A 57131-nucleotide genomic window follows, 5' to 3' on the forward strand; every position below is an offset into this window, starting at 1 on the left:
TGGCGTCGCGGAACTCGCGCGCGGCCTCGGAGTCCTCCCGGTGACCGTCGGGCAGCAGGCGACGCAGCACCGGGTCGCGCTCGGCGACCTCCTCGGGGTCATGCTTCTCGCCCATCGACGCCACCAGGTCGGTGAACGCATCCCCGGTCTCGGCCCGTTGCGGCGGCGCGAGCACCTCGGCGGTCTGCTCGAGCAGGTCGATGACGACCGCGCGCTCCTCGGCGGCCATCCGGCCAAGGATCTGGTCTCCCTTGCGGCGGAAGGCTTCGGCCATCACGCGTCCCTGCTGAAGGTCGCCCAGAGGCTGTAGGAGTGCATGGCCGCGGTGTCGGTCTCCATCCGCTCGCGGGTGCCGTGCGACACCACCGCCTTGCCGTCCTGGTGCACCTGCAGCATCAGCTGCTCGGCCTTCTCGCGCGAATATCCGAAGTAGGTCTGGAACACCCAGGAGACATAGCTCATCAGGTTGACCGGGTCGTTCCACACGATCGTGACCCAGCCGGAGTCGGTCAGGTTGGTCGCCTCGACGTCGGTCGACTCATCGAGGGACAGGTCCTGGTCGGGAGGAGCAACGGACACGCCCTCCACCCTAAGGTGAACGCCGTGAGCATCGACACGAGTGCCGCTCAGGCCGCCTCGACGGCCCTGCTGACCGACCACTACGAGCTGACCATGCTGGAGGCGACGCTGCGCAGCGGCGCCGCGCACCGCCGCAGCGTCTTCGAGGTCTTCGCCCGTCGCCTCCCCGACGGGCGGCGGTATGGGGTGCTCGCCGGCACCGGCCGGTTGCTGGACGCGCTCGAGCATTTCCGGTTCGGCGAGGCCGAGCTGGAGCATCTGCGCCGCGCCCGGGTCGTGGACGACGCGACGATCGACTGGCTCGCGTCATACCGCTTCTCCGGCGACATCGAGGGATATGCCGAGGGTGAGGTCTACTTCCCGAATTCCCCTGTGCTGCAGGTGAGTTCGAGCTTCGCCGAGGGCGTCATCCTGGAGACGCTGGTGCTGTCGATCCTCAACCACGACAGCGCGATCGCCGCCGCCGCCTCGCGGATGACCGCCGCCGCAGCCGGGCGGCCGTGCATCGAGATGGGCTCGCGGCGCACCCATGAGTGGGCCGGCGTCGCGGCGGCGCGGGCGGCCTATATCGCCGGTTTCGGCACCTCCTCCAACCTCGAGGCCGGCCGGTCTTACGGCGTGCCGACCAGCGGCACCGCGGCGCACTCCTTCACTCTCGTGCACGACGACGAGCGCGCCGCCTTCGAGGCGCAGGTGGCGGCGCTCGGCCAGAACACCACCCTGCTCGTCGACACCTATGACGTGGCGAAGGCGGTGCGGCTCGCGGTCGAGGTGGCCGGTCCGCACCTCGGCGGGGTGCGGATCGACTCCGGCGACCTGCTGCAGCAGGCCCAGGACGTGCGCGCCCTGCTCGACTCGCTCGGAGCCACCAAGACCCGCATCGTGGTGACCTCCGATCTGGACGAATACGCCATCGCGGCCCTGCAGGCCGGCCCGGTCGACGTCTACGGCGTCGGCACCTCACTCGTCACCGGCTCCGGCGCGCCGACCGCAGGCATGGTCTACAAGCTGGTGCAGCGCGAGGACGCCGACGGGCAGATGGTCGGGGTGGCGAAGAAGAGCAAGGACAAGCAGTCGGTCGGTGGCCGCAAGTACGCGCTGCGCCGCCTCGAGAACGGTGTCGCGCGGGCCGAGGTCATCGGCATCGGCGATCCGGCGCAGGGCGACACCGATGACCGGTCGCTCGTCATCCCGCTGGTGCGCGACGGCCAACGGGTCGAGAACGCGGATCTGCAGGGCGCGCGAGCCCGGCATACGGCCTCGTTCGAGGAGCTGCCGCCCGCGGCCCGGCAGATGTCGCGGGGCGAGCCGGTGATCCCGACCGTCTACGAGGACTGACTCAGACGGTTTGTTCGGCGCGCTCGCGCACCGGATAGGCGGCGATCCGCAGCAACCGGTCGCGACCGCCCGGGGTGGCGAGCAGGGTGTAGGCCGCGATCGCCGCGACGATGCTGCCGACCGCGATGGTCGCGTAGGCGCCGTGCAGCGACGAATCCAGCGGCGCGATCAGCCCGCCGATGAGCGCCATCGCGAGCACACCCACCAGGTGCGGGCGGCGCAGCGGCAGCGCGGCGAGGAAGGGCAGCGCCCACATCAGGTACCACAGGTGCACGGTCGGCGACAGCAGCACGAAACCGCCGCAGACGAGGGCCGCCGTGCGCACCGCGTCGGCCCGGTCGCCGGTGCGCGCGCGCAGCCCGATCGCCACCACGAGGACGAGCGCGAGGACCGTGCCGGCGTCGCGAACGGCTTGCAGCAGGGTGTCCGGCGCGAGCTGCAGACCCAGCAACGAGGCGAACCAGTCGAGCATGCCGCCGGTCAGCGAGGTGATCGACAGCGGCGTCGTCACGCTGGCCGGCACGGTGAGCGCGGCGATCCAGCCGACGCCGAGTCCGGTCGCATAGCCGACACCGACCAGCGCACCGATCGAGATCACAGCGCCGAGCACCAGCCGGCCGACCCGGCGCGCCATCGAGCAGCCGGCGGGCAGGCTCATCAGCACGATCGGGATGGCCACCAGTCCGCCGGGGGCCTTCACCCCCGCGGCCAGGCCGGCGAGCACCAGGCCCCAGACCCATCGGCCCTCGGCGGCGAGCGCGAGCCCCACCGCCATCAGGCCGACCATCAGCAGGTCGTTGTGAAGGCCGCCGACGCCGTTGGCGAGCACCAGCGGGCAACCGAGCACCACGGCAGTGGCGAGCGCAGGGTCGCCCTTGGCCAGCCGAGCCAGACGGGGCAGCGCCCAGGCGAGCAGGACCAGCCCGGCGAGCGCGACCAGCCGATGCATGATGACCAGCAGGTAGGGCCGCTCGGTGAGGCTGGCGAAGAAGTTGCCGGCCGACAACGGGATCGGCCCGTAGGGCACCGGGGTGTACATCCAGCGTGGGTCGACCGCCTCGATGATCGGGCCGTCCAGCACCGCTGGTCCGTTCTGATACGGCGAGATGCCCCGGTGCACGAGGACGCCCTGAGCGGCATACGACCACCCGTCGCGGGAGAACAACGGCGGCGCGATCACCAGCGGCAGGCACCAGATGAGTGCAGCGAGCCGGGCGAACCGCACCCCGGCGTCGGCGGCGAGGCCGCGCACATGCCGGCATACGCCGAGCCAGGCGGCCGCGAGCAGGGAGAGCCCGACGAGCACCACGACCAGCCCGAGCATGCGCCCGGCGACATGGGAGCGCAGCAGGTCAACCGGCGGGAAGTGCATCAGCGGGGTCGAGGCCGGCAGCACCGCGGTGAGGAACGAACCCAGGAGGACCAGAACACTGCCCACCAGGCCGCGGCGCACCATGCGCAGACCGTAGGCGGGCTGCGCGGCCGCATCGGAAGCGATACGTGAACGCGGGTCGAACAACAGCTCGGCCAGCACGTGCACCACTCCTGTCGAATCCCGCCGAATCGTTCGTTGCCGAATCGTTAGGATAGCAAGGTCACCGCTGGGATCCCCACTTCATTCCCGCGGTTCCAGCCGTGATCCGGCTTACCCTGTCGAGCATGCGCAAGGCCTTGATCGTCGTCGACGTCCAGAACGATTTCTGCGAGGGCGGTTCGCTCGCGGTCGCCGGCGGCGCCGACGTCGCGGCCGCGATCAGCCGGTATGCCGAACGCCAGGGTGGCGACTATGCGGCGATCGTGGCGACGGCCGACTGGCACATCGATCCGGGCGCGCACTGGTCGCAGCAGCCGGACTTCGTGGACTCCTGGCCCAAGCACTGCGCGGTGGACACCCCCGGCGCCGACTTCCATCCCGCCGTGGTGCCCGCGATCGAGCGGTCGGCGGCGATCTTCCGCAAGGGCGAGCACGCGGCGGCCTACAGCGGTTTCGAGGGCGCGGATGCCGACGGGAGGAGCCTGGCGGACTGGTTGCGGGAGCGAGAGATCGAGGCGGTCGATGTGGTCGGCATCGCGACCGACCACTGCGTGCGGGCCACCGCCCTGGACGCCGCGCAGGAAGGTTTCACCACCACGGTGCTGCTCGACCTCACCGCCGGGGTGGCGTCCGCCAGCACCGCCGCCGCGTTGACCCAGCTGCGCAACCGGGGCGTCGGCCTCACCGGCACCCCGGTCGTCGCCCACTGACCGTCAACTCGTCACGTCGCGGCGGCTGACCGCGAGCGCGAGGATCCCCGCGCAGACCGCGGCATACGCCGCGAGGGTGGTGAGGGTCGCGGTCTGCCCGACCGGTGCCATGTCCGGCGCTGACAGCCAGCGCAGCAGCAGCCCCGGGAACCACCGCTCGCCGAAGGACAGTTGGTCGCCGATGACATTCTCGATCGGCCCGGCCCAGGCGACACCGACCGCCAGGCCGATCGCGACCGAGCGGGTGAGCACGCCGAGGGTGGTGCCGAGCAGGGCCCAGCCGGCGGCGAAGCCGAAGGTCCGCGCGACGTCGCTGCCGGCATCGCGCCAACTCTGACCGGTCAGCCAGGCCGAGGTGTCGACGCCGTAGTGCGGCGCGATCAGCCGGGTCGCGACCCAGCCGACGGCATACAGCGCGAGCACCCAGCCGGCGAGCAGGGTGAGCCGGGCGAGGAATTGCCCGCCGATCAGCGACAACCGCCGCGGGTGGTGCAGCAGCGCCGCGCGGAAGGTGCCGCGCTGGAAGTCGTTCGCCGACACCGCGGTGAAGATCGCGAGCAACAGCACCGAGGAGAACGACGCCGCCCGCGCGATCGTGGTGGTCCCGCCACCGGCGGCGGACAGTTCGATCAGGCTCAGGCCACGGCCGGGACGGGGCGAGGCGTTCGCGACGAGCGCCCACGGCACGAGCGTCGCGTAGAGCACGGTGATCGCCGCGACGACGGCCAGGGTGCGGGCGGTGATGATGCGGGCCAGTTCGGCCCGGTAAGCGGTGATCATGCGGCGTCCTTCGGGGTGACGAGACGGAGCACCGAATCCTCGAGAGTGGCTCGGCGTTGGGACAGTTCGGCCAGCGGTATGCCGGCCGCGGCGGACTCGCGCTGCCATCGCACCGCGATCTCGTCCGGCCGGTCGGCGCCGATCGTGACGCTGGCGGTCGCGGCATCGGAGTCGGCCGCCGGGTCCAGACGGCGGGCGAGATCGAGCAGTTCGGGCAGCCGGGTCGCGTCGGTGGTGCGGGCGACGAGCTGGGTGCGTTCGCCGCGCAGCCCGCCGATCGGTCCGGCGAACCGGCAGCCGCCGTGGTCCAGCACGACGAGGTGGTCGCAGACATGCTCGAGTTCGGCGAGCAGGTGGGAGGACACCAGCACGGTGCGGTCCTCGCGCGCGATCCGGCCGATCAGCCCGCGGATGTCGCGCATCCCCTGCGGGTCGACGCCATTGGTCGGCTCGTCGAGGATCACGATCGCCGGGTCGGCCAGCAGCGCCGCGGCGATGCCGAGCCGCTGCTTCATGCCGAGGGAGTAGGTGCGGTAGCGGTCGTCCGCCCGTTCGGCGAGGCCGACCGTCTCGAGCGTGGCCTCGACGGCGCGGCGGTCGTGCCGGCCGAGGATCGCCAGCTGGGTCAGGTTGGCCCGGCCGGACAGCGCGGCGTGGAAGGCCGGCGCCTCGATGAGCGCGCCGACCGGGTTGGCCCTGCGGCCACCGACCGGCTGCCCGAGCAGGCGGGCGTGGCCCTCGGTGGGCCGCACCAGGCCGAGCAGCATCGACATGACCGTGGTCTTGCCGGCGCCGTTCGGGCCGACCAGTCCGCAGACGGTGCCGGCCGGCACGTCGAAGGAGACATGGTCCACGACCGTGCGTCGTCCGTAGCGTTTGGTGAGGCCGTCCGCCTCGATGGCTGTCGTCATACCGATCAGCCTGCTGCGGATCGACGCCGCGGCCGTCCGCGCGCCGTTGAGATCGGCCTACTGCGGATGTTGAGGCGGCTGGGCGAGCCCGTGCTGGTAGGCGAGCACGACGAGCTGGGCGCGGTCGCGCGCACCGAGCTTGGTCATCGCCCGGCTGACGTGGGTGCGCACGGTCACCTCGCTGACGAACCACTGCCCCGCGATCTCGGCATTGGAGGCACCGGCCGCGACGAGGGCGACCGCCTCCGCCTCGCGCTCGGTGAGCAGCGAGCGGTATGCCGGATCCGCGTGCCCAGCACTCGGCCGGGAGGCGAAGGCCCCGATCAGGGTGCGCGTCACGCTCGGTGACAGCAGCGCGTCGCCGCGGGCGACCACGCGCACGCCGTGCACCATCTCGGCCGGGTCGGTGTGCTTGAGCAGGAAGCCGCTCGCTCCCGCGCTCAGCGCCGCGAAGACGTATTCGTCCAGATCGAAGGTGGTGAGCACGATGACCCGGGTGCCACCGAGGTCGGGATCGGCGAGGATCCGGCGGGTGGCTTCCAGGCCGTCGATGCCGGGCATCCGGATGTCCATCAGCACGACGTCGGGCCGGGTGCGCGACGCCGCACCGACGGCGGCGAGCCCGTCGGCCGCCTCGCCGACGACCTGCAGGTCCGGCTCGAGCCCGAGCAGCGCGACGAAGCCGCGGCGCACCTGCTCCTGGTCGTCGGCGACGACCACCCGGATCACGCCTGCCATCCGCTCCCCCACCGTCCGTCGAGCCGGAAGCCACGCGCGGCGCGCGGCCCGAAGTCCACGGTCCCACCCGTGGCCGTCACCCGCTCCGCGAGCCCTTTCAACCCGTGGCCGGCACCCCTGATCGCTGCGGTCTCCCTGTCGCGGGTTCCGTTGTCGGACACCGTGATTCGCAACTCGCGACCGGCGACAACGGTGACCTCCACGTCCGCGCCGGCGGCATAGCGCAACACATTGGTGAGGCCCTCCTGCACCAGGCGGTATGCCGCGACGTCGACCTCGGTGCGGATCGGCGGCAGCTGCGACGGCATCCGCAGGTCGACGTTCACCCCACCGCGCCGGGCGTCCTCGACGAGGTGCGGCAGGTCGGTCACGCCGTGACGGGCGACGGTCGTGGCCGCCTGGGCCCGCATCGAACGGACGATCTCGTTCAGCTCGTCGAGGGCGGTGGCGGCGCTCGCCCGGATCACCGAGGCGGCCTCGCTGGGGGCGGTGCGCTCGAGCACGGCGGCCTGCACGTGGATCACGGTCAGCTGGTGGCCGATCGTGTCGTGCAGGTCGCGGGCGACGGCCAGCTGCTGGTCGGCGAGCGCCTGCTGCCGGGCGGCCGCCGCCTCGCGTTCCGCCGAGCGCCGGCGTTCGGTGCGGCTGCGCAGCACGTCGGCCAGCAGCGCCGCACCGACGGCCCAGATGATGACCCCGGCGACCTGGCCGATTTCGACCGACGGCATCCGGACGACCGACCACAGGCCGAAGGCCACCGCGTACGCCGCGGTGACGGCATACAGCTCCCGTCGCGGTCGCTCCAGACCGAAGCCGACGACCGCGACGATCGCCGGCAGCAGAGCGGGGCTGCCGGCATACCCGAGGGCCAGGTAGACCGACAGGGCCAGACCGACGCCGAGGACCATCGCCCACGGGTTGACCCGGCGCAGGAGCAGCGCCAGCGAGGCGATGGCCCCGAGCACCGCAGCGAACCAGTCCGGCGCACGGCCGTCACCGTGTGCGGGAATGCGCGGCACCGCGAGGATCATCAGCGCCAGCAACGCCCCGACGATCAGCAGGTCGACAACAGCAGGACGGCGGGCGTGGGTCACCCGATCACGCTAGGCCCACGTCCGCCGTCCGGGCGTCCTACCAGTGTTGAGATCAGGCGGTCACCGTGATCGGGGTGGTGCCGTAGACGATCCGCCAGTCGATGGTGTGGAAGCTCGGCGGGTCGATGACCTTGTTCGCCGTCACCCAGTCGATGATCAGCTGGCGGATCTCCGCCTGCCGGTTGTAGACGACCGGCGCGGTCGTCACGCCCGGGAAGCCGCCACCACCGGACTGGCGGTAGTTGTTGATCGCGATGACGAAGGAGTCACCGTCCGCGACCGGGGCGCCGCCATAGGCGAGGTTGCGGATCCGGTTGCCGGCCGGCACCGACAGGTCGATGTCGTAGGTGAGCCGCGCGTCCAGACCACCCATGACGTCGTAGTTGTAGTCCGGCGTGCCATTCGGCGCGGTCGGGGTCACCGCGTTGGTCACCTGCGACGACGGCAGCGGGCCGGCGTTCGGCACCTGCTTGAAGTACTCCGCGGACTTCTCCAGATAGGCCTTCACCTGCGCGCCGGTGAACCTGATGCCGAGCAGGGTGTTGTCGTAGATGTAGAGGCCGGCCACGTCGCGCACGGTGACATCGCCCTGCGGGATCCGCGCGGTGCGGCTGAACGGCGCGGCGATCGACAGCACCGGCGTGTTCGCGTCGGCGGTGCCGGCCAGGCCGGCCTTGACCGCCTGCGCCTGCACCAGGTTGATCAGGTCGACGGCTGCCGAGTCCTCCCAGCAGGCCGTCGCGCCGGTCATCTCCTGGGTGCAGGTGCCGATCACGCTGTTCACATAGCCGAGCACCTTCTCGTGCTCGCTGCGCACCGCGCTCGCCACGGCCGGGTCCTCGCCGGCGGTGTTGGCGTTGAGCAAGGTCGCGGTCGCCGTCGCCACCTGCCACTGTCCGCGCACCTTCTTCAGCTGCAGGTCCATCACCGTGACGCGCATGCCCCAGTAGAGCGGTTCGGACAGCAGCACCTGCTTGCCGGTCTGTTCGTTGGTGACATAGCGCTGCGGGATCTCCCGGTGCGCGTGACCGACCAGGATCGCGTCGATGCCCGGAACCTGTTGTGCCAGAAGGGTGCTCGCGTTCTCCGGGTAGGGCAGCGCGTCGCCATACGAGCTGGAGGTGTCGGCACCGGAGTGACAGGAGACGATGACGACATCGGCGCCCGCGGCCTTCACCTGCGGGATGACGACCTTCGCCTGCTCGACGATGCCGTTGAACTTCACCTTGCCCTCGACATTCGCCTTGTCCCAGATCGCGACACCGGGGGTGACCAGGCCGACGATGCCGACCTTGACCGGCTTGCGGTCCGGCACCGTCACGGTCTTGATGAGGTATGACGGGAAGACCGGCTGGCCGGTGTTCCAGTCCAGGGCGTTGGCGCCCAGCAGCGGGTGGTTCAGCTGGCTTTGGAAGGTGCGCAGGATGTCCAGGCCGTAGTTGAACTCGTGGTTGCCGAGGGCGGCCGCGTCGTAGCCGATGGCGTTCATCGCAAGGGCCATCGGGTGCTTCACGCTCGCGCTGATCGGGTCGATCTTGGCGTAGTAGTAGGCGAGCGGGGTGCCCTGGATGGTGTCGCCGGCATCGAGGGTGAGGCAGCCGGCCGCGCCGCGCTCGGCACGCACCGCCTTGATCAGCGTGGCGGCCTTGGCGGCGCCGATGTCGTTGTGCGCCTTGTCGTCATACTCGGCGTTCTTGAAGTAGTCCCAGTTGTAGACATTGCCGTGCAGGTCGGTGGTGCCGAGCACGGTGAGCAGCAGGTCGTTGCCGGTCGTCGTCGGGGCGGCCTCGGCGCCGGTGGCGGTGAGGCCGGTCAGGCCGGCGCCGCCGACCATCGCCATCGCGAGCACCTGCCGGCGGCTGGCGGCAGTGCGGATGCTGGGGTGAGACATGCGGGCTCCTCGGGGATAGGAAGTGCGGCCCGCCCCTCCGCGGACCACCGCCCGACGCTAGCGGCCGAGGCTGGGAACGGCATCCCTGCGGTGGCGACGGTGGGAGAGTTCACCCGAAGTTCGTCAGCCGCGGCGGCCACCGATCCAGGACCAGGCGTACTTGCCGTCGTCGACCGCGGTGCCGGCCTCGCCGAGCTCCAGCGGCCGGAAGGTGTCGACCATGACCGCGAGCTCGTCGAAGGCCTCGACGCCGATCGACTTCTCGTAGGCGCCCGGCTGCGGTCCATGCGCGTGCCCGCCCGGGTGCAGGCTGATCGAGCCCTTGCCGATGCCCGAGCCCTTGCGCGCCTCGTAGTCGCCGTCGACGTAGAACATGACCTCGTCGCTGTCGACATTGGAGTGGTAGTAGGGCACCGGAATCGACAGCGGGTGGTAGTCGACCTTGCGCGGCACGAAGTTGCAGATGACGAAGTTCTGTCCCTCGAAGACCTGGTGCACGGGCGGCGGCTGATGCACCCGCCCGGTGATCGGCTCGAAGTCGCTCACGTTGAAGGCATAGGGATAGAGGCAGCCGTCCCAGCCGACCACGTCGAGCGGGTGGAAGGGATAGGTGTAGATCGTGCCGACGATGCCGGTGGCACCGCGGTGCTTGATGAAGACCGGCGTCGACTCGCTCGGGTCCGCGCCGATGTGCTCCGCGAGCAGCGGGCCCTCCGGTCCGCGCAGGTCGCGCTCGCAGTATGGCGCGTGCTCGAGCAACTGCCCGAAGCGCGACAGATACCGCTTCGGCGGGGTGATGTGGCTGTTCGCCTCGATGCAGTAGGCCCGCAGCGGCTCGGTGTAGCCCTCCTCGCCCTCGACCAGCGGCAGCCAGCGGTGTGTCGTCGCGCGGGGGATCACCAGGTAGTCGCCCTCGCCCACGGTGAACGCGCCGAAGACGGTCTCGACGCGGGCGCCGCCACGCTCGACATACACGCACTCGTCACCGATGCCGTTGCGGTACCACGGGCTGGCGACGTCGGCGACCACATACGAGATCCGCACATCGCCGTTGCCGAGCACGAGCCGCCGCCCGGTGACCACGTCGACGTCCGTGCTGGTGTCGTCGAACAGATCGTGCAGCGTCAGGTGACGCGGCAGCAGGGGGTGGTTGGGCGTTGTGCGCAGCGCCTCACCGAGGTCCCAGTCGGCGGCATCCTCGATCGCCGAGGGGATGAAGCGGTGGTAGAGCAGCGAGGAGTCGGAGGAGAAGCCCTCCTCCCCCATCAGTTCCTCGAAGTAGAGGTCACCCTCGGGCGTGCGGTGCTGGGTATGCCGCTTCGGCGGGATGCTGCCTTGCGCGCGGTAGAACGCCACGGTGACCTCCAAAGCGTCCGATTATCGGACGGGCACGTATTGGTTTTCGCTCTCAGCATTCAGTACGGTGTGGGCCATGTCAACGCCGGCGCCACCGCTGTTCGCCACGCTCTTCGACGACGCCGCCGTCTTCCCTCCGGGCAATGCACCCCTGGTCGACGCCATCGCCCGGCGACTGGATCGCGCAGGCCGCGACGACGAGACCTATGTCGGCCCGCTGCTCGTGCCGCCGCGCCTGGTCGCCGAGGCGCTGAGCGCCACCCACCCCCTGCCGATCGTGGTGGTCGGCCGTCCCGGCACGCCGTGCGACGAGATCCTCGACGCCGCGAAAACAGTTGCGGCACACCAGCTTCACTCGCTCTCCGGGATCCAGCTCGGCCACGCGCCCGGCTGGGAGGCAGCCCTCGAGCTCGCGGTCCCGGTGTCGGTCGAGCTCGCCGCGGGCGATCTGACGCCTCTGGCCGCGCTCGCTGTGCACCGCGGCTCGGTCGCCGGCAAACTGCGCACCGGCGCCACACCCGACATCCCGGTGCCCAGCCCCGAGCAGCTCGCCGCCTTCATCGCCGCCAGCCTCGCCGGAGGGCTGAGGTTCCGGCTCACCGGCGGACTGCATTTCGCGGTCAGCCACGGTGATGGCGAGGGCCGCGAGTTCGGCTTCCTCAACGTCATCGCCGCCACCGCTGCGCTGCAGGACGGCACCGACCCGCACGACGCCGCCGCCCTGCTCGACGAGCGCTCCGAGGCCATCGTGGTCGAACGGATCCGCTCGATCACCGATCCCGTGCGCGTGCGCTCGGCCTTCGCCTCCTACGGTTGCTGCGAGGTCACCGACCCGATCGCGGAGATCCGCCGCCTGCACCTGGACACTGTCGAAGGGACCACCTGAGTGAGCACCGACCTGCCCGTCACCGAGCTCTTCGGCCTGGACAACCTGCCGTATGGCGTGGCCTCCACCTCGACCGGCGCCCCGCACGTGGTGGCCCGCCTGGGCGATCACGCGATCGATCTGGGCGGCCTCGCGCAGAGCGCCGGCGGGGAGCGCTGGACCGTCGCCTGGCAGAGCGACTCGCTGAATCCCTTTGTGGCCCAGGGCCGTTCGTCCTGGACCGCGGCCCGGGAGTGGTTGCGCGCCACGCTGGCCGACGAGACGCGACGAGACACGGTGCTGCGCCACCTGGTGCCGCTCGGCGAACTGCGGCTGCATCTGCCGCTGCAGGTCGGCGACTATGTCGACTTCTACGCCAGCGAGCAGCACGCCAACAATGTCGGCCGGATCTTCCGCCCCGACGGCGACGCGCTCACCCCCAACTGGAAGCACCTGCCGATCGGCTACCACGGCCGCTCCGGCACGATCGTGGTGAGCGGCACCGATGTGGTGCGCCCGGCCGGTCAGCGCAAGGGCCCCCAGGACCCGGCGCCGGTCTTCGGCCCGAGCATCCGCCTCGACATCGAGGCCGAACTCGGCTTCGTCACCGGCGGCGAGACCCGCATGGGCCAGCCGCTGTCGGTCGACGCGGCCGACGACCATCTCTTCGGCGTCGGACTCTTCAACGACTGGTCGGCGCGCGACCTCCAGGCCTGGGAGTATGTGCCGCTCGGCCCGTTCCTCGGCAAATCCTTCGCCTCCTCGCTGTCCGCGTGGATCACTCCAATGGACGCCTTGGCGGCGGCGAAAACCTCTCTGCCGCAGCAGGATCCGCAGCCCTTGCCCTACCTGCGCGGTGATCGGCTCTTCGGCCTGGACCTGCAGATCGAGGTCCGCCTGAACGGCGAGGTGATCTCGCGGCCGCCCTACGGCTCGATGTACTGGTCGCCCACCCAGATGCTCGCCCACCTCACCGTCAACGGTGCAAGCGTGCGTCCTGGCGACCTGTTCGCCTCCGGCACGGTGAGCGGTGACGAACCCGGCCAGCGCGGGTCACTGCTCGAGCTCACCTGGAGCGGCCAGCAGCCGCTGCGACTCGCCGACGGCTCGGAGCGCGCCTTCCTGCAGGACGGCGACGAGGTCGTGCTCACCGCGACCGCGCCGGGCACCGACGGCGGGCGGATCGGCCTCGGCGAATGCCGCGGCCGGATCGTCGCCGCCGGCTCAGCGGACTGAGCGCGGCGGGTCGCCCCGCACCACATAGGTCTTGGCGAATTTGTCGTGCCAGGCCTGCCGCTTGGGGTCGTGCAGCGGCCACAGATAGTCCACGAGCTGCGCGATCGCCGCGACGAAACTCAGCACCGGCACGGCGCCGAGCAGGTTGGTGCCGAGCTTGACCAGGCTGCGGATGCCGGCGTGGCCCCACGACGGCGGCGCCGGCGAGGCCTCGCTGCGCACCCGGATGCCGGTCGCCAGTTTGCCGACCGTGCGGCCGGTCGTGTGGGTCAGCACGACGTCGTAGACCATCGCCACCACCGCGGCGATCACGATGACCTGCCAGGGGAAGACGAGCAGGTCGTCCGGCTGGGCCGGCATCCTGCCGCCCTTGCCCGCCTGGCTCATCACCTGATCGGTCCAGTCCAGATAACCGCGCACCCAGGGCTGGAACCACACCCAGCCCAGCGGGATCGCGATGGTGAAGGTGATCAGGTTGTCGATGATCTGGGCGAACACCCGCCGCCACCAGCCGGACAACTCCGCCCCATCCGGCGTGCGCGCGACCTGACGTGACTGCGGACCGGGCCGCTGCGGCATACCGGGCCACGGCTGTTGCTGGTGCGGGGCCGGCCACTGCCCGACCGGCTCCTGCTGCGCGCTCGGCGGCGGCGGGGTGCCGATCGAGGACCGGTCCAGGCCGGGCTTGACCTTGGGCATCGTGCGGTCGGACCACAGGATGCCGTCCCAATACCGCAACAGCGTCGGGTCATCGGGGTCGTCATACCAGCCGGACGGGCGCTGTTCCATGAGGGGAATCCTGCCAAATCGTCCCCGGATGTCCGAGGACCGGTCGCTCGACCCTGGTTTCTGTGAGCCGGGCCAGCTAGCGTCGAATGTGAGCTGGGTCACATCGGCTCGGCTCCACCGTCAAGGAGTGAGCAGCATGACCGACAACCGCGTCGTGGTTTACAAGGGCACCGGACAGGTCGCCGTGGAGTCCATCGACTACCCCAAGCTGGAGATCCCCAAGGAAGTCGCGAGCCATTTCGGCATCGCGCAGAAGGCGCCGCACGCCGCGATCCTCAAGCTCGTCACCACCAACATCTGCGGCTCCGACCAGCACATGGTGCGCGGCCGCACCACCGCCCCGGTCGGTCAGACGCTCGGCCACGAGATCACCGGCGAGGTGGTCGAGGTCGGCGAGGACGTGCTCTTCGTCAAGAAGGGCGACATCTGCTCGACGCCGTTCAACATCGCCTGCGGGCGCTGCCGGATGTGCAACGAGGGCAAGACCGGCATCTGCCTCAACGTCAACCCCGCGCGAGCGGGCGCGGCCTATGGGTATGTCGACATGGGCGGCTGGATCGGCGGGCAGGCGGACTACGTGATGGTGCCGTATGCCGACTTCAACCTGCTGCCCTTCCCCGACCGGGACCAGGCACTGGACAAGATCCTCGACCTGACGATGCTGTCCGACATCTTCCCCACCGGCTATCACGGGGCGTACACGGCAGGCACCCGCACCGGGTCGACGGTGTATGTCGCCGGCGCGGGCCCGGTGGGCCTGGCCGCCGCCTATTCGGCGCAGCTGCTCGGCGCGTCGGTCGTGATCGTCGGTGACATGAACGCCGAACGACTCGCGCAGGCACGCAGCTTCGGCTGCGAGACCGTCGATCTGTCCTCCGACGGGGAGCTCGTCGACCAGATCGAGAAGATCACCGGCGAGCCCGAGGTGGACGCGGCGGTCGACGCCGTCGGCTTCGAGGCGCGCGGTCACGGTGAGGGCGCCGACGAGGCACCGGCCACCGTGCTCAACGACGCGATGACGGTCGCGCGTGCCGGTGCGGGCATCGGCATACCGGGGCTGTATGTCACCGGCGACCCCGGGGCCGCGGACGACAACGCCAAGGAGGGCACGCTCGGCATGCGGCTCGGGCTCGGCTGGGCCAAGTCGCACTCCTTCGCGACCGGCCAGTGCCCGGTGAAGCGGTACAACCGCGGGCTGATGAACATGATCCTCGCGGGCAAGGCGGAGATCGCCAAGGCGGTGAACGCCACGGTGATCAGCCTGGACCAGGCGCCGGAGGGTTACGCCGACTTCGACAAGGGCGCGGCCAAGAAGTACGTCATCGACCCGCACGGGATGGTCAAGAAGTAGGCCGGTCGTAGCCGCTCCGCAGGGCGGCCCAGTCGGCGTCGGCGAGCCCGGCGTCGAGGGCGGTGCGCACCACCCGTGCGGCGGCCGGTGTCATCGTCAACGGCACCTCGGTCGCCGCGGACGCGAGCCGAATGTCCTTGTCCAGCAAGCGAATCGGCGTCCCGCGATCCGGGTTGCCGCCCGTCATCGCAGCGCGCAGGTGACGGCGCAGCATCGCGCTGTCGGCGAACCCGCTGCTGAGCACCTCCTCGGCCGCGTCGGGACCGATCCCGGCGCGGTCGAGCACGGCTGCCGCCTCGGCGGCGCAGGCCGTGTGCGACGCGACGAGCATCTGGTTGACCAGCTTCAGGGTGACGCCGGCTGCGGTGCCGCCGACCGGGACGACCGTGGCGCAGTACGCCTCCAGCACGGGCGTCGCCCGCGCGAGGGCGTCCGCGTCGCCGCCGACCATCGCGGTCAGGGTGCCGGCCTCGACCCCAGCGACGCCGCCGGTGACCGGCGCGTCGAGATAGCGGGCGCCGCGGTCGGCATACGCCTGGGCGACCTCGCGGGTGACCTCGGGCGAACAGGTGGCGTGCTCGATGAAGACCTGACCGGGGCGCGCCACCCAGGCCATGCCGCCTTCGCCCAGCGCAATCGATCGCACCGCGTCGTCGTCGAGCACGCAACTGAGGACGACCGCGCAGGTGGCCGCGAGCTCGCCGACTGACCCGGCGACCCGCGCACCCGCGACCGCCCGCGGCGTGCGGTTCCAGACCAGCGGGTCGTGACCGGCGGCGCGCAGCCGCGCCACCATCGCCGACCCCATGGCGCCGAGGCCGACGAAGCCGATCATGGCCCGATCACATCAGATGGACGGCCTTGTACTCCCAGCGGGTGTGCGGCCCGATCAGCCCGTGCTCATCCAGGAAGCCGGTCACCCGCTCGCCCATCCAGCGCAAGGTCTCGTGGTAGTGCGGGTTGCGCATCGCCTCGCGTCGCGCGGCCCGCGGGTCGAGTCCGACGCTCGCGTAGACCTGCGGGTTGACCATGCCGCGCGCGATCACGGCGGCGGTCTGGGCGAGCACGGACTGGTGGTAGGTGAGCGCGACCGGGTTGAGGGTCGGCACCGTGCGCTCGATCTCCTCGCGCGCGAAGGTCATGTGCCGTGCTTCCTCCAGCACGTGGATGCGCGCCACCATCCGCGCCAACGGCTGCAGCCGGTCGTCCTTGATCAGCTCGCGCTGCCAGCGGTCGAGCAGTTCCTCGGCAACGAGGATCGCGGCATACGCGCTGGCGCCGAAGCCGATGGTGCGGAACAGGGCGCCGAGCTTGTCCATCCAGACCGGTGGGCGGTGGTAGTCGACGCCGCACCGGTCGATGAACTTGCCGAACATCACCGAGTGGCGGCATTCGTCACCGAGCTCGGTCAACGCGTACTGCATCCGCTCCGAGCGCGGGTCGTCGTCGTAGAGGTCGCGCACCACCATCTGCATCAGGATCAGCTCGAACCAGATGCCGACGCCGGCGATCGAACACACCTCGTGACGGGACATCTCGATCCGCTGCTCGTCGGTGAGCCGCTCCCAGGTGGGGGTGCCGAAGAGCGACATCCGCTCGGGCTGCATGAAGAACCGGCCCTCCACCAGCGGTGCGGTCCAGTCGATATCGACCTCGGGGTCATACGCCTGCTTGACGCTGGAGATCAGCAACCGACGTGACGTCGCGTCGTCCAGCTGGGTGGTCCGCTCGAGCGTGGTGGTCATGATATTGGCCTTTCGCCGCTTTCATTACCGATCGGTAGCTTATCGACTACTGTGACGGCCACCACATCTGTAGTCAATGGCTTGGGCCATATTTCGGAAACCCTCGCGGCCGAGGAGGTCTCGTGAACGACGCACCAGAGCAGCTCACCGACGAGGGGTATGACGGCCCCGTCACCCTCACCGTCGAGGGGCGCGAGGTCACCGCCGATGCTTCGCTGCGCGGCGCGTTCATGCCGATCGACGGCCGGTTCCACTGGTACGGCCGGCTGGATTCGGTTGCGTCCCAGTCGCTTTCGAGCGGAGCGACGGTGACGATCACCACGCCACGCGGCTCGGCCGAGGGTCGCCTGAGCGACACCGACATGTGGGACCGGTTGCGCATCACCGGCTTCGGCCGGCCACCGTTCTGAGCATCGTCTACAGCTGCGGGCCGGCCGCCAGGCGGATCGGGCCCTTGGCCCCGTGCGGGTCGACCCGCTCCCCTTTCTGCTGGACCTCCAGCACGTCCTGCTCGGCGAGGGTCGCCGCGACCTCGCGGGCCTGATCCATCACCGAGCGCCAGTCCTCGCCGCCGACGACCCGCGCCGCATCGCTCGGGCAGATCGTGCTCGGCCGGCGGTGGCGCAGCAGGGTCCGGATGGCCGCGGCGAGCCGGTCGGCCCGGCCCTCCGGCGTCGGCGTCTCCCACCAGGGTTCGCCGCGCTCGCCCAGGGCGACCTTGGCATCCTGCACGGCCGGGCGAGCGGCATCCCCATCAGTGCGCACGGCCCGGCGGGCTCGCATGAGTTCGGCGACCAGCTCCGCCCGCAGCTTCTCCGGGATCGCCGGATCGCAGGCGCGCCAGCGGCGGCCCCCGATGATCAGGTAGCGACCGTCGGGCGTGCGCTGTGCAGGCTCGTCGCCAGCCACGGTCACCGCACCTCCGTCGCGACGGTGGCGAGGGTCTGCGCCACTCTCCGGGCCGCGCTCGCTGGTGTCGGCTGCAGCTCGACCCCGCGGGGCAGGACCGTCCATTCCGGCTCATGCCAGGCTCGCTCCACGGCAGCCGGCAGGTCGTCCACGATCCGCAGAGCGTGCGGGTTGCGGGCGGCCACCTCCCGTGCGAAGGCGTTGCGAGTGGTGAGCGGACGTCGGCCGGCGGCGTTCCAGACCGTCAGCGAACCGGAGGCCGACACGTGCTCGGGCGCTGCGACGGGCACGCGGACGGTGGCCATGGCATCGAGCAGGTCCGGCTCGCTGAGATAGCCGCTGCAGCTGAAGTCGCGGCCGAGCCGGGCGGCCCGGGCGGCATACCGATCGGCGAGTTCGGCATGGCCCTCGGAGGGCGCGCCCAGATTGAGCAGCCGGGCGGACGGCGGGAGCCCGGCCATGGCGGCGAGGACCCGCTCGTGGCCCTTGCCCGGATAGACGAACCCGGCCATCGCAATCGCGTCCCCATCGGGCCGAGCCTCTCGCTGCGGCGGGGTGATCGGCAGCGGAACGACCTCCACCGGGGTGTCGAGCGGCCCCAGCGCGTGCAGCAACCGGGCCTCGTGCGCGCTGCTGACCACGACCAGGCTGCTGTCCTGCGCGATGCGCAGATAGGTGGCTCGACGAGCCGCGAAATGCTGCCCGTCCGACGCCTGCGGCAGGTCGTGCAGTGTCACCGAGAAGCTGTGGCCGGCGGTGAGCGCCGCGACCGCGGATGCCGCCCTGGCGACGCCGCCGAAGAGGCGGTCGGTGAAATGCAGATGCACGTGCGCGGACCGATGGGCGCGCAGGCACTCGCTCGCGCGGCGCGCATCGGGCGCGCGGATCACCTGGTCGTCGGTCAGGGCAGGTTGACGCAGCAGCAGCCGAGCGTGCGCCACGACACCGTGTCGCTCCGGGCCGACCACCACGTGCACCGTCACCGTCGCCACCCCCATTCGGCTTCGAGATCGGGAGTATGCCGCAGCGACCGAGCAGCCACCCAGGGCGGCAGCCCCTCGACCGTTCTGCGCGGGGTATGCCGGTGCGCTGCGCGCACGTCGACCACGTGCGCCTCGAGGTCACGGTGCCGGTAGCTTTTCGCCCCCGCAGCGATGATGGCGGGCACCGAGCAGGTGAGGATGCACGGCCTCGACAGGTGAATCTCCCAGGGCGTGCGCCCGCGCCGATAGGACGTGCGCACCCGGGGGTCGGCCGCCAGCTCCGGCGGTAAGGGCGTGCCCGCCGGAACGATGAGAGCGACATCGGTGGACGCGAAAAGGCTTGCGGCACAGGCGATCAGCGCGCTGTCGTCCCCCGCGTGGTCGAGCAGCACAGCGACGTGCGCGTGCTCCCAGACGAGCGCGCCGTGCCGCAGGTGTGGATCCGGGATCAACGGCGCGATCGCGCGCATCTCTGCATTCTTGCGAGCGGTGCGATCGAGCGAACCCTCTGGCCGGCGGCCCTGCTCGGCCCCCTCATGCCAGGCCACCGCGTCCCGGACGTGGAGCAGATCGGCGCCAGCGATCCACGCTCGGTGGGCGAGCTCCCAGTCCTCACCGCCGTACGCGCGGAAGGATTCCTCGAAGCCACCGATCTGCTCGAACACGGCGCGGTCGATCCCGGCAACCGCGCTGATGACGAACCGGTAGGACCGCTCGTCCGCGTCGCGCAGATCGTCGGTCGCGGCATAACCCTCCTCCAGCCAGGCCGGGTGATCGAGCAACTCGGCGCCGGCAGGAGGATCGTCGCCGTCCGGCGCCACCCAGGGACGATCGGGTAGCCGCGCGTGCAGCCGACGGCCGACGACCAGGCCGCGGGTCTCGCGCACCGCGGCATACATCAGCTGCACGTAGGTGGAGGTGGGCGCCATGTCGGCGTCCAGGAACAGCACCACTGGCGCGGTCCCCGCGGCGGCGGCACGATTGCGCGCGGCAGCCGCCCGGAAGCCATCGCGCGACTGGTGCCGCACGACCACCTCGAAGGGTCGCTCGCCGACGACCGGCGGCTGCGGTGAGCCGTCGTCGCCGATGAAGACGGTCATGCGCTGCGCCGCGAAGGTCTGCTGCTCCAAGGCGTCGAGCAACCGGGTCAGCGCTCGCTGGTCGCAAAACCACGGGATGACGACATCCACCCGCGGATCGACCAGCGCGGCGTAGCGTCGCGCGTGCTCGATGGCTAGGCGTTCACGCTCTCGAATTCTTTTGTCTCGCAATGCTTTTCGGTCGATGGGCGGTGCGTCGAGGCAGGCCGACAGCGCAGCTTGCAGCGACGTCTCGGTCACCGCCTCGTCAGCCAGGTGGTAGACCGCCGTCGGGCACTGGTCGGCATAGGCCCCGTGATCGGGCGCGACCACGTGGACACCGGCGTCACGGCATGCCTCGGCCCAGCCGGAGTGCGTTCCCCAGCGGTAGGGCAGGACCGCGATGTCCAGCGTCTCCAGCCGCCGGGCGAGCGCGTCGTCGTCCTCCCAGGCGAGCTCGTGCACGACCACCTCGCCAGCGTGCTCGGCCAGCCAGTCCGCCAACCGATCGTCCCCCGCTCCGGGCCGTAGGTCGACGCACAGCCGCATCGGCCGGGTGGCGGTCGACAGGCGCCGCACGGCGCGCAGCAGGGGTTGCAGGAGGTCCACCCCGGCCGTCGACGCCCGCACCGCGCCGAGATGCACGCCCACCCGCACCGGCGCGCCGGGCAGCCGTGACGGGCGATCCCGGAAGGAGTCGAGCGGCAGGACGTGCGGATGAGCGAGGACGGTGGCGGCCCGGTCCCACCGACCGCGGATCGCCCGGGCAGCCGTCGGCGTCAAGGTGAACAGTTCGTCGGCCGCCGGCACGAGCACGTCCAGGAGTGCCTGGTGGGCCGACTGGTCGCGCAAGTGCGGGTTGCTGAGGTCATGGACCGTGAGCACCAGGGGCTTGCCGAGATCGCCCAGCGTGTCGACGAAGCCCCGTGCCCGCTCGACCGTGAGGTGCTCGAAACCGAAATGCAGGTGCACCAGGTCGAACTCCGCGGCGTGCTCCCGCAGCCAGGACGGTTCCAGTCCCTGGTGCGGCCACCATTGCCCCGCCTGCGGCCGGAACTCCCGGGGCACCTGCGGGTCTGGCAGGTGCACGACCGCAGGTGCGCCGGCGTCCGCGCTCCCCTGGACGGGCAACAGGTGCCGGGCATAGGCGTGGCCGGCGGGGATGGCCAGCACTCTCACCGGGCGCACAACCGCCACCCCACTCCGTCCGGCGCCACCAGGCCGGCCCGCTCGAACTCCGTCAGCCATCCGGTGGCGGGCCACCACCCCCACCGGTCGGCGAAGATCTGGCCGTTGCGGACGATCGACCGCACGTGCTGCACCGGAGGGGTGCTCACCGGGTGGTGCTGGTGATAAGCGTCAGCGCCGCCGACCCACACCAGGTCGACCCCGAATGTCGTTGCCCGACAAGCGAAATCGGTGTCTTCGACGCCATACCCGATGTAGCTCTCATCGAACCCGCCGATGCGCTCCCAGGTGGCCAGCGAGCAGGCGGTGGACAGCGACCACAGCAGGGCGTGCTCACCCAGCTCAGCCGCATTCGCGGGTGCGCGGCCCGCCGCGGGAACTCGCAGCGTTTCCCCCGGCGCGGGGTCCGGGCGCACCGGATGGGGTGAGCGATGCCGGCCGCACAACTCGAGCACGGCATCAGCCTCGAAGGGCAGCTGGATCGGCGGCAGGTAGGTGACCGGACCGCAGGCGATGGTCATCGGATTCGCTTGCAGCGCAGCGGCATACGAAGGCAAGGTGCTGCCGCCCGGCAGGCAGTCGACGTCCAGGAGCAGGACGGCGTCGGCGCCGAGGGACGCAGCGGTGGCGACCCCCACGTTGCGGGCTGCTGCCAGTGGCAGATCCGCTCCCGGGGCCGGGTGCTCGACGACGATGGTGTCCGGTGCGACGAGCGAACGCACTGCGGGATCGCCCATCGCGACGACGATGCGCGGGCCGGCTGGACGGAGAGCAGCCAGCACGGCTTCCTGGCGACGCAGGTGATCGGGCCGGCCCCGGACGATCGTCACCACGGCCAGCGACATCACAGCCACCGCCCGATGACCTCGAGGGCGCGGTCCACCGCATCCGGAGGAGCCCAGACCGACCAGTCCCGCGGCGCGAGCAGGGCCCGCTCGTAGACCGAGTTCCAGTCCTGCGGCTCCCGCCAGAGAGCGCGAGCCAGCCCATGGTGGTCCAGCACGGCCGCGGTCGCCGCCTGCTCGCCGTGCGGCCGCCGCTGCGGTATGACGATCGCCGGCCGGTCGGCAGCGGCGACCTCGGCAATGAGGTTCTGGCCGGCGTGGCACACCACGACCTCGCTGCTCACCATCGCGGCGGGTATGTCGTCACGCCAATCACCGGGGCCAGCGACGGTTCGCCGCCACGAACGCGACGACACTCGTCCCGACGGCGGCGTTCCGGGGAGCCAGGGCGCCCCGAGCTGTGCCGCCCCCGCATCCGGGGCCACGGCCTGGTCGAACAACGAGGCCGAGCCGCCGGCACCGTTCACCTCGAGCACGGCGCCCGGTGTGGCTGGCCGCGCCGCGACCGGAGCGGCCTCGGCCAGTGCGCCGGTGAAGACCACCCGCTCGCCCACCGCGGCCAGCCAGTCGGGGCGGTAGAGCCGCTCCGGCCACGGAGCGATGATCGCGTCGGCACAGGCGAACCCGAGCCGGTGCGCGGCATCGGAGCGGTCACCGGGCTGGGTGATGACCACGGTGGGTATGCCGAGCAGCCGGCCCAGCACCGTGACCTCGACCGAGGTGTCCGTCACCAGCACCGCCGGTGCGTGCTGGATCAACCACCCGGCGAGTCGGCGCATCCGTGCCGCGAACTGCCCGCCCTGCGGCGCCCAGTGCAGCAGCCCACCGGCCGTCGGGTCGTCGCCAGCTCGCGGGCGGTCGGCATCCGGCCCGATGTCGGCGTGCGCCACGCCCGCAAGGTCCGGCGGCTGGACGAAGTGCCCCAGCAGGGTCACCGCGCAGCCGCGCGCAGCCAGTCTCGTGCTGAGCAGCGTTGCGCGCCGAAGGTGCCCCCGGCCGTGATGGTGGACGTAGTAGGCGACCCGCGTCATACGGCCTGAGCGACGTCGGCGGCCAGGCCGCGATAGAGCGCAAGGTAGGTGTCCACCATGACGTGCACCGAGAGTTCTTGCTCGGCGGCGGCCCGGATCGCGGGCCGGTCGAGCCCGTCAACCGCTGCGATCGCGTCCGCCAACTGCTCCGGCGCATCGACGAGGACGCCGTTGACACCTGGCCGCACCAGTTCCGGCAGACCGCCGCGAGCGAGCGCCACCACCGGCGTCCCGCACATCAGCGACTCCGCGGCCACCAGGCCGAAGGGCTCGGTCCAGTCGGGGGTCACCAAGGTCGCCGTACTGGTGCCGTAGAAAGCCGCGAGCTCAGGTCCGGACAGATGCCCGGCGTAATGCACCTGCTCGCCATCGACGAAGGGAAAGACATGGGCAGCGGCATAGTCCTTGTCACTCACCGGGCCGGCCAGCCGCAGCCGCCGCCCCCGACGCAGCGCGGCCTGGATGGCGAGGTGGGGCGCCTTCTCCGGAGTGATTCGGCCCACCCAGGCCAGGGTGTCGCCGCCGGGGCCGAGCCGGAAACGTGCCGGGTCCACGCCGTTGTGGACGACCTGGATGCGATGGGACAGCGTGCTCCACTGCGCGGCGAGGAAGTGGCTCACGCTGGTGAAGATCTGCCGCCGGTCAGCGAGCTGTGCCGTGGCCTCGAGCCAGCTGAACGGCGGGGTGTGCAAGGTGGTCACCATCGGCGCTTGCACCAGGTCGGCGAGCGCTACCGGGTAGTGGTGCAGGCTGTGGTTGTGCACGACGTCGATGTCGGTGCGCTGCCGCAGGTGACGCATGGCCCACAGATAGGCGAGGTGACTTTCGATCTCCTCCGGCGGCGGGCAGGTCGTGTCCGCCCACGCAGTGTCGCTCAGGCTGAGCGGCGGGAAGACCTGCAGCTCGTCACACACCGTAGGGTCGGAGCCGGCAGCGGCATACAGGACGACCCGCGCGCCGCGCGCACGGAGCGTCTCGCACAGCTGCCACACGAACGACTCCTGCCCGCCGGCAAAGGGTTCGGCCACGGGAAAACGGCTCGGCGCGATGACGGCGATCCGCAGCTCACGCGCGTCGCGATCCGCGAGAGAACGGGCAAAAGACATGCTCGGTGTATATCAGCGGGCCCACGCCCTCCGGCGTCTTCGAGCGTGCGCTCTCTATCTCAGAGGTTGCCGCGCTTGTCCTGCTCGCGCTCGATCGCCTCGAAGAGCGCCTTGAAGTTGCCCTTGCCAAAGCCCAGCGAGCCGTGCCGCTCGATCAGCTCGAAGAAGACCGTCGGGCGGTCGCCGAGCGGCTTGGTGAAAATCTGCAGCAGGTAGCCGTCCTCGTCGCGGTCGACCAGGATGCCGCGCTTCTGCAGCTCCTCGACCGGCACCCGCACCTCGCCGATCCGGGCGCGCAACTCGGGGTCCTCGTAATAGGAGTCCGGGGTCTCGAGGAACTCAACGCCGTTGGCGCGCAAGTGATCCACGCTCGCCAGGATGTCCCCGGTCGCGACCGCGAGATGCTGCGCCCCGGCGCCGCGGTAGAACTCGAGGTATTCGTCGATCTGGCTCTTCTTCTTGGCGATGGCCGGTTCGTTGAGCGGGAACTTCACCCGGTGGTTGCCATTGGCGACGACCTTGCTCATCAACGCCGAGTAGTCGGTGGCGATGTCGTCGCCGATGAACTCGGCCATGTTCACAAAGCCCATCACCTTGTTGTAGAAGGTGACCCACTCGTCCATCTTGCCGAGCTCGACATTGCCGACGATGTGGTCGAGCGCCTGGAACAACCGCTTGGGCTGGCCGTCGCGCTTGACGAAGGTGGAGGCCTGCGCGGCATACCCCGGCAGGTAGGGACCGTGGTAGCGGCTGCGGTCCACGAGGGTATGCCGGGTCTCGCCGTAGGTCGCGATCGCGGCGATCCGCACCGTGCCGTGTTCGTCGGTCACGTCCTCGGGTTCGCGCAGCACCGTGGCACCGGCCTGCTTGGCCTGGGCGATGCACTTGTCGACATCCGGCACCTCGAGGGCGATGTCGACCACGCCGTCGCCGTGCTTGCGGTGGTGCTCCACCAGCGGGCTGTCCGGGTCGACCGCGCCGTTGATGACGAACCGGATCGAGCCGGACTTGAGCACGAACGACTTGTGGTCGCGGTTGCCGGTCTCCGGGCCGGAATAGGCGACGAGCTCCATCCCCCACACGCTTTGGTAATAGAGCGCCGACTGGGTGGCGTTGCCGCTGACGAAGACGATCGCGTCCCATCCGGTGACGGGGAACGGGTCGCGGTTGGCGTCGTAGTCGACCAGGCCGACCAGCTGCTTGAGCTGATCGAGGTCGAGGTCGGCGTCGCGCTCTTCTGCGGTGAGGTCGATGGTGTGGCTCATGGGCTCACTGTGACCCCGGTTACCCGTGCTCGGCAAACGGCTCCTTCTGGGGTGAGCACCCTGCACAGAATGACCGGCCAGGTGCGCGGTCCGCCATACACTTTGTCCATGCTCGACGACCTGGACCGCCGCCTGCTCCTTCTGCTGGACGAGGACCCCGCGATCGGGGTGCTCGGCGCCTCACGCCGGCTGGGCGTCGCCCGCGGCACCGTCCAGTCCCGGCTGGACCGGCTGCGCGAACGCGGCGTGATCGCCTCGACCGCCCCGACGCTCTCCCCCGCCGCGCTCGGCTATCCGGTCACCGCCTTCTGCACGCTGTCGATCGCCCAGCGCAATGGCCACCGGCGCATCGTCGAGCACCTGCGCGCGATCCCGGAGGTGCTGGAGATCCAGACGATCACCGGCGACGGCGACCTTTTCGTGCGGGTGGTGGCCAGGGACAACGCCGACCTGCAGCGGGTCATCGACCTGGTCGTCGAGGACGCGCAGGTCACTCGCAGTTCGACGGTGATCGCGCTCGCCGAGCTCTTGCCGCATCGCACCCGAGCGCTGCTCGAAGCGACGGGTGCGCCGCGCGTCAGCCGATGAGTCCGGCCAGCCGGTTCGCCGCGGCCAGCACGTAGGGCTCGACCCGCTCGGTCTGGACGGCTTCGAGGGAGACCACGCCGACCGACGCCTCGGCACCGGCGACCGGCGCCGCCAACCCGTGCGCGCCCGCCTGCAACTCACCCTCGGTGCGCACGACTCCCGTGCCGCCCTCGCGCCCGGCGAGGATGGCCCGGCCCGCCGCCCCCTCGCTGAGCGGGTGCCGCGCGCCCATCCGGTAGGCGACATGCAGATCGGTATGCCGGGGCTCCACGACCGCCACCGCGAGCGCGTCCCCGCGGTCGGCGACGGTGAGATGTGCGGTGCAGCCGGTGTGATCGGCCAGTTCCCGCAGCACGGGCAGCGCAGCCTCACGCACGCTGGGTAACACGGCCGCTGCGAGGCGAATCAGCCCGGTTCCCAACGCGATTCGCCCGTCGTCGCGACGGATGACCAGGTCGAGGCGAGCCAGCGAGGCGACCAACCGGTAGACGACCGGACGCCCCACGCCGAGATCCTGCGCGAGCTGGGTGACGGTGCGGCCGGCCGCAGCATCGGGCTCGGCGAGCCGCTCGAGCACGGCGAGGCCACGATCCATCGTCTGGGAGGTCTCCCGATCCATGCCGCCATCTAACCGCGTGGGTACGGTAGGGCGGTGCCGCACGGTCTCCACGACGCCATCACCGACGTGCCCGGAGTCCGGGTCGGGCACCGCACCCTGGTCCGCGGGACGGATATCCGCACCGGGGTGACCACGATCGTCCCCGACCCCCTCCCGACGCCCGCAAAACCGTTGCGCTGCAACGCTTTTGTCGGCAACGGCCACGGCAAGGCGGTCGGCCTGTCCCAGGTGCAGGAGCTGGGCGAACTCGAGACGCCGATCGTGCTCACCAACACCTTGTCCACCTTCCTGGCAGCCGACGCGCTGCTGGACTGGATGTTGCAGCGCACCGACGCGACCTCGCTCAATCCGGTGGTCGCCGAGTGCAATGACGGCTGGCTGTCCGACATCCGGGCCCGCGCCGTGAGCGCAGCCGACGTGCGGGCGGCGCTCGACGGCGCGACCGACGGACCGGTCGAGCGCGGTTCGGTCGGCGCCGGCACGGGCATGCGCGCGCTGGGATTCAAGGCCGGCATCGGCACCGCCTCCCGGCTGGTCGGCGCACACACGGTCGGCGTGCTCGTGCTGGCCAACTTCACCGGCCGGTTGCGCCTGGGCGGCCGCGAGGTCGCGCCCGCGGATGAGGTTGTGCCCGAAGGGAATTCGTGCATCGTGGTGGTCGCCACAGATCTGCCGGTCGACGCCCGGCAGCTGCGCCGGCTGGCCGCCCGAGGCGTGTACGCGATGGCTCGGGTCGGCGCGGAGTTCCGGCACGGCAGCGGTGACTACGCGATTGCCTTCACGACCTCGCACGAGACGCCGATGGACGACCGAGCGCTCGACGACACCTTCGTGGCCGTGCTGGATGCGACCGAGGCCGCGTTGCTGGATGCGCTCTGGTCGGTGCCGACCACCCGCGGGGTCGAGGGGCATGTCGCACACGGCCTGCGGGAGACCCTCGCAGACCGCGGCGAGGCGCGCTAAGAGCTCAACGCCGCCCGACGAACCACTTGCGGATCAACGCGATTCGCTCGGTCACCTGCTCGCTGGTCGCCCGGTCCAGCGTCGGCCCACCGCAGGTCTGTCGCAGCTCGTTGTGGATGAACGCGTGCTGCTGATTGGTCTTGCGGGCGTAGGCCGCGACCAGGGAGTTGAGCTCTTTGCGCTGGGCGGTGAGTGCCCGGTGGGCCGCCACGGGCGCGTCGGTCTGGGGCGGTGTGCGCTTGGCCTGCCGGGTCTGCCGCTCGCGCAGCAGGTGGGTCACCTGGTCGGGTTCGAGCAGGCCGGGCAGCCCGAGATACTCCTGCTCGTCTTCGCTGCCGACATCGGCGCCCATCCCCCACTGCTGGGCGTCGAAGAGCACGTGGTCGAACTCCGCCTCCGACTCCAGCGCCTCGAAGGACAGCTGCAGCTGGTCGTCGGAGGCGGCTTCGGCGGCGTTGGCCTCGCGCAGCAGGCCCTCCTCCTCCGACCACAGCGACGCCTCGTCCTCCTGCTGCTTCGGCCGGTCGAGCGCGTGGTCGCGCTGCTCCTCCATCGTCGCCGCGTGCGCGAGGATCAACGGCACGCTCGGCAGGAAGACCGAGGCGGTCTCGCCGCGTCGGCGGGCCCGCACGAACCGGCCGACCGCCTGGGCGAAGAACAGCGGTGTCGAGGTCGACGTCGCATAGACCCCGACGCACAGCCGGGGCACGTCCACACCCTCCGACACCATCCGCACCGCGACCATCCAGCGGGCGTCGGATTCGGCGAATTCCTCGATGCGAGAAGAGGATCCGGCATCGTCGGAGAGCACGACGGTCGGCGCGTCGCCGGTGAGTTCGCGCAACGTCCGGGCGTAGGCCCGGGCCGCGGTCTGGTTGGAGGCGATCACCAGGCCACCGGCATCGGGCACATGCCGGCGCACCTCGGTGAGGCGCTTGTCAGCGGCACGCAGCACCGAGGGGATCCAGTCCCCCGCCGGGTCGAGCGCGGTCCGCCAGGCCGCCGCGGTGACATCCTTGGTCGCCTCCTCACCGAGCCGGGCCGCCACCTCGTCGCCCGCGCGCGTGCGCCAGCGCATCGCGCCGCCATACGCCATAAAGAGGACCGGCCGCACGACGCTGTCCCGCAGCGCCTCGGCGTAGCCATAGGTGAAATCGCTCGCCGACCGCCGGATGCCGTCCGCACCCTCCTCGTAGCGCACGAACGGGATCGGGCTGGTGTCGGACCGGAAGGGCGTGCCGGTCAGCGCCAGCCGCCGAGTCGCTGGCTCGAAAGCTTCCCTGATCGCGTCGCCCCACGAGCGGTTGTCACCGCCGTGGTGAATCTCGTCCAGGATCACCAAGGTGGGCCGCGCGCTGGTGCGCGCGCGATGCAAAGCCGGCCGGCTCGCGACCCCGGCATACGTCACCGCGACCCCGTCATAGTCCGCCGCGTGCTGCTCCTGGGCGTTGGTGAACCGCGGATCGATCTGTATGCCGACCCGCGCCGCCGCGTCCGCCCACTGCGTCTTCAGGTGTTCGGTGGGGGCGACGATCGTCACCTGCTCGACGACGCCCTGGTCGATGAGCTCAGTCGCGACCCGCAGCGCATAGGTGGTCTTGCCCGCGCCGGGTGTGGCGACGGCGAGGAAATCACGCGGCTGCTCCCGCAGATATTGCTCGAGCGCGGCGGCCTGCCAGGCCCGCAATTTGCCGGCGGTGCCCCACGCGGCCCTCTCGGGAAACGCCGGCGACAGATGCGAGGCGGCCGAGGTGCTCATAGGCCAGCCACGATAACGAGCAGGGGTGACGATCACGTGAACCGGGCCAGCGCGTCCAGGCCGGTCCCAGGGGCTAGCCAGGAATCCTTCAGCCGCGCTACGCTGCGCCGCCGGACCCGCCCGCACGGGGGTACCGGCGTCCGTCCCGTCACCACGTCATGTTCAGGGGAACCTTCATGCTTCGTCGCATCATCGGCGCGGCGCTCGCCACCGCGTGCGCTGCCGGCCTCACCGTCGCCTCCTCCTCGACCCCGGCCAGCGCGGCCGGCTCGTGCACGCTCACCGCGCCGTCGCGGGTCTCCATCTGGAAGCCCTACCAGGCGATCACCCTCAAGGCGTCCGGCGCCTGCACCACCGGTGGCAGCGCCGCGTGGGAGCTGGTGCACCCGACCTACGGTCTGGAGAACATCGCCTACTTCGACGGCACCTCGACCGACACCTGGGACCTGTACGACTGGGACGACATCGGCAAGCAGACCTGGCGTCCCGCGGGCGCCTACGACAGCGCCTACAACTCCCTCACCCAGAACAGCCCGGTGAGCGACATCCGCTACTACGGCGCGGCGTGGATCTCCACCTCCCGCAGCAGCTCGGTCGTCACGCTGAACGGCACCTCGCTCGTCTACAGCCCCGACACGGGAGGCTTCGTGCGCCGCCCGTATGCCGTGGGTGTCTTCCAGTACCGCGAGATCGGCAGCACCGTGTGGCGCAACCTCAAGCAGGTCACCACCAACAGCAATGGCGTGGTGACCCTCCGCTACACCTACGCGCCCACCCGCGACTACCGCTTCGCGACCTACTCGACGTCGACCGTCTGGGATGTCGGCAGCGCCACCTCGCGCCGATGACCACCTGCTGAACGGCAAAGGGCCGGGTCCGCGCGGACCCGGCCCTTCGTCATACCTCGCCGATCAGGCGCGGTAGGTGACCCACTGGTTCTGCATCCGGGCCACCTGACCCGGGGTGAAGGAGTCCATGCAGGAGTCGTAGGTGTAGTCCATGTAGTTGCGGATCGGGTCCAGCCCCGGCGCCGTGCAGGTGTCCCGGCCGACCGGGCACTGGAAGGCCGGCGAGGCCTCCGCCGGAGTGTCCTCGACCCGGTCGCCCTGACCATTACAGCCGCCCTGGAAGGTGTGGTAGAGCCCGAGCCAGTGACCGACCTCGTGCGTTGCGGTGTCGCCGAGGTTGTAGTTGGTGGCGGTGCCACCCGGCAGGCTCTCGTCGAGCACCACGACGCCGTCCATGCTGTTGACCTTCTTGGTCGGGAAGGTCGCCCAGCCGAGCAGGTCGTTGCCGAGGTTGGCGGTGTAGAGGTTGAGATCGGCCGAGCCACCCTGGCGCAGCGAGGACTTCATCGCCTTCTCTTCGGCGGTGCCCGGAGTCAGGCCGGTGTACCACGCGGCATTGTTGGTCGTGTCGGTGCTCGCGAGCACGAAACTGAACCCGGTGCCGGCATACGCGTTGTTCAGCACGGTGATCTGGTCGGCGACCTGGGTCGGGGTGACCGCGCCCTTGGTGCCGTCGGTGATCACGTGGAAGTAGACATTGATGGTCGTGGGCGTGAAAGCCGTCGTGCCCTTCTTGGTGGCGAGCTTGCCGTCGGCGCGCTTGGTCAGACCCTTGCTCTGGTATGCCGAAGTGAAGGCCTTCTCGTTGGCACTCACCTGGGCGGCGCTGAGCTCGTTGGGGTCGTGGCGGTTGGCGCCACCGGCCTTGACGCGGGCATTGGCGGCACCGGCCGTGGAGGTCGAGGCGCAGGCGGTCGCCGGGGTCATCGAGCCCTGGCCGAGCGGCGCAGCGGTGGCGGGGGCGACCGAGGCGGCCGCACCGGCCAGCGCACCGGCCGCAAGCAACGGGAGCAGACGGGACATGTCGAACCTTTCGTGACGGACAGCACCGGTGATGAGGTGCCGATCCTTCACCCTAGGCAGGCTCGTGGCTGGGCGGAAGGTTTTGCCGCTCAGTCCTCGCCGTCCTGCGGTGCACGCAATCCTTCGTAAATTTCTCGGCAGGCCGGGCACACCGGGAATTTCTGCGGGTCGCGGCCCGGCACCCAGACCTTGCCGCAGAGCGCGGTCACCGGCTCTCCGGACAACGCGCTCTCCAGGATCTTCTCCTTGCGCACGTAGTGCGAGAACCGCTCGTGATCGCCGGGCTCCACCGGTTGCTGGGCGACCTCCTCACGTTCCAGCACGCCGACCGAGGTCTGCTGGCTGGGTTCGGAGAGGCGCTCGGGCTCCTGCGGGGTGGACGTCATACCGACCAGCATAAAACGGCAGCGCGAACCGCGTGTGACACGCTGTGCCGCATGGCAGGCAGGGTGGGGACCCGGTTCGGGCCGTACGAGATCCGGGGGCTCGTCGGCCGTGGGGGCATGGGCGAGGTGTACGAGGCCTACGACACGGTGCGCGAACGGGTCGTCGCGCTCAAGCTGCTGCCGCGTGACCTGGCCGAGGACCCGACCTATCAGGAGCGCTTCCGCCGGGAGGCCCGCACCGCGGCGCGGCTGAGCGAGCCGCACATCATCCCGATCCACGACTTCGGCCAGATCGAGGGCACCCTCTTCATCGACATGCGGTTGGTGGACGGGCGCGATCTGCGCGATGTCCTGCGCGCCGAGCACGCGCTCGGGGCCCGGCGCACCGTGCGCCTGATCGGCCAGGTGGCTGCGGCGCTGGACGCCGCGCATCGCGACGGACTGGTGCATCGGGACGTCAAGCCGGCCAACATCATGGTGACCGCCGACGATTTCGCCTATCTCGCCGATTTCGGGATCGCCGCGCGCGACGACGAGGACCGGCTCACCTCCGAGGGCGATGCGCTCGGCTCCTTCGCCTATATGGCCCCCGAACGCTTCCAGGGTGCGATGGCCACCCCCGCCAGCGATGTCTACTCCCTGGCGTGTGTCTTCTACGAATGCCTGGTGGGTCACTCGCCCTTCGGCGATCGCACGATCACCGAGCAGGTCATCGCCCACCTCGAGGCGCGACCGGAGCCGATCTCGACCCAGGTCACCGGCCTGCCCCACAGCGTCGACCAAGTGCTCGCCAAGGCGCTCGCGAAGCAACCGCGCGAGCGCTACCCGACCGCGCACGCGTTCCTGGAAGCGATCCGCGGCACCGACATCGGCGCGGACGAGACGAGCGCGGGGCTGCGCATCCCCGGCCCCGGCGACCGGGTCGCCCTGCCGGCTCGCCCGCGGGTGAGCCTCGCCGGCCCGGCAGCACCCGACGGAGTCGACAGCGCCCCCACGGTCATCCCGGCGCCGGCGGAGCCCGCGGCCCGTCCGCACCGCACCGAACCCCTGCGCCAGGAGGCGGTGGAGGACGAGGACGTCGAGCCGTCCGGTTATCGCTCGGAGCGCCCGGTGCGCGCGGGGGACTCCTCGCGCGGCAGGCGTCGGCGCGGGTGGTGGCCGACCGTCCTGACCGGCCTGCTCGGCGGTCTTGCGCTCGCGATCGGCGTCGCCATCGGGTATGCCGAGTGGTCTCGCCAGCCCGAGTCGTCTCCCCCACCGCTCACCAGCGCAGGTGCGGGGCTGAGCGCGGTCGAGACCTCCGGCCCGAGCTCGGGTGCGGAGCAGGTCGTGTCCTTCACCAGTCAGACCGCGCGCACCGCCTGCACGATGTCGTCGGTCAAGGGCGTGGACTGCATCTCCTTCGAACCGGCCTATGCCCCACCTGCCGGCGTCGACCCGGCCTGCGCCCAGATGATTTCGATGGCCGCGTCGCCGCCCCGATTCCATTGCACGCCAGCGGATTTGGCCTTCCCGGCGAACAACGTCAATGCCTTCAAGAAGTCACGAGCGTTGGTGACCGGCGCGGGCACACTGCCGGTCCTCGAACGCGGCGACACCGCCACGGTCGGCGACTACTCCTGCCTGATGACGCTGAATTACGTGCAATGCCGCAACACCGCGACCGGGCTCGGCTTCCGGATCGCGCGCAGCACCTACGCGCTGTCGCTTAGTTGAGGTTCGGGTCGCTCGGGTGGGTGAGCGCGAACGACATCTCGTTGCGCTGACGGCGCAGCACCTGCGCCCACAGCGTGTCCGGGTCGTCAGTGAAGGCGTCGCCCGCCTCGGCATCCACCACGAACCACATCCCCGAGCGCAACTCGCCCTCGAGCTGGCCGCCCTCCCATCCGGCATACCCGGCGAAGATCCGCAGCGCGGACACCTCGGGCATGACGACCACGGGAGGCGCATCGAGGTCGACCAGCCCCACGCCACGGAACAGGCGCTTCAGCCCGACCGACTCGTCGGTGCCGGGGATCGACACCAGCCCGAGGGCCGAGTCGAGCGCGACCGGGCCGCCCTGGAAGAGCGTGCCGGGTGGGACGACATGGTCCTCCCATCCCGGCAGCACCGCGTCCACCGCGGCCGGCAGCGGCCGGTTGAGCACGATGCCGTGGGCGCCGTCGGTGTCGTGGTTGAGCAGGAGCACCACGCTGCGATCGAACAGGTCGGACATCTCAGGCTCGGACACGTCACGGGGCACCGCGACGAGCAGGCGGCCGGTCAACGTCTCCACCCCGGCATTATCGCGCGCGGTAGCCCCGCCGGTCACCAGCGGACCTGGGTCGTCCGCCCTGGTGGCGTGCCGGCCGGCCGTTCTGACCGCCATACCGGCGGCCGCCGGGACGGCCGGCGCGTCGCTGCTGGACCTTGAGCACGCCGTCGAGGTCGGCGTCGGAGATTGGCGCGCCCTCGGGCACGCGACCGCCGGCGGCCGCGATGACGTCGTCGCCCGGCTGGGCCTTCTGCAACTGCGTGTCGACGCCCGCGTCGGTCAGCAACCGCTGCACGGTGCGCCGCTGGTGCGGCAGCGCCAGCGTCACGACGGTCCCGGCCTCACCGGCGCGCGCCGTGCGGCCGGCGCGGTGCAGATAGTCCTTGTGATCGGCGGGCGGGTCGACCTGCAGCACCACACCGACATCGTCGACGTGGATGCCGCGGGCGGCGACATCGGTGGCAACAAGCACCGGCAGCCGCCCTTCACGGAAGGCGGTGAGCGCGCGGTTGCGCTGGGCCTGGTTGAGACCACCGTGCAGCGCGGCCGCCAGCACGCCCTGCTCCCGCAACTCGCGAGCGATGCGGTCGGCACCGAGCTTGGTGCGCACAAAGACCACGGTGCGGCCCTCACGGTTGGCGACCTCGGCCGTCACGACCTTCTTGTCGCGCGGCTCGATCAGCAACGCGTGGTGGGCCATCGTCGACACGCTCGCCGTGCCGTCGTCGGTCGCGTGCTCCACCGGGTCGGTGAGATAGCGCTCGACGACCTTGTCGATGCCGCGGTCGAGCGTCGCGCTGAACAGCAGCCGCTGCCCGTCGGCCGGGACCAGGTCGAGGATCTCGGTGATCGCCTCGAGGAAGCCCATCTCGGCCATGTGGTCGGCTTCGTCCAGGATCGTCACCTCGACCGCGCTCAGGTCGGCGGCGCCGCGCTCGATCAGGTCCTTGAGCCGGCCGGGCGTCGCGATGAGCAGGTCAACACCCTTAGCGAGGGCGCTGAGCTGCGGCTCGTAGGGCATGCCACCGGCGACCAGCTTGTGCCGCAGGCCCAGCACGTGCACCAGCGGCTGCAAGGCGTCGCTCACCTGCATGGCGAGCTCGCGGGTCGGCACCAGCACGAGGGCGCGCGGGCGTCCCGGCTCGGCCTTACCGTTGGCGAGACGGCTCAGCGTCGGCAGCCCGAAGGCGAGCGTCTTGCCCGAACCCGTGCGGCCCCGGCCGAGCACATCGCGGCCCGCCAGAGCATCCGGGATCGCGGCGGACTGGATCGGGAACGGCTCGGTGATGCCGTCGCGCGCGAGGCGCGCCACGAGGGGCTCCGGCATACCGAATTGGGCAAAACCGTTGTGGCTCAGGTCGATTGGAGCGTTCGACACCGGCTCGGTGTCGCGCCGCTCGGTCCAGCCGAAGGCCTCGTTGGTCTGCTCCTGCGCGTCACTGTCGAATGCCGAGCGCCGGTCGTCGCGCTCGTTGAAGCGCGGGCGGTCGTCGCGGTTGTAGCGACGCTCGCCACGGTCGCGGTCGTTGTAGCGGGGACGGTCACCCCGGTCGTTGTAGCGCGGGCGGTCGCGGCGGTCGTCGTACCGCGGGCGGTCGTCGCGGTTGTAGCGACGCTCGCCACGGTCGCCCCGGTCGTTGAAGCGGGGACGGTCGTCGCGGTTATAGCGCCGCTCGCCACGGTCGCGGTCGTTGTAGCGGGGACGGTCGTCGCGGTTGTAGCGACGCTCGCCACGGTCGCGGTCGTTGTAGCGGGGACGGTCGTCGCGGTTATAGCGGCGCTCGCCACGGTCCCGGTCGTATGCCGGCCGCCGGTCGTCCCGCCGCTCGCCGCGGTCGCGGTCGTTGTAGCGGGGACGGTCGTCCCGGTCGTTGTAGCGGGGACGGTCGTCCCGGTTATAGCGACGCTCGCCGCGGTCGCGGTCGTTGGAGCGCGGCCGGTCATCCCGGTCGCGGTCGTTGAACCGCGGACGACGGTCGTCGCGCACGTAGCGGGCCTGCGGGCGGTCGCCGGCGTCGAAGCGACGGCGACCGGACGCGGGCGCGTCGTCATACCGGCGTTCGTTCGAGCGCGAACGGTCCTCGCGGGTGCGGTCGGTCTTGGTCGGGTCGTCGCGCCAGCGCTGCTTGGGGCCGCGCGGCGCGTCGGTGGTGGACCGGTCGGCGCCGCGGCCCGGCTTGCGGGTGCGCTGAGCGTCCTGCTTCTGGGCACGAGTCCAGCGAGCCTTCTTGCCGCTGGCGTCCTTCTTCGGAGTCACGAAGGGTTGTCCTGTTCATCGTGTGGGCGCACGAAAACCCTTGCCAGCACATGGCATTCACTCGTCGCTGTGGGTAATGGGGCGACGTCGGGGTCAGGGACGCGGGGTGCGTCCGGGCGCCTCGGTTGGGATCTCGGCGCTCACACCATGAAAAACCAACACAATGAACGCAAGACCATTCGGAAGCATCCAGCATACCGGCGCGCACGGCCGGCTCTGACCACCTGCGGTGTGATCCCGCTCGCAGGGAGCGCGCCTCAGTCCTGCTCGACGCGGCCCCGACCGTTTGCCTCGGCGGCCTCAGTCACCGCCCGCGCGATCACGCTCGACAGGTCCGGGTGAAAGACGCTCGGGATGATGTAGGTGGGGTTGAGCTCCTCCGGCTTGACCACATCCGACAGCGCCTTCGCGGCCGCGAGCATGATGTCGAGGTCGATGCCATCCGCCTGCGCGTCGAGCAGTCCGCGGAAGACACCCGGGAAGACCAGCACGTTGTTGATCTGGTTGGCGAAATCGCTGCGGCCGGTGGCAACGACGGTCGCGTGCTTGGCGGCGAGCTCCGGCTCGATCTCCGGCACCGGGTTGGCCATCGCGAAGACGATCGCATCCTTGGCCATCGTCGCGACATCCTCTTCGGCGACGATGTGCGGCGCGGAGACACCGATGAAGACGTCGGCATCGCGCAACGCCTCCTTGAGGGTGCCGTTGAAGCCGCGCGGGTTGGTGTGCTCGGCGATCCAGGTGAGGTTGGGGTCGCGGCCGTCGGCGATGTCGGCGCGGTCCTTGCTGACGACGCCGTTGATGTCGGTGACGATCACGTCGCGAGCACCCGCGTGCAGCAGCAGCCGGGTGATCGCCGAGCCCGCGGCTCCCGCGCCGGACTGCACGATCCGCACGTCGGCCAGCTCCTTGCCGACGACGCGCAGCGCGTTGCGCAGGGCCGCGAGCGCCACGATCGCGGTGCCGTGCTGGTCGTCGTGGAAGACCGGGATGTCGAGTTCGTCGCGCAGCCGGGCCTCGATCTCGAAGCAGCGCGGCGCGGAGATGTCCTCCAGGTTGATGCCGGCGAAGCCGGGCGCGATCGCCTTGACCGTGCGGATGATCTCCTCGGTGTCGGTGGTGTCCAGGCAGATCGGGAAGGCGTCGATGTCGCCGAACCGCTTGAACAGCGCCGCCTTGCCCTCCATCACCGGCATCGCGGCGAGCGGGCCGATGTTGCCCAGGCCGAGCACCGCGGTGCCGTCGGTCACCACCGCGATCGTGTTGCGCTTGATCGTGAGGCGGCGGGCGTCCTCGGGGTTGTCGGCGATCGCCAGGCAGACCCGCGCGACACCCGGGGTGTAGATCATCGACAGGTCGTCGCGGTTGCGGATCGGCGCCTTGGCCTCGATCTTGATCTTGCCGCCGAGGTGGGCCAGGAAGGTGCGGTCGCTGACCTTTTGGACGTTGACGCCCTCGACCTGGCGCATCGCCTCGACCAGGTCGTCGGCGTGGTCACTGTCGCGGGCGGCGGCGGTAACGTCGACGCGCAGGCGATCGCTGTAGCTGGAGTTGATGTCCAGGCCGGTGACCAGGCCCCCGGCCCGCTCCACCGCGCCGGTGAGTTCGGAGACGGCGGTGGCCCGGCTCGGCAGTTCGAGGCGGACGGTGATCGAGTTGGACACGGAAGGCAGCGACGTCATACCTGCAGTTCTACCGCGCCGCGCCGCTACTTCGTAGTCGGGGATCGCTCTCGGGCTCGACGCCGCTTCCGCACGCCGAGCAGCCGCCTCACCCCGGCGCGTCCGCGTCACCCGTTGACCGCGACACGCCGAACACCGGGTGGGTCGGACCTAGGGGCGCACTGCGGCGGCCGGCGCGAGGAAGCTGCGGCCGAGATCGTGCAGGCCGAGCCCGAGGAGGTGCAGGCCGGTGGTGACCCGCTCGATGAACGCCCACTGCTGGATCGCTTCGGGATCGACACCGGTGTGCTCGGCGGCGATCGCGCACCACCGGTCGATCTCCGCCGCCGGATCGTCAGCCGCCACCAGGTGATCGCTCCACCCGCGCAGCAGCACGCCAAGGTCGTATGCCGGGTCCGCGACGAATCCGTCGGGATCGATGAGCACGTAGCCGCCGACCGCGCCGGGTCTCGGCGGCGCGGCGAGAATGTTGTCGGCGTGCGGATCGCCATGCACGACAACAGATTTCGTCGGATCCCAGGCTCGCTGCCGCTCGGCGAGCAAGGCCTTCGCGTGCTCGACGAGGTCGACCGGGACCGGCACGGTGATGCGCCCGAGTTCGGTCTCGATCAGCGCCAGCAGCCCGACCACCGCGCCGTCCTGCTCCGGTATGCCGAGCCCGGTCGCCTCTGGCGCCAGCCACGCCTCTGTCAGCAGGCTCGAAGCCACCCGCACCACCCGATCGATGTCGGTGGTGGTCACCGCCAAGGACTCCCCCAGCGACTCCAGCAAGAGCGCGTCGGTGTCCGCCTCGAGCACCCGGACGTAGCCGTGGCCGTCGGCCGCCCGCAAGGTGGCGAGGCGCTGCGCGAACGAAGGATCCGGCAAGGAGATTCGCAACACCGCGGCGCTGCCATCGCGTCGGGTCACGCGGCGCACGAATGACGCGCTCCCCCCGACCACCGCGGGACCGGGCGTGAGCTGCCACCGCGCGCACAGTTCGGCATACCTCAAGGGAAGTTGTCGCAGCCACGCCTCGCCGGCATCGCCCTGCGACCGCGCCCGGGCGAGCGTGGCCTCGGAAATCTCCTCGGCGATCGGCATACGGCGAAGTAGACCGGCGAAACCGGCTCGGGCGCAAGGGAATTGCACGGCAGAAGTGCCCAAGTGGACGATCCGCGCGTCATCCGGGCCACGCGACCCACACAAAACGCCCAACTGGGCGATCTGCGCAAAGTGGATGCAGCTCCACAACGTGACGTGCCCGACGAGGGTGGTGGAGGTGGCGGGAATCGAACCCGCGTCCGCTCACCGCGAGAAGGGACTTCTCCGGGCGCAGTGCGCTAGGGATTTTCTCGGCCCCAGGGCTCGCGCGCACACGTTCCCTGACAGGCCCAGTCGAGTAAGAGTCCCGCGTCGCCCCTCGACATGACGACGCAGCAAGTTCTCTAGCTGACGCCAGACACTGAGTCGAGAACTAGCTCAGGCTGACGGACTTCGAGGCTCGCTCAGGCGGCGAGGGCGAAGTCGGTGCGCTTGGAGTTGGCACCTATGGGTTTTGCACGGATCGTTCACGAGATGACCGTGCGTCCTCGGCCCGCTTCTCCCTTGTCGGCGATCAACGTCGAAACCGATCACCCCCATGAGAAGTCGGGGCACGTCACGCTGTGGAGTTGTCAAGAGCCGTCAGGCTACCGGTCCAACGCCCGAAGTCTCCACTCGATTCCCTGCCGGCTCAACCGAAATCGGGTCGCAGGGGGTAGTCGGCGACGCCCTGGTCGTCGAGCTTCTGGCCGAGCACCTGGTGCAGCTGGATGTTGTTGCGCTCGAAGCCGAGCGAGGAGCCGGTGAGGTAGAGCCCCCAGACCTTGGCGATCGGTTCGCCGGCGAGGCGCACGCATTCGTCCCAGTTGGCGCTGAGGTTTTGCGCCCAGGCGCGGGTGGTGCGGGCGTAGTGCTCGCGCAGGTCCTCCACGTGCCGGATCTCGAAGCCGGTGTTCTGCATGACCTCCACGATCTTGCCGACGCCGGTGAGCTCGCCGTCGGGGAAGACATAGCGGTTGATGAAGCCCGCCCGCTCCAGCGCCGGCGAGGTCGTGTCGGGCCGGGTGATGCAGTGGTTGAGCATCCGGCCGCCCGGGCGCACCTTGGCGTAGAGGAACTGGAAGTAGGCCGGGTAGTTCTTCACCCCGATGTGCTCGGTCAGGCCGATCGAGCTGATCGCGTCGAAATCGGTCTCGGTGACATCGCGGTAGTCCAGGTGCCGCACCTCGGCGCGGTCGTCGAGCCGCTCGGTCTTGATCCGCTCCTGCGCCCAGGTCGCCTGCTCTCGCGACAGGGTGACACCGAGCGCGGTCACGCCGTAGTGCTGCACCGCGTGCCGCACCATCCCGCCCCAGCCGGAGCCGACGTCGAGCAGCCGCATCCCCGGCTGCAGGCCGAGCTTGCGGCAGACCAGGTCGTATTTGTGCGCCTGCGCCTCCTCCAGCGTCGCGTCCGCGCTCGGGTAGGCCGCGCAGGTGTAGGTCATTGACGGGCCGAGCACCAGCTCGTAGAACTCGTTGCCCACGTCGTAGTGGTGCTGGATGGCGTCGGCGTCGCGACGCCGCGAGTGCCGCAGACCCTCGAGCATCCGCCGCCACGTGGGCGCGCTCTCCACGCTCGGGATCGGCGGCGGGTTGAACGCACCCGGCCCTACCGCCTTGACGATCTCCCGCAGCTGCGCCGCGGTCGGGCGGCGCACCTTCAAGGTGCCGGAGAAGTCGCCGAGCACCCCCTTGAGAAAGTCGTAGGGGTCGCCCTTGTCGATCCCCTCGACGTCGAGATCGCCCATCACGTAGGCGCGCGCGAAACCCATCTCGCCCGGTGCCGTCGCCAGATAACGCACGGCCCGCTGGTTGCGCAGGGTCACGACGTATGGCGACCCGACCCGGCCGGCGCGCGACCCGTCATACGCCCTGATCTCGAACGGCAGATCGGCGCCGAAGAGTGTCTCGATGACCTCACCCAGCGAGTACGTCATACCCGGTTCACCACCTTTGCGAACAGGTCCGGCAGGCGACCATCCGGGTCGTATGCCGCCTTCACCGGACGATAGAAGTCGCCGCCGTAGAGCGACCAGAAGGTTGCTTCGTCGTAATAGGCGTCGCTGTAGAGCGACTTGTGGCCGTCAAGCTCGTGGACCTTGTCCTCGATCAGGCGGTTGGTGTCACCGTCGGCGCCGCCGGGCGGGATCTCGACGGTCGACCAGAAGCCGACGTTGACATAGGGTCGCCCGGGCTCGAGCGGGTAGAGCGGCCACGGCCGGTCGCCGTGCTCGGAGTCGCGAACTGCCAACGGGCACAACCAGATCGGCTCGATCGGGATGGTGTCGAGGAACCACTCGACGAAGTCTGCGGTGCGCTCCAGCGGCACCTCGATGTCCTGCACGACGCGCTCGCGGGGCAGCTTGCCGCGGCGGGCGTCGAGCGCCGCCATCCAGCCGTGCTTGTTCTCGAACCGGATGATGGAGCCGTAGACATCGCTGCGCAACAGGCTGCGCGGCACCAGCGGGCGCAGCCTGGGGTGCTGCACGCCGAGCGCCCGGCTGCACCAGAACCAGTCGGTGTCCCAACGCCAGATGTAGTCGTGGATGGTCAGGTAGTCCTCGGTGCGTTCCTGCAGCGAGCGGTAGTAGATGCCGGCCTTGGTGTAATCGGAGGTGTAGGGCACCTGCCCGACCATGGTGCCGACGGTGAGATAGGACTCCTCGGCGCTGAAGACGACGCCGTCGATGAAGTCGTATGCCGTGCCGTCGAGTTCGCGGGTCTGGAGCAACTCGGCGAGCCGGTCGGTGAGCTCGCGGACATTGCCGAAGCGCAGGTGCCGCAGCTGGACGAAGGGCCGCACCGGCTGCAGGTCGATCTCCAGCCGCACCGAATACCCCAGCGAGCCATAGGAATTCGGGAACGTGCGGAACAACTCGGAGTGCTCACCGTCGGGCCGGCAGGTGATGATCTCGCCGGTGCCGGTGAGGATGTCCATTTCGCGCACCGACTCGTGCGGCAGGCCGTTCTTGAACGAACTGCTCTCGATGCCGAGCCCGGTCACCGCCCCGCCGAGGGTGATCGATTTCAGCTGCGGGACGACATACGGCATCAGGCCGTGGGCCAGCGTGGCCTCGACGATCGTCTCGTAGGTGGCCATGCCCTGCACCTGCGCCACCCGCGCCCGCTTGTCCACCTCGATCACGCCGGCGAGGGCGCTGACGTCGAGCCCGGGAGCCTGATTGCCCTCCCGCGGGCGAAAGAGATTGGAGGTGCGTTTGGCGAGCCGGACCTTGGCGCCCGGCGGCATGGCGGCGAGCTGGGCGGTCAACCCGGCGACGGCCGATCGATGCGCGTCCCAACCGACCGTCAGTGGGGTGCTCACGGGCTGACCGTTCCCTTCCATCGACAACCTCAGTATCGGTTCTATCAGGTCGCTGTGAACGCTGTATCCATGGCCTTGCTCACAAGCGGTGCGGTTGCGGCGTTCTCCCAGCGAGACGAGGGTCTGGTCATCCGGGCAACGTCGATAGTGTTCCGGAACTCGCAGGCCTGATCCCCCACGACGGGAGAAATCGATGTTCCGCAAGGTCCTGGTCGCCAACCGTGGCGAGATCGCCGTCCGCGCCTTTCGCGCCGCCACCGAGCTCGGCGCGGCCACCGTCGCGGTGTTCCCTTACGAGGACCGCAAGAGCGAGCACCGGATGAAGGCCGACGAGTCCTACCAGATCGGCGAGACCGGCCACCCGGTGCGGGCCTACCTGTCGCCCGAGGAGATCGTGCGGGTCGCGATCGAAGCGGACGCCGACGCGGTCTACCCCGGTTACGGCTTCCTGTCCGAGAATCCGGCGCTGGCCGAGGCCTGCGCCGCCGCCGGGGTGACCTTCATCGGGCCGCCGGCCGAGGTGCTGCACCTGACCGGCAACAAGGCCCGGGCGATCGCCGCCGCCAAGGAAGCCGGGCTGCCTGTGCTGCGCAGCGTGCCGCCGAGTGACGACATCGACGCGCTGATCGGTGGAGCTGAGCAGATCGGTTATCCGGTCTTCGTCAAGGCCGTCGCCGGCGGTGGCGGCCGCGGCATGCGCCGGGTCGAGCAACCCGAGCAATTGCGCGAATCGCTCGAGGCCGCGATGCGCGAGGCCGAGTCGGCCTTCGGCGACCCCACCGTCTTCATCGAGGAGGCGGTGGTCGACCCGCGCCACATCGAGGTGCAGATTCTCGCGGACGGCGAGGGCTCCGTCATACATCTGTATGAACGTGACTGCTCGGTGCAGCGGCGCCACCAGAAGGTCGTCGAGATCGCGCCCGCGCCCAACCTGGACCCGGAGCTGCGCGACCGGATCTGCGCCGACGCCGTCGCCTTCGCCCGGCAGATCGGCTATGTCAACGCCGGCACCGTGGAGTTCCTGCTCGACCCCAACGGACGCTATGTCTTCATCGAGATGAACCCGCGCATCCAGGTCGAGCACACCGTCACCGAGGAGGTGACCGACGTCGACCTGGTGTCGGCACAGATGCGCATCGCGAGCGGTGAGACCCTCGCCGACCTCGGGCTGGCCCAGGAGAACATCCACACCCGCGGCGCCGCGCTGCAGTGCCGGATCACCACCGAGGACCCCGCCAACGGCTTCCGGCCGGACACCGGCACGATCACCGTCTACCGCTCGGCCGGCGGCGCGGGCGTGCGCCTGGACGGCGGCACGATCTTCGTCGGCGCCGAGGTCAGCGCGCACTTCGACTCGATGCTGGTCAAGCTGACCTGTCGCGGGCGCGATTTCCCCACCGCGGTGCGTCGCGCACGCCGGGCGCTGCGCGAGTTCCGGGTGCGCGGCGTCTCGACGAATATCCCCTTCCTGGAGGCCGTGCTCGCCGAGCCGACCTTCCAATCCGGCCAGGTGACAACGGGATTCATCGAGCAGCACCCCTCGCTGCTGGCGCCTCGCGTGTCCGGCGACCGCGGCACCAAGCTGCTGAACTATCTCGCGCACATGACGGTCAACAGCCCGCACGGGTCTCCGGTGCTGGAGGGCAGCGCGCGCGACAAGTTGCCCGCCCTCGACCTGTCCACTCCCCCGGCGCCGGGCGCGCGCGACCTGCTGCTGCGCGTCGGCCCGGAAGAGTTCGCGCGCCAGTTGCGAGCGCAGGACACCGTCGCGGTCACCGACACGACCTTCCGCGACGCCCACCAGTCCCTGCTCGCGACCCGGGTGCGCACCCGCGACCTGCTGCATGTCGCGCCGTATGTCGCCCGCATGCTCCCGCAACTGTGGTCGGTCGAGGCGTGGGGCGGAGCCACGTATGACGTCGCGCTCCGCTTCCTGTCCGAGGATCCGTGGGCCCGCCTCGCCGCCCTGCGTGAGGCCATGCCCAACCTGCCCATCCAGATGCTGCTGCGCGGACGCAATACCGTCGGCTACACGCCATACCCCACGCAGGTCACCGACGCCTTCGTGCGCGAGGCGGCCCGCACCGGCGTCGACGTCTTCCGCATCTTCGACGCGCTCAACGATGTCGAGCAGATGCGGCCCGCGATCGAGGCGGTGCGGGCGACCGGGACGGCGGTGGCCGAGGTGGCGCTGTGCTACACCGGCGACCTCACCAGCCCGGACGAGCGGCTCTACACCCTCGACTACTACCTGCGCCTGGCCGAGCGGATCGTCGAGGCGGGCGCCCACATTCTGGCGATCAAGGACATGGCCGGGCTGCTGCGTGCGCCCGCAGCCGCGCGGCTGGTGACCGCGCTGCGCGAACGCTTCGAGCTGCCGGTGCACCTGCACACCCACGACACGGCCGGCGGCCAGCTCGGCACGCTGCTAGCGGCGATCGGTGCGGGCGTCGACGCGGTGGATGTCGCGAGCGCACCGATGTCGTCGACGACCAGCCAGGTCTCGATGTCGGCGCTGGTCGCCGCGACCGACGCATCGGACCGCCCGACCGGCCTCGACCTGCGCGCGGTCGGCGACCTCGAGCCCTACTGGGAGGCGGTGCGCAAGCTCTACCACCCCTTCGAGTCCGGGCTCACCGCACCGACCGGGCGCGTCTATCACCACGAGATCCCTGGCGGCCAGCTGTCCAACCTGCGCCAGCAGGCGATCGCGCTCGGCCTCGGTGAGAAGTTCGAGCAGATCGAGGACATGTATGCCGAGGCCAACCGGATCCTCGGCAATATCGTGAAGGTCACCCCCAGCTCCAAGGTCGTCGGCGACCTGGCCTTGGCGTTGGTCGGGGCCGGGGCGGACCCGCTGGAGTTCGAGCGGGACCCGGGCAAGTTCGACATACCGGAGTCGGTGATCGGCTTCCTCGGCGGCGAACTGGGCGACCCGCCGGGCGGCTGGCCCGAGCCGTTCCGCACCAAGGCACTGGCCGGGCGGACCGTGCGACCGCGGGTCGAAGAGTTGTCCGCCGACGACGCCGCGGCGCTGGACGTGGCTCCGCGCGAGACCCTCAACCGGTTGCTCTTCCCCGGACCGACCGCGGCCTTCGAGCAGGCGCTTGAGCAGTATTCCGACCTGTCGGTGCTGTCGACCAAGGAGTTCCTGCACGGTCTGGCCGTGGGCGAGGAGCACGAGGTCGAGATCGAGCGGGGCAAACGGCTGCTGCTCGGGGTGCAGTCGATCAGCGATGCCGACGAGCGCGGGTATCGCACCGTGATGTGCACGGTCAACGGGCAGTTGCGGCCGGTGCAGGTGCGCGACGAATCGGTGAAATCGACTGTGGCACAGGCGGAAAAGGCCGATCCGTCGTCGCCGGGTCAGGTGGCTGCGCCGTTTGCCGGCATGGTCACGGTGACCGTCGGCGAGGGCGATGTTGTCGAGGCCGGTGCTGCTGTTGCGTCGATCGAGGCGATGAAGATGGAGGCCGCGATCACCGCACCGGTGGCCGGCACCGTCCAGCGCGTCGCGCTCAGCGGGCAGTCGCAAGTCGAAGGCGGCGACCTGATCGTCGTGCTCGATCCCTCCTGACCGCCGTCGCCGGTTGATCCCCAGCCACCATCGCCGTCGAGCCTCACCCACCATCGCTGGTTGAGCAAGGGCCGAGCTTGCGAGGACCGCGTCGAAATCACCCTTCCCGCTGCGATGCCTCACCGCGGCGCTGCGAGGCGGGAGGCGGCGACCGCGGGGTACACCGGGTTTCGACGCGCTCACTCGTTCCTCGCTCGCTTGCTCAACCAGCGGTGCTGTTTCGACGCGCTCACTCGTTCCTCGCTCGCTTGCTCAACCAGCGGTGCTGTTTCGACGCGCTCGCTCGTTCCTCGCTCGCTTGCTCAACCAGCGGGGATGTTCGTCACCAGGAGGAGGTGCCGCCGCCTCCGCCACCGCCACCGGAGAAGCCGCCGCTGAAGCCGCTGCCACCCGATGACCCCGGCGTGCTCGACATCGACGTCGCCGCGCTGGTGTTGAAACCGTCCAGCCCGGTGCCGATGCCGGCGAAATTCGGCGTCATCCCGATGTACCAGACCGGCATCGAGATCGGCTGCCCAGCCGCAGCGGCCGCCTGAGCCACCCGCTCGAAGGTCGCGGCCCATTGGGTCGCAATGCCGAGCACCACGGCATACGGCATATAGCGCGAGAAGATCCGCTCGGCCTCCTCGAACTTCAGCTGGTATTGCTCGGCGGTCTTCAGATATTCGGCGAACCCGAGCGACTGGGTGCGCACGGCGGCACCGGTGGGCGTGCGGGCGGGCAGCCGACGGCCGAGCAGGATCACGATGATGCCGGCGAGGACCAGACCGAGCGGTATGCCGATCAGCCACCAGGCCTGCATCCCGACCAGACCGAAGAAGCCGACCACGAAGGCGGGCACGAAGAGCGCCACGCCACACCCGGTCGCGCAGCCCTTGCGGGTCTTGGGGTCACCGACGAACCAATCGCGCGCCCGCGCCTCGCCGTCGAGCTGACCGCGGACCAACTTGAGCCGGGAGGCGAAGGTGTTGCGCAGGTCCGACAGCCGCACCGGCGACCCGTCGCGGAACAGCGACTGCAGCAACGTCTGCTCATAGGGCAGCAACCGCTGATCGCGCGGGGGCTCGAGCGCGGTCAGCTCCCAGTCGGACTTGGACAACAGGCCCGACCCGGGCAGCTCGCGCATCCGCAGGAAGCCGCGCACCGCCAGGTCGACGATGGTGGCCGAGACGTCGATGTTGCGGGAGCCTTCGTTGAGCACGGTGCCCATCAGCGCAGGCGTCACCCCGGCCGGCGGCTGGAATTGCACCGCAACGACATCCGAGCCGCCCGTCGTCGTCGCGGCCGACTGACCGGGCGCCGCAGTGAGCCCGGGCGTGACATCGGCGAACTTCCGGTCGCGGCCCTTGGCGAAGACGAGCAGACCCATCACGACCGCTGCCAGCACCGGAGCGCCGATGCCGACCCCCCAGCTGATCGGCAGCAGCGTGCCCTTGGCCGCCTCGGCCGGCGAGACATTGATGCCGCCGCTGCGCAGATCGAAGGAGGTGTCGGTGAACACCTTCGCCGGGAAGGCGGCGACGACCGTCATCCCCTGATTCGGCCCCAGGTTGGTCGCGCTGAAGGTCGCCTCCTGCCCCGGGCTGGAGGTGCAGGTCTCCTTCGAGCCGTAGCTGCCCTGGTAACACGTCGTCCGGCTGATCGCGGCCGGCCCGGTGACGGTCACCCGGGCGCGGTCGGTCGGCACGCTGGTCTGCAAGCCGAGGACATTCCAGTTGAGTTCGACGGTGCTGCCCTGTGGGTTCACGACATGCGCGAGCGTGTAGTTGACCTCGTAGGTCTGCGTGCCGGAGACCGTTCGATTGGGGTCACCGATCCGCAGGGTGGTGTATTCGCCGTCGTCAATCTGGCTCACCTGAGCCGGCGCTCCGGACGGGCTGGAGGCCGAGACCGCGCTCATCTGATAGGCCCGGTGCCGGTCGGTCTCGTTCTTGAAGCCCTGTGCCGTGACGATCTTGCGCTGTATGCCGTGCCGTTCGCTCGAATCGAACTGGTAGACGAGCCGCTCACTCACCCGCACCGACCCGTCGGCCTGCACCGCATAGGTCGCGGTGAAATCGTTAATCCGGTCACCGCCCGCCGCCCGCGCAAGGGGCGCAGGCAGCAGGGTGAACAGCAGGATCAGCAGTGCCCCCGAAGCGGCGATCAGGCGACGCATGACCTCACTCTAGGCAGATCACAACTGCGGCCGCGGCAACCGCAAGGCCAGGACCAGCCCGAGCAGCGCGGTCAGCCCGATCAGGATGCCGAGCGCGGGCGCACCCGAGGTCGTCAGGGTGAACGCGGCGAGCAGCGCGAAGCCGTGCCAGAGCAGCGTCGGCGTGCGCGCGAAGGCTCGTTGCCCGGCCAGTGCCCACGCCAGGGCCCCGGCGCAGGCCGCGAGGACGACGACGGTGAGCGCGAAGCTCAGCGCCCGGCCGCGGTCCGCCGAGCCGCCCATGCCGATGACGGCGTCCACGGCCACCACCAGCAGGCCCACGGCGTGCACCGCGGTCACCGCCGCCGCGGCGCGCCAACTTCCCAGTGACGGCGCGGAATCGGCGGGTTCGGTCGGCATACCGTCCAGGGTAGTGAGTGACTGATGTGACCAAGCACTCACCTTCGAAAGCGAACAGAGGTCGCCAAACCCCTTGTGCATTCATGCACAAGTCTGTGAGCCTTGGGGAACAGGAGTGCGCGTGGTGCGCGTTGACCCACGAGCCAGCAGGTTCGAACCGGCGAACGCCCGGTCCGCGACCGGCGCCTCAGGCCCCACGAGGGCTGCTTAGACCACGAAGTGCACTACCACCGCACGATTTCGAAGGAGCATGACCGCATGGATTGGCGCGACCGCGCTGCTTGTCTCGACGAGGACCCCGAGCTTTTCTTCCCGATCGGCAACACGGGCCCGGCGTTGCAGCAGATCGAGGACGCAAAGGCCGTGTGCCGTCGCTGCGAGGTCATCGACACCTGCCTGAAATGGGCCTTGGAGTCCGGCCAGGACGCCGGCGTCTGGGGCGGGTTGTCCGAGGACGAGCGTCGCGCGATGAAGCGACGCAACGCCCGAGCTCGCCGAGCCGGCTGAGGCCTCACCCGAATTTCTCTCACGGCGCTGCCGCGGGTCGATCCCGCAGCAGCGCCGTCATCATGACCGCGGTCCCCTCCTGCGGCCGCGACCAGCTGATCGTGCCGCGCAGGTCGGCCACCAGCGACCGCACGATCTGCACCCCCAGCCCGGCCCGACCCGGGTCGAAATCTTCCGGCAGCCCACCACCGTCGTCGCGCACCTCGACCTCGAGCCGAGTCTCGCTCGCATCCTCGGTGCGCCGGGCCGTCACGACCACCTCTCCCCCGTCGGCGACGCCGTGCTCGATCGCGTTCTGGATGAGTTCGGCCAGGATCATCGCCATCGAGGTCGCGTCTTCCGAGCACAGCACTCCGAAGCGGCCCTCGATCCGTCCGCGCAACTGCGCCCCCGACCGGCTGCCGATGTCCAGTGCCGCCGTCAGACCGCGTGCCGCGATCTCGTCGAAGTCGACCGCATCGTCCAGCCGGCCGCTCAGCGTCTCGTGCACCGCCGCGATCGTCGCCACCCGTCGCTCCGCATCGCGCAGCGCGGCCTGCCCCGCCGGATCGCTCACCCGCCGCCCCTGCAGCCGCAGCACCGCGGCGACCGTCTGCAGGTTGTTCTTCACCCGGTGGTGGATCTCGCGGATCGTCGCGTCCTTGGTGAGCAACTCCCGCTCACGCCGCCGCAACTCACTCACATCGCGCACGAGCAGCACTGCGCCGATCCGCCGCCCGCGATCGAGCAGCGGTATGCCGCGCAGGGTCACGTGGGCGCTGCGCGTCTCGATCTCCGAGCTGCTCGCGACCCGGCCACGCAACACCTGCTCGAGGTCCTCGTCCGGCCACGGCCGTGGCGGCAGCAGCGCCCGCACGAGTTCGGCCAGCGGGGCACCGACGAGTTCGGCCTCGTGCCCGAGGCGGTGCATCGCCGAGACCGCATTCGGGCTGGCATAGGTCACCGCGCCTTCGGCGTCCAGCCGCAGCACACCGTCGCCGACCCGCGGCGCACCGCGCTGCGCGGTGCCGGTCGCCTGCTCGCCCGGAAAGTCACCGGCCGCAATCATCCGCGCCAGCGCGTCGGCGGTCGCCAGATAGGTCACCTCGAGCCGGCTCGGCGTGCGCATCGAGGCCAGGTTGGTATGCCGGGTGAGCACCGCGATCGGCTGCCCGGAACGCACCACCGGGATCGCTTCCTCACGCACCGGCATGTCGTCACGCCATACCGTCATGGGGGCCCGCACGATCGCGCGATCGGCGAAGGCGCCCCGCACGTAGACCGCCCGCGCAGGCGTCACCAGCGTGCCGACGAGATCCTCGCTGAACACACCGACGCCGGTGGTGGGCCGCACGTGCGCGACCGCGACCCAGTCGTCCTCGCGGGTCGGTGCCCAGAGCACCAGGTCGGCGAAGGACAGGTCGGCGATCAGCTGCCAGTCCCCGACGAGCAGGTGCAGCCAGTCGACCTCGGCCTCGGACAGGTCGGTGTCCCGGTGCAGCACGTCGTTCATCGAGGGCACGACGTGCAGCGTAGGTGAATCGCGCGCTACTGCGCGCTGCCGGACCGCACCACGCCGCGCAGCGTGCGCAAGGCCACCGAGATCGGGGCCAGGCCGGGCCGATCCAGGGACAGCACCGACCGCAGCGCACCGGCCGCCCGCTCGACCGCCTCGGGGTTGGCCTGCTCCCAGGCCTGCAGCCGCTCCTTGGCCGAACCACCCGAGGAGGCACTCGCCAGCACCCCCGCGGTGAACGACTCGAGCACGGCATACAGGTCGTCGCGCACCGCGCCACGGGCGAGCGAATCCCAGCGGTCGTCGCGCGGCAGCTTGGACACCGCATTGAGCATCCGGTCGATGCCGAGCCGCTCGGACACCGCGAAGTAGACCTCGGCGACCTCCGCGGGCGCGGTGCCGGTCGCGGCCGCCTGCTCGGCGATGTCGAGCAGAGAGTAGGTGTCGAGCAAGGCAGCCGCGCGTCCCGCGAGCTCCTGCGGTATGCCGGCCGCCACCAGGTCCGCGCGCCGCCGCTCCCACCGCTCGCGCTCGGTGCCTTGCAGCAGGTCGGGGATGCGCGGGCCGAGCTCGGCCACGACGGGCGCGAACCGGGCGATCTCGGTGCCGATGTCCAGGTGGCCCGGGCGGTTGTGCAGCAGCCAGCGCGAGGTGCGGTCGACCAGCCGGCGGAACTCCAGGTAGAGCATCGTCTGGGCCTCGGTGCTCACCTGGTGGTCCAGCGCCTCCACCGCGCGCATGTAGTCGGTCATGCCGAAGACCTCGCGGGCGATCACGAAGGCGCGGGTGATCCGCTCGGCCGAGGCGCCGGTCTCCTCCTGCGCGCGGAAGGCGAAGGTGATGCCGCCGCGGTTGACCATCGAGTTCACCACCGCGTTGACCACGATCTCCCGGCGCAATGGGTGCTCGGCGAGCTCGTCGGCATACAGCTCGCGGATCTGCCGCGGGAAGTAGTCGCGCAGCGTGCTCGCGAACCATTCGTCGTCCGGCAATGACGTCGCGGTGAGCTGGGCCTTGAGCCACAGCTTGGCGTAGGCGACCAGCACGCTGAACTCCGGCGAGGTGAGCCCGCCGCCCGCCTTGGCGCGCTCGGCCATCTCGGCGTCGGTCGGCAGGAACTCCAGCGCTCGGTTGAGCTCGCCGCGCTCCTCCAGCCGCTGGATCAGCCGCTGGTGCACCGGCAGCATCACGTGGGTCTGGGCGCGGGCGTTGCCGAGCAGGGTGTTCTGCTCGTAGTTGTCGCGCAACACCTGCTCGGCGACCTCGTCGGTCATCGACTGCAGCAGTTCGTTGCGCTGGTCGAGGTCGAAGCGGCCCGAGCGCATCAGCCCGGTCAGCAAGATCTTGATGTTGACCTCGTGGTCGGAGGTGTCGACCCCCGCGGAGTTGTCGATGGCGTCGGTGTTGACGCGCACCCCCTGCAGCGCCGCCTCGATGCGGCCGAGCTGGGTGGCGCCGAGATTGCCGCCTTCGCCAATCACCTTGACCCGCAACTGATTTCCGTCGACGCGGATGCCGTCGTTGGCGCGGTCACCGACCTGGGCGTCGTGCTCGGTGCTGGCCTTGACGTAGGTGCCGATGCCGCCATTCCAGAACAGGTCGACCGGCGCGAGCAGGATCGCGTGGATCAGCTCGTTCGGCGTGAGCGCGGTGACGTCGTCGTCCAGGCCGAGCGCCGCGCGCACCTGAGGCGTGATCGACACCGACTTCGCCGAGCGCGGGTAGACCCCGCCGCCGTCGGAGATGAGGCCCGTGTCGTAGTCGGCCCACGAGGACCGCGGCAGATCGAAGAGGCGACGACGCTCGGCATACGAGCTCGCGGCCTCCGGCTCGGGGTCGAGGAAGATGTGCCGGTGGTCGAAGGCGGCCACCAGCCGGATGTGCTCGGACAGCAGCATGCCGTTGCCGAAGACGTCGCCGCTCATGTCGCCCACGCCGACGACGGTGAAGTCCTCGGTCTGGGTGTCGTGGCCCATCTCGCGGAAATGCCGCTTGACCGACTCCCACGCGCCGCGGGCGGTGATGCCCATCGCCTTGTGGTCATAACCGGCCGAGCCGCCGGAGGCGAAGGCGTCGTCGAGCCAGAACTCGTGGTCCTGGGCGACCCCGTTAGCGATATCGGAGAAGGTCGCGGTGCCCTTGTCGGCCGCGACGACCAGATAGGTGTCGTCCTCGTCGTGGCGCACCACGTCCCGGGGCGGCACGACCTCGCCGTCGACCAGGTTGTCGGTCACCGAGAGCAGCCCACCGATGAACATCTTGTATGCCGCGATGCCGGCGGCCATCCACGCCTCACGGTCGGACGGGTCGGGCAACTGCTTGGCGTAGAACCCGCCCTTGGACCCGGTCGGCACGATGACGGCGTTCTTGACCATCTGCGCCTTGACCAGCCCGAGCACTTCGGTGCGGAAGTCCTCCCGGCGGTCGCTCCAGCGCAGGCCACCGCGGGCGACCTTGCCGAACCGCAGGTGCACGCCCTCGACCTGTGGGCTGTAGACCCAGATCTCGAATTTCGGCCGCGGGTAGGGCATCCCGGGCACCTTGGCGCAGTCGATCTTGACCGCGAGCGCCTCGGGGTGAGCGCCGTCGGCGGTGCGGGTGAAGTCGTTGGTGCGCAAGGTGGCGAGGATCGCACCGCGGAAGTAGCGGATGATCCGGTCCTGGTCGAGGCTGGCCACATCGGCCAGGCCGGCGTCGATGCGGGCGTTCCACTTGTCCTGCTCGGCCTGCCGGTCGCCGGCGAGGCGGGGATCATGGCGGGCCTGCCACAGCCGCACCAGGGCGGTGGTCAGGTCGACATTGGCGACGAGGGATTCCTCGACATATTCCTGGCTGAAGGCCAGCCCGACCTGGCGCAGGTAGCGGGCCAGGGCGCGCAACAGCGCGACCTCACGCCAGTGCAGACCGGCGCGCAGCACGAGCGCGTTGAGCCCGTCGCTCTCCGCGCGGCCGTCCCAGACCGCGGCGAAGGCGTCCTGGAAGCGCTCCCGGACGTCCTCGGCGACCTGACCCTCGCCCCACGCCCGCGATGACGGCGCGCGCAGGCCGAAGTCGTAGATGTGCACCGCCCGGCCGTCGGACCGGGTCACCGCATACGGCCGCTCGTCGGTCACCTGCACCCCGAGGTCGGTGAAGATCGGCAGGATGTCGGTGAGCGTCACCGGGTCGGTGCGGAACAGCTTGAACCGGCGCTCGGAGGTGTCGTTGCCGTCGCGGTAGAGCGTGAGCCGGGTGTCGGAGTCGTCGCTGAGCGCCTCGACATGCCGCAGGTCGGCGACCGCCTGCCGGGCGCTGAAATCTTCCTTGTAGGAGGTGGAGAAGGAGTCGGCATACAGGCTCACGACCCGCGCGGCGGCGTCGTCGCCGTCCTCGTCCCGGGCCACATCGCGCATCTGCTCGCCCCAGGTGCGGGTGGTGCCGAGCAGCCGGCGGGACAGCTCGGCGTCGTCGACATCCGGCAGCGGCTGGCCCTGCGGCATCCGCACCACGAAGTGGATCCGGGCGAGCGGGCTGTCGGTCACCCGGGTGGTGTAGTCGACCGAGGCACCCTCATAGACCGAGCGCAGCACGCCTTCCATCTCGAGCCGGACCTGGGTGTTGTAGCGGTCGCGGGGCAGGAAAACCAGCACCGAGGCGAACCGGCCGAACTCGTCGTCACGCCGGAAGACGTGGCTTTGCCGCCGCTCCTGCAGCCGCAGGATCGTCTGGGCGACCTTGGCGATCTGCGCCGACGGGCATTGGAACAGCTCGTCGCGCGGGTAGGTCTCCAGGACCTCCAGCAGGTCCTTGTAGGAGTGACTGTCGGGGGTGAACCCGGCGGCTTCGAGCACCTTGGCCGCGCGCTCGCGCACGACCGGCACCCGGCGGACGCTCTCGACATACGCCGTGGAGGAGAACAGGCCGAGGAAGCGGTGCTCTCCGGTGACCTTGCCGTCGGCGTCGAAGGAGCGGATGCCGATGTAGTCCAAGAAGACCGGCCGGTGCACCGTCGAGCGCGAGTTGGCCTTGGTGATCGTGAGCAGCTGCGGGTCCCGGGCGGTCGCGCGGGCCTGCGGGGTGAGCCGGCTGAAGGACTGCGACTCGGGTGCGTCATAGCGCAACAGACCCAGCCCGGTGCCGGCGACACCGCGCAGCACGTCCTCACCGTCGACCTGGTCCAGGGCGTACTCGCGGTAGCCGAGGAAGGTGAAATGTTCGTCGGCCAGCCAGCGCAGGAAACCCTGGGTGCGCTCGACGATCCCGGACGGCACCGAGGCCGGCGGGTGCTGCTCGAGGTCGTCGATGAGCCGGTCGCACTGAGCGCGCATCCGGGCCCAGTCAGTGACCGCGTTGCGGACGTCCTCCAGCACCTCGCGCAGCGCGGTGACGAGCTCGTCGTCCTGCGCCTCGTCGGCGGCAAGGTCGATCGCCAGATGCATCCACGACTCGGCGATCGGGGCGAGACCGCCGTCGCGGCCGGGCGTGCCCTCGACGTCGAGGACCTCCTGCAGCTCGCCCGTGGCGTCGCGGCGCACCCACAGCTGCGGATGGATGAGCAGGTGCACATTGCGGTCGCGGCGCGCCAGTTCGGCGGTTACCGAGTCGACGAGGAAGGGCATGTCGTCGGTGACGATCTGCAGCACCGTGAACGAGGAGGTCCAGCCGTCCTTCGCCTCGGTCGGGCGCAGCACCTGGATGTTCGCGCGGCCCGGTGGGCGGTGCTGGGCCAGCGCGCGGTGCGAGGCCAGCATGCCCCGCAGGTTCTCCGGCCCGGTGGCGGCCAGGTCGTCGTCGGCAACATGCCGGAAATAGCGCTCCAGCAGACCGTCGACGCCGCCTGGCGCCTCCCGGTCGAGTGCTGCGCACTCGCGCAGAATGTCCTGACGACTGTCCACCGACATGAACCGCTGACCCCATTGTCGTAGCGCGTGTGACGCACGTCATCGTGCGTCGTTTCCGACTCTAACGCTCCCCAAGCGCCCGGCCGCCCATCGGGTCCACGCCCCTGCACGGGGTTAGTCTGGCCGGCATGCCCGAGCCACCCGCCGTCGCCGTCGAGGACGCCCGACGGGTGGCGGCCGCGGCTGCCGACCTGCTCGCGCTGCACCCGGAACCGGGGTGCGCGGACGGCGCCAACCAGGTGTCGGATCTGCTCGAGACCCTCGCCGATGTGCTGCTGCGGTGGCACGACTGCCTGGTCGGTGCAACCGACCTGTCGCTGGCCGGCGACGTGAGCGCGCTGGCCGCGGGCAGCATCACCCTGCCGCCGGTGCGCGACCCGGGGTCGGCCGACCGGCACGGGCTGCAGGTGTGCGCCGCCTCCTTAAGGCGGTGCGCCGCGCGACTGGACCGGGTGGCGCGCGCCGTCCCCGAGCCCGCGGACCGGCATACGGGAGAAATCCTCGCCGCGGTGGTGGGCCGGCTCGGCGACGCGCTGGCCGAGCGCGCCGACCAACTGCGCGTCGATACGCTGGCGCGATGAAGATCGAGAAGTCCTGGACGTATGCCGCTGCCACTGACCGCGTGTTCGAGATGATCGGCACGCAGGACTTCCAGGCGACGAAGGCCTCGGCCACTTCGACCGGCGACTACGCCGCCGAGGTCACGCCCGCAGACGACGGGTGCACCGTGCTCGTGCGCCGCACCCTGCCGACCGACAACTTCCCTGACGCCCTGCGCAATGCGGTGGGCAAGACGCTCACCGTCGTCGAGACCCAGAAGTGGGGACCGGCCGACGGCGCTGGTGTGCGCACCGCGGACCTGGACGTGCGAGTCGAGGGCGCACCCGTCGGGCTGAAGGGCACGGTGCGACTCTCTCCCGACGGCACCGGCTCCACGGTGAGCATGCGCGGCGACCTGAAGGCGCGCATCCCGCTGTTCGGCGGCAAGATCGAGCAGGCGGCAGCGCCCTTCTTCAAGGACGCCATCGCCGCCGAGGAGCGCGCCGGCCGCGATTGGCTCGCGTCGCACTGAGCGCGCCGACCAGAGTCGTCCTCTGGTGCAAAAAACGCCGTAATGTACATTTCAGCGGTATAGTGGCGATATGACGGACATGTCGGTGACCGAAGCTCGGGCCAAGCTCGCGGATGTCGTCGACGCTGCCCGCGTCGGCCATGATCCGATCTACCTCACCCGGCGGGGCCGACGGGTCGCTGCGGTCATCGACGCCGACGACCTGGACCGGCTCATCGCTGCCGCGCAGGACGCGGCCGACCTGGCCGCTGTTCGCGCCACACGTGAGGAGCTGCAGGCGGGCGGCACGACGATTCCCTGGGCCGAGGTCAAGGCAGACCTCGGCCTCGCATGACCTATCGCATCGAGGTTGCACCCGCCGCGGTCAGGCAACTGCGCAAACTCGACCACGCCGCACGACGCCGAGTGCAGGCAGCCATCGAACTGCTCGCCGACAACCCCCGACCGACCGGTGCGTCCAAACTCGTCGGTGGGGACGGCGCGTGGCGAGTCTGCACCGGCGACTACCGCATCATCTACCAGATCGATGACGGAGTGCTGCTGATCCTCGTCGTCGCAGTCGGTCACCGTCGCGACATCTATCGTCACCGCTGAGAACGTCGCCACCGGTGGGCTCAGCCCTGGTGCGGGTACCCATGCGAGGTCGGCGGCACGAAGGTCTCCTTGATCGAGCGCGTGCTGGTCCACCGGTGCAGGTTCTGCGCCGAGCCGGCCTTGTCGTTGGTGCCGGAGGCACGCCCACCACCGAACGGCTGTTGACCCACGACCGCGCCGGTCGGCTTGTCGTTGATATAGAAGTTGCCCGCCGCGAAGCGCAGGCGCTTGGTCGCGTCGGCGATGACATGCCGGTCCTGGGCGATGATCGAGCCAGTCAGCGCGTAGGGCGACACGGCCTCCATCTGGTCCAGCACCCGGTCGTACTGCCGGTCGGGGAAGACGTGCACGGCGAGGA

General features: G+C 70.3%; 50 protein-coding genes and 1 other RNA gene (2 of these 51 running past the window's edge). 16 read left to right on the plus strand and 35 right to left on the minus strand.

All coding sequences use genetic code 11. From position 1 onward, the window contains the following. A protein-coding gene (locus G9U51_RS01685) for a DUF2017 family protein (protein WP_166192131.1) crosses the window boundary here: on the minus strand, positions 1-274 show its beginning. Its footprint begins 317 nt before the window's first position; the window shows 274 of its 591 coding nt (coding positions 1-274); the start codon lies at positions 272-274; its stop codon lies beyond the left edge, outside the window. After that, the gene (gene clpS / locus G9U51_RS01690; RefSeq protein ID WP_166192134.1) at positions 274-579 is read right to left on the minus strand and encodes an ATP-dependent Clp protease adapter ClpS; all 306 of its coding nucleotides are present in this window, start codon (positions 577-579) and stop codon (positions 274-276) included. The genes G9U51_RS01685 and clpS overlap by 1 nt, the downstream gene beginning before the upstream one ends. Positions 580-672: 93 nt before the next feature. Between clpS and G9U51_RS01695 the strand changes: the two genes are divergently transcribed. Then, positions 673-1917, plus strand: a complete 1245-nt coding sequence (locus G9U51_RS01695) for a nicotinate phosphoribosyltransferase (RefSeq protein WP_235945378.1) — start codon at positions 673-675, stop codon at positions 1915-1917. Between the two features lies 1 nt (position 1918). Here G9U51_RS01695 and mptB read toward each other — a convergent pair whose 3' ends face one another. Next, complete coding sequence (gene mptB / locus G9U51_RS01700; protein ID WP_166192140.1) at positions 1919-3451, minus strand: polyprenol phosphomannose-dependent alpha 1,6 mannosyltransferase MptB; 1533 nt, start codon at positions 3449-3451, stop codon at positions 1919-1921. A gap of 125 nt (positions 3452-3576) precedes the next feature. Here mptB and G9U51_RS01705 point away from each other — a divergent pair, with 125 nt between their 5' ends. Next, a complete protein-coding gene (locus G9U51_RS01705; RefSeq protein ID WP_166192143.1) occupies positions 3577-4161 on the plus strand; it encodes an isochorismatase family protein in 585 nt (194 codons plus the stop codon). A gap of 3 nt (positions 4162-4164) precedes the next feature. Here the strand turns inward: G9U51_RS01705 and G9U51_RS01710 are convergent, their stop codons facing one another. From G9U51_RS01710 to G9U51_RS01735, 6 genes are all read right to left on the minus strand, one after another. Next, positions 4165-4941, minus strand: a complete 777-nt coding sequence (locus tag G9U51_RS01710) for a hypothetical protein (RefSeq protein WP_166192147.1) — start codon at positions 4939-4941, stop codon at positions 4165-4167. Beyond that, positions 4938-5852, minus strand: a complete 915-nt coding sequence (locus G9U51_RS01715; protein WP_166192150.1) for an ABC transporter ATP-binding protein — start codon at positions 5850-5852, stop codon at positions 4938-4940. The genes G9U51_RS01710 and G9U51_RS01715 overlap by 4 nt, the downstream gene beginning before the upstream one ends. Before the next feature lie 57 nt (positions 5853-5909). Next, on the minus strand, positions 5910-6590 hold the full coding sequence (locus G9U51_RS01720; RefSeq protein ID WP_207947909.1) for a response regulator: 681 nt from the start codon (positions 6588-6590) through the stop codon (positions 5910-5912). Beyond that, positions 6578-7684 carry a sensor histidine kinase gene (locus G9U51_RS01725; RefSeq protein WP_166192153.1) on the minus strand — a complete coding sequence of 369 codons (1107 nt, stop codon included), beginning with the start codon at positions 7682-7684 and terminating at the stop codon, positions 6578-6580. Before G9U51_RS01725 ends, G9U51_RS01720 begins: the two co-directional genes overlap by 13 nt. Positions 7685-7736: 52 nt before the next feature. Then, positions 7737-9575, minus strand: a complete 1839-nt coding sequence (locus tag G9U51_RS01730) for a bifunctional metallophosphatase/5'-nucleotidase (protein ID WP_166192156.1) — start codon at positions 9573-9575, stop codon at positions 7737-7739. Positions 9576-9698: 123 nt separating this feature from the next. Further along, complete coding sequence (locus G9U51_RS01735) at positions 9699-10931, minus strand: homogentisate 1,2-dioxygenase (RefSeq protein WP_166192624.1); 1233 nt, start codon at positions 10929-10931, stop codon at positions 9699-9701. Between the two features lie 76 nt (positions 10932-11007). Here G9U51_RS01735 and G9U51_RS01740 point away from each other — a divergent pair, with 76 nt between their 5' ends. Next, positions 11008-11817 (plus strand): hypothetical protein, encoded by an 810-nt coding sequence (locus G9U51_RS01740; protein WP_166192159.1) that lies wholly within the window; start codon positions 11008-11010, stop codon positions 11815-11817. Then, the gene (gene fahA / locus G9U51_RS01745) at positions 11818-13032 is read left to right on the plus strand and encodes a fumarylacetoacetase (protein ID WP_166192162.1); all 1215 of its coding nucleotides are present in this window, start codon (positions 11818-11820) and stop codon (positions 13030-13032) included. On the opposite strand, the gene G9U51_RS01750 is transcribed toward fahA, so the two are convergent. After that, on the minus strand, positions 13021-13821 hold the full coding sequence (locus G9U51_RS01750; RefSeq protein WP_166192165.1) for an RDD family protein: 801 nt from the start codon (positions 13819-13821) through the stop codon (positions 13021-13023). The genes fahA and G9U51_RS01750 overlap by 12 nt on opposite strands. A 136-nt stretch (positions 13822-13957) precedes the next feature. Between G9U51_RS01750 and fdhA the strand changes: the two genes are divergently transcribed. Further along, on the plus strand, positions 13958-15172 hold the full coding sequence (gene fdhA, locus G9U51_RS01755) for a formaldehyde dehydrogenase, glutathione-independent (RefSeq protein WP_166192168.1): 1215 nt from the start codon (positions 13958-13960) through the stop codon (positions 15170-15172). Here the strand turns inward: fdhA and G9U51_RS01760 are convergent. Then, the gene (locus tag G9U51_RS01760; RefSeq protein ID WP_166192171.1) at positions 15162-16007 is read right to left on the minus strand and encodes an NAD(P)-dependent oxidoreductase; all 846 of its coding nucleotides are present in this window, start codon (positions 16005-16007) and stop codon (positions 15162-15164) included. The genes fdhA and G9U51_RS01760 overlap by 11 nt on opposite strands. Positions 16008-16014: 7 nt before the next feature. Further along, positions 16015-16917 (minus strand): AurF N-oxygenase family protein, encoded by a 903-nt coding sequence (locus G9U51_RS01765; RefSeq protein ID WP_166192174.1) that lies wholly within the window; start codon positions 16915-16917, stop codon positions 16015-16017. A 122-nt stretch (positions 16918-17039) separates the two neighbouring features. Between G9U51_RS01765 and G9U51_RS01770 the strand changes: the two genes are divergently transcribed. Then, on the plus strand, positions 17040-17327 hold the full coding sequence (locus tag G9U51_RS01770; RefSeq protein WP_166192177.1) for a DUF4873 domain-containing protein: 288 nt from the start codon (positions 17040-17042) through the stop codon (positions 17325-17327). A gap of 7 nt (positions 17328-17334) precedes the next feature. On the opposite strand, the gene G9U51_RS01775 is transcribed toward G9U51_RS01770, so the two are convergent. Genes G9U51_RS01775 through hppD form a run of 7 tightly spaced genes read right to left on the minus strand, consistent with a single transcriptional unit; the run spans position 17335 to position 25323 of the window. Next, a complete protein-coding gene (locus G9U51_RS01775) occupies positions 17335-17832 on the minus strand; it encodes a DUF3253 domain-containing protein (protein ID WP_328823250.1) in 498 nt (165 codons plus the stop codon). Next, a complete protein-coding gene (locus G9U51_RS01780) occupies positions 17829-18809 on the minus strand; it encodes a glycosyltransferase (protein ID WP_166192183.1) in 981 nt (326 codons plus the stop codon). Before G9U51_RS01780 ends, G9U51_RS01775 begins: the two co-directional genes overlap by 4 nt. Continuing rightward, positions 18806-21076, minus strand: a complete 2271-nt coding sequence (locus G9U51_RS01785) for a glycosyltransferase family 2 protein (protein ID WP_166192186.1) — start codon at positions 21074-21076, stop codon at positions 18806-18808. Before G9U51_RS01785 ends, G9U51_RS01780 begins: the two co-directional genes overlap by 4 nt. Next, the gene (locus G9U51_RS01790) at positions 21064-21921 is read right to left on the minus strand and encodes a glycosyltransferase family 2 protein (protein WP_166192627.1); all 858 of its coding nucleotides are present in this window, start codon (positions 21919-21921) and stop codon (positions 21064-21066) included. The genes G9U51_RS01785 and G9U51_RS01790 overlap by 13 nt, the downstream gene beginning before the upstream one ends. Beyond that, positions 21921-22952 carry a UDP-N-acetylglucosamine--N-acetylmuramyl-(pentapeptide) pyrophosphoryl-undecaprenol N-acetylglucosamine transferase gene (locus G9U51_RS01795; protein WP_166192189.1) on the minus strand — a complete coding sequence of 344 codons (1032 nt, stop codon included), beginning with the start codon at positions 22950-22952 and terminating at the stop codon, positions 21921-21923. The genes G9U51_RS01790 and G9U51_RS01795 overlap by 1 nt, the downstream gene beginning before the upstream one ends. After that, a complete protein-coding gene (locus tag G9U51_RS01800) occupies positions 22949-24058 on the minus strand; it encodes a glycosyltransferase (RefSeq protein WP_166192192.1) in 1110 nt (369 codons plus the stop codon). Before G9U51_RS01800 ends, G9U51_RS01795 begins: the two co-directional genes overlap by 4 nt. Positions 24059-24117: 59 nt before the next feature. After that, entirely contained in the window at positions 24118-25323 is a 1206-nt protein-coding gene (gene hppD / locus G9U51_RS01805) for a 4-hydroxyphenylpyruvate dioxygenase (RefSeq protein ID WP_166192195.1), read from the minus strand. Positions 25324-25431: 108 nt separating this feature from the next. Between hppD and G9U51_RS01810 the strand changes: the two genes are divergently transcribed. After that, positions 25432-25911: an Lrp/AsnC family transcriptional regulator gene (locus tag G9U51_RS01810; protein WP_235945287.1), complete on the plus strand. Its 480-nt coding sequence runs from the start codon at positions 25432-25434 to the stop codon at positions 25909-25911. On the opposite strand, the gene G9U51_RS01815 is transcribed toward G9U51_RS01810, so the two are convergent. Continuing rightward, the gene (locus G9U51_RS01815; RefSeq protein WP_166192201.1) at positions 25901-26530 is read right to left on the minus strand and encodes an IclR family transcriptional regulator; all 630 of its coding nucleotides are present in this window, start codon (positions 26528-26530) and stop codon (positions 25901-25903) included. The two genes, G9U51_RS01810 and G9U51_RS01815, sit on opposite strands and share 11 nt — an antisense overlap. A 33-nt stretch (positions 26531-26563) precedes the next feature. On the opposite strand from G9U51_RS01815, the gene G9U51_RS01820 reads away from it, so the two are divergent. Further along, positions 26564-27493 (plus strand): P1 family peptidase, encoded by a 930-nt coding sequence (locus G9U51_RS01820; protein WP_166192204.1) that lies wholly within the window; start codon positions 26564-26566, stop codon positions 27491-27493. A gap of 4 nt (positions 27494-27497) precedes the next feature. Here the strand turns inward: G9U51_RS01820 and G9U51_RS01825 are convergent, their stop codons facing one another. Then, positions 27498-29252, minus strand: a complete 1755-nt coding sequence (locus G9U51_RS01825) for a DEAD/DEAH box helicase (protein ID WP_166192207.1) — start codon at positions 29250-29252, stop codon at positions 27498-27500. A gap of 176 nt (positions 29253-29428) precedes the next feature. On the opposite strand from G9U51_RS01825, the gene G9U51_RS01830 reads away from it, so the two are divergent. Continuing rightward, positions 29429-30100 (plus strand): hypothetical protein, encoded by a 672-nt coding sequence (locus tag G9U51_RS01830; protein ID WP_166192212.1) that lies wholly within the window; start codon positions 29429-29431, stop codon positions 30098-30100. A gap of 63 nt (positions 30101-30163) precedes the next feature. Here G9U51_RS01830 and G9U51_RS01835 read toward each other — a convergent pair whose 3' ends face one another. Beyond that, on the minus strand, positions 30164-31123 hold the full coding sequence (locus G9U51_RS01835) for a zinc metalloprotease (protein WP_166192215.1): 960 nt from the start codon (positions 31121-31123) through the stop codon (positions 30164-30166). Positions 31124-31212: 89 nt separating this feature from the next. Beyond that, positions 31213-31509 (minus strand): DUF3039 domain-containing protein, encoded by a 297-nt coding sequence (locus G9U51_RS01840; RefSeq protein ID WP_171715547.1) that lies wholly within the window; start codon positions 31507-31509, stop codon positions 31213-31215. Positions 31510-31560: 51 nt separating this feature from the next. Between G9U51_RS01840 and G9U51_RS17020 the strand changes: the two genes are divergently transcribed. Beyond that, positions 31561-33225 (plus strand): serine/threonine-protein kinase, encoded by a 1665-nt coding sequence (locus tag G9U51_RS17020; protein ID WP_207947911.1) that lies wholly within the window; start codon positions 31561-31563, stop codon positions 33223-33225. Here G9U51_RS17020 and G9U51_RS01850 read toward each other — a convergent pair. The 7 genes from G9U51_RS01850 to G9U51_RS01880 form a co-directional block, all read right to left on the minus strand. Continuing rightward, positions 33218-33784 (minus strand): YqgE/AlgH family protein, encoded by a 567-nt coding sequence (locus G9U51_RS01850; protein WP_328823252.1) that lies wholly within the window; start codon positions 33782-33784, stop codon positions 33218-33220. The two genes, G9U51_RS17020 and G9U51_RS01850, sit on opposite strands and share 8 nt — an antisense overlap. A 7-nt stretch (positions 33785-33791) precedes the next feature. Beyond that, positions 33792-36020 carry a DEAD/DEAH box helicase gene (locus tag G9U51_RS17185; protein WP_166192221.1) on the minus strand — a complete coding sequence of 743 codons (2229 nt, stop codon included), beginning with the start codon at positions 36018-36020 and terminating at the stop codon, positions 33792-33794. A 257-nt stretch (positions 36021-36277) separates the two neighbouring features. Further along, positions 36278-37702: an NAD-dependent malic enzyme gene (locus G9U51_RS01860; protein WP_166192224.1), complete on the minus strand. Its 1425-nt coding sequence runs from the start codon at positions 37700-37702 to the stop codon at positions 36278-36280. A 150-nt stretch (positions 37703-37852) separates the two neighbouring features. Beyond that, positions 37853-38785: an aminoglycoside phosphotransferase family protein gene (locus G9U51_RS01865; protein WP_166192227.1), complete on the minus strand. Its 933-nt coding sequence runs from the start codon at positions 38783-38785 to the stop codon at positions 37853-37855. A gap of 170 nt (positions 38786-38955) precedes the next feature. Beyond that, positions 38956-39323: a transfer-messenger RNA gene (gene ssrA / locus G9U51_RS01870) on the minus strand. 93 nt (positions 39324-39416) lie between these two features. Further along, positions 39417-40703, minus strand: coding sequence for a class I SAM-dependent methyltransferase (locus G9U51_RS01875; RefSeq protein WP_166192230.1), 1287 nt, complete (start codon positions 40701-40703; stop codon positions 39417-39419). Then, entirely contained in the window at positions 40700-42091 is a 1392-nt protein-coding gene (locus tag G9U51_RS01880; protein WP_328823253.1) for an FAD-binding oxidoreductase, read from the minus strand. The genes G9U51_RS01875 and G9U51_RS01880 overlap by 4 nt, the downstream gene beginning before the upstream one ends. 193 nt (positions 42092-42284) lie before the next feature. On the opposite strand from G9U51_RS01880, the gene G9U51_RS01885 reads away from it, so the two are divergent. Next, positions 42285-45668 carry a pyruvate carboxylase gene (locus tag G9U51_RS01885; protein ID WP_166192236.1) on the plus strand — a complete coding sequence of 1128 codons (3384 nt, stop codon included), beginning with the start codon at positions 42285-42287 and terminating at the stop codon, positions 45666-45668. A gap of 322 nt (positions 45669-45990) precedes the next feature. On the opposite strand, the gene G9U51_RS01890 is transcribed toward G9U51_RS01885, so the two are convergent. Both G9U51_RS01890 and G9U51_RS01895 read right to left on the minus strand, forming a co-directional pair. Beyond that, positions 45991-47826, minus strand: a complete 1836-nt coding sequence (locus tag G9U51_RS01890; RefSeq protein WP_166192239.1) for a DUF2207 domain-containing protein — start codon at positions 47824-47826, stop codon at positions 45991-45993. 18 nt (positions 47827-47844) lie between these two features. Then, positions 47845-48225, minus strand: a complete 381-nt coding sequence (locus G9U51_RS01895; protein ID WP_166192242.1) for a hypothetical protein — start codon at positions 48223-48225, stop codon at positions 47845-47847. 258 nt (positions 48226-48483) lie between these two features. On the opposite strand from G9U51_RS01895, the gene G9U51_RS01900 reads away from it, so the two are divergent. Continuing rightward, positions 48484-48732, plus strand: coding sequence for a WhiB family transcriptional regulator (locus G9U51_RS01900; protein WP_166192245.1), 249 nt, complete (start codon positions 48484-48486; stop codon positions 48730-48732). A gap of 19 nt (positions 48733-48751) precedes the next feature. Here the strand turns inward: G9U51_RS01900 and G9U51_RS01905 are convergent, their stop codons facing one another. Both G9U51_RS01905 and G9U51_RS01910 read right to left on the minus strand, forming a co-directional pair. Continuing rightward, positions 48752-50224 (minus strand): sensor histidine kinase, encoded by a 1473-nt coding sequence (locus G9U51_RS01905; protein ID WP_207947959.1) that lies wholly within the window; start codon positions 50222-50224, stop codon positions 48752-48754. A 35-nt stretch (positions 50225-50259) separates the two neighbouring features. Next, positions 50260-55107: an NAD-glutamate dehydrogenase gene (locus G9U51_RS01910; protein WP_166192251.1), complete on the minus strand. Its 4848-nt coding sequence runs from the start codon at positions 55105-55107 to the stop codon at positions 50260-50262. 128 nt (positions 55108-55235) lie between these two features. Here G9U51_RS01910 and G9U51_RS01915 point away from each other — a divergent pair, with 128 nt between their 5' ends. The 4 genes from G9U51_RS01915 to G9U51_RS01930 all read left to right on the plus strand — a co-directional run bounded on the left by G9U51_RS01915 (position 55236) and on the right by G9U51_RS01930 (position 56773). Then, a complete protein-coding gene (locus G9U51_RS01915; protein WP_166192253.1) occupies positions 55236-55688 on the plus strand; it encodes a hypothetical protein in 453 nt (150 codons plus the stop codon). Beyond that, positions 55685-56179, plus strand: coding sequence for a DUF2505 domain-containing protein (locus G9U51_RS01920; protein ID WP_166192256.1), 495 nt, complete (start codon positions 55685-55687; stop codon positions 56177-56179). The genes G9U51_RS01915 and G9U51_RS01920 overlap by 4 nt, the downstream gene beginning before the upstream one ends. A gap of 70 nt (positions 56180-56249) precedes the next feature. After that, positions 56250-56513, plus strand: a complete 264-nt coding sequence (locus G9U51_RS01925; protein WP_166192259.1) for a type II toxin-antitoxin system Phd/YefM family antitoxin — start codon at positions 56250-56252, stop codon at positions 56511-56513. Continuing rightward, on the plus strand, positions 56510-56773 hold the full coding sequence (locus G9U51_RS01930) for a type II toxin-antitoxin system RelE family toxin (RefSeq protein ID WP_166192262.1): 264 nt from the start codon (positions 56510-56512) through the stop codon (positions 56771-56773). The genes G9U51_RS01925 and G9U51_RS01930 overlap by 4 nt, the downstream gene beginning before the upstream one ends. A 20-nt stretch (positions 56774-56793) precedes the next feature. Here G9U51_RS01930 and pruA read toward each other — a convergent pair whose 3' ends face one another. Next, positions 56794-57131: the 3' end of an L-glutamate gamma-semialdehyde dehydrogenase gene (gene pruA, locus G9U51_RS01935; protein ID WP_166192265.1), read on the minus strand. It continues 1291 nt past the right edge of the window; 338 of the gene's 1629 nt are visible here — the last part of the coding sequence; its start codon lies off the right edge, out of view — the gene reads right to left on this strand; its stop codon occupies positions 56794-56796.

The sequence above is a fragment of the Metallococcus carri genome (assembly GCF_011440275.1).
Lineage (GTDB): Bacteria > Actinomycetota > Actinomycetes > Actinomycetales > Dermatophilaceae > Metallococcus > Metallococcus carri.

What these genes read in the sequence shown, in the direction of transcription:
- G9U51_RS01695 (WP_235945378.1), top strand. Translation starts at nt 673, where the DNA reads ATGCTGGAGGCGACGCTGCGCAGCGGCGCCGCGCACCGCCGCAGCGTC.
- G9U51_RS01705 (WP_166192143.1), top strand. Translation starts at nt 3,577, where the DNA reads ATGCGCAAGGCCTTGATCGTCGTCGACGTCCAGAACGATTTCTGCGAG.
- G9U51_RS01710 (WP_166192147.1), bottom strand. Translation starts at nt 4,941, where the DNA reads ATGATCACCGCTTACCGGGCCGAACTGGCCCGCATCATCACCGCCCGC.
- G9U51_RS01715 (WP_166192150.1), bottom strand. Translation starts at nt 5,852, where the DNA reads ATGACGACAGCCATCGAGGCGGACGGCCTCACCAAACGCTACGGACGA.
- G9U51_RS01720 (WP_207947909.1), bottom strand. Translation starts at nt 6,590, where the DNA reads ATGGCAGGCGTGATCCGGGTGGTCGTCGCCGACGACCAGGAGCAGGTG.
- G9U51_RS01730 (WP_166192156.1), bottom strand. Translation starts at nt 9,575, where the DNA reads ATGTCTCACCCCAGCATCCGCACTGCCGCCAGCCGCCGGCAGGTGCTC.
- G9U51_RS01740 (WP_166192159.1), top strand. Translation starts at nt 11,008, where the DNA reads ATGTCAACGCCGGCGCCACCGCTGTTCGCCACGCTCTTCGACGACGCC.
- G9U51_RS01750 (WP_166192165.1), bottom strand. Translation starts at nt 13,821, where the DNA reads ATGGAACAGCGCCCGTCCGGCTGGTATGACGACCCCGATGACCCGACG.
- fdhA (WP_166192168.1), top strand. Translation starts at nt 13,958, where the DNA reads ATGACCGACAACCGCGTCGTGGTTTACAAGGGCACCGGACAGGTCGCC.
- G9U51_RS01760 (WP_166192171.1), bottom strand. Translation starts at nt 16,007, where the DNA reads ATGATCGGCTTCGTCGGCCTCGGCGCCATGGGGTCGGCGATGGTGGCG.
- G9U51_RS01765 (WP_166192174.1), bottom strand. Translation starts at nt 16,917, where the DNA reads ATGACCACCACGCTCGAGCGGACCACCCAGCTGGACGACGCGACGTCA.
- G9U51_RS01790 (WP_166192627.1), bottom strand. Translation starts at nt 21,921, where the DNA reads ATGTCGCTGGCCGTGGTGACGATCGTCCGGGGCCGGCCCGATCACCTG.
- G9U51_RS01795 (WP_166192189.1), bottom strand. Translation starts at nt 22,952, where the DNA reads ATGACGCGGGTCGCCTACTACGTCCACCATCACGGCCGGGGGCACCTT.
- G9U51_RS01800 (WP_166192192.1), bottom strand. Translation starts at nt 24,058, where the DNA reads ATGTCTTTTGCCCGTTCTCTCGCGGATCGCGACGCGCGTGAGCTGCGG.
- hppD (WP_166192195.1), bottom strand. Translation starts at nt 25,323, where the DNA reads ATGAGCCACACCATCGACCTCACCGCAGAAGAGCGCGACGCCGACCTC.
- G9U51_RS01810 (WP_235945287.1), top strand. Translation starts at nt 25,432, where the DNA reads ATGCTCGACGACCTGGACCGCCGCCTGCTCCTTCTGCTGGACGAGGAC.
- G9U51_RS01815 (WP_166192201.1), bottom strand. Translation starts at nt 26,530, where the DNA reads ATGGATCGGGAGACCTCCCAGACGATGGATCGTGGCCTCGCCGTGCTC.
- G9U51_RS01825 (WP_166192207.1), bottom strand. Translation starts at nt 29,252, where the DNA reads ATGAGCACCTCGGCCGCCTCGCATCTGTCGCCGGCGTTTCCCGAGAGG.
- G9U51_RS01830 (WP_166192212.1), top strand. Translation starts at nt 29,429, where the DNA reads ATGCTTCGTCGCATCATCGGCGCGGCGCTCGCCACCGCGTGCGCTGCC.
- G9U51_RS01835 (WP_166192215.1), bottom strand. Translation starts at nt 31,123, where the DNA reads ATGTCCCGTCTGCTCCCGTTGCTTGCGGCCGGTGCGCTGGCCGGTGCG.
- G9U51_RS01840 (WP_171715547.1), bottom strand. Translation starts at nt 31,509, where the DNA reads ATGACGTCCACCCCGCAGGAGCCCGAGCGCCTCTCCGAACCCAGCCAG.
- G9U51_RS17020 (WP_207947911.1), top strand. Translation starts at nt 31,561, where the DNA reads ATGGCAGGCAGGGTGGGGACCCGGTTCGGGCCGTACGAGATCCGGGGG.
- G9U51_RS01860 (WP_166192224.1), bottom strand. Translation starts at nt 37,702, where the DNA reads ATGACGTCGCTGCCTTCCGTGTCCAACTCGATCACCGTCCGCCTCGAA.
- G9U51_RS01865 (WP_166192227.1), bottom strand. Translation starts at nt 38,785, where the DNA reads ATGCCGATCGCCGAGGAGATTTCCGAGGCCACGCTCGCCCGGGCGCGG.
- G9U51_RS01875 (WP_166192230.1), bottom strand. Translation starts at nt 40,703, where the DNA reads ATGACGTACTCGCTGGGTGAGGTCATCGAGACACTCTTCGGCGCCGAT.
- G9U51_RS01885 (WP_166192236.1), top strand. Translation starts at nt 42,285, where the DNA reads ATGTTCCGCAAGGTCCTGGTCGCCAACCGTGGCGAGATCGCCGTCCGC.
- G9U51_RS01890 (WP_166192239.1), bottom strand. Translation starts at nt 47,826, where the DNA reads ATGCGTCGCCTGATCGCCGCTTCGGGGGCACTGCTGATCCTGCTGTTC.
- G9U51_RS01895 (WP_166192242.1), bottom strand. Translation starts at nt 48,225, where the DNA reads ATGCCGACCGAACCCGCCGATTCCGCGCCGTCACTGGGAAGTTGGCGC.
- G9U51_RS01900 (WP_166192245.1), top strand. Translation starts at nt 48,484, where the DNA reads ATGGATTGGCGCGACCGCGCTGCTTGTCTCGACGAGGACCCCGAGCTT.
- G9U51_RS01905 (WP_207947959.1), bottom strand. Translation starts at nt 50,224, where the DNA reads ATGAACGACGTGCTGCACCGGGACACCGACCTGTCCGAGGCCGAGGTC.
- G9U51_RS01910 (WP_166192251.1), bottom strand. Translation starts at nt 55,107, where the DNA reads ATGTCGGTGGACAGTCGTCAGGACATTCTGCGCGAGTGCGCAGCACTC.
- G9U51_RS01915 (WP_166192253.1), top strand. Translation starts at nt 55,236, where the DNA reads ATGCCCGAGCCACCCGCCGTCGCCGTCGAGGACGCCCGACGGGTGGCG.
- G9U51_RS01920 (WP_166192256.1), top strand. Translation starts at nt 55,685, where the DNA reads ATGAAGATCGAGAAGTCCTGGACGTATGCCGCTGCCACTGACCGCGTG.
- G9U51_RS01925 (WP_166192259.1), top strand. Translation starts at nt 56,250, where the DNA reads ATGACGGACATGTCGGTGACCGAAGCTCGGGCCAAGCTCGCGGATGTC.
- G9U51_RS01930 (WP_166192262.1), top strand. Translation starts at nt 56,510, where the DNA reads ATGACCTATCGCATCGAGGTTGCACCCGCCGCGGTCAGGCAACTGCGC.